The following is a 57,671-nucleotide window of genomic DNA, read 5'->3' on the forward strand; positions in this document are numbered from 1 at the left end:
CAATATCCGTTGGGGCTTGCTCATGCCTACATCAACTTGGGCAATCACGCATTAATTCTCGGAAAATATGAGCAAGCTCTGGAATTCTTTAAACGAGTTGATCGCAAACTAAATACATCGCTCGAAAATGAATCTAATCCATTCGTAAAAAACACAAAAGCCAGAGCCTTGGCCAGCATAGCCGTTGTTTATACACAACAAAGCAATTACTACAAAGCGCTTGAATTTTATCAAAAAGCACTCAAAATTTATCAAGAAACCGCTGATAAAATCAGTATATCTAAATGTCTCAACAACATTGGAATTGTCTATAAATCTCAATCAAATCTTACAAAAGCCCTTGAATATCTCAAACAAGCAGTCGCAATTCAAGAGCAAATCAAAGAGCCCAATACCGCGATGACCCTTACCAACATTGGCGTGATTTATTTTGAACGCCATCAATATGAGCCGGCAAAACAGTATTATGAACAAGCTGAAAAGTTATTTTCGCAAAACAATAATCCTTTAGGTTCGGCTTTATTGGCCAATTATTGGGGTGATTATTTTCAGAAAAAACAACAATCTGAGCAAGCATTATCGGCTTATGAAAAAGCATTGAACTTATATGAATCGATGCAAAACAAATTTGGCGCTTCGTTGGCTTTGTACAACATCGCAAAATTATACGCTGCGCAAAAGCAATACAATCTAGCGATGCCGTATGTACAAAAATCATTGGCTTATGCTCAAAACATAGGCGTGCTCGACCAAGCCTATCATTCTGAAAAACTACTCAGCGAAATTTACGCAGCGCTCCATCAAACCGAAGCCTCGTTTGCCCATTATCGGAATTACATCGCTGCGCGTGACAGCATCAACAATTTAGAGAACAGCAAAAAATTTGCGCAGGCCGAGATGAACTTTGAGTATCAAAAGAAAGAAGCGCTCCTCGCCGAACAAAACAAACGTCAACGCCTAATAACTCTTTTTATCATTTTGGGCTGTGCTTTTTTGGCTGTAGTGATCATATTACTCTACAACAAACGACAAGTTAAACGCAGACTTACACTGCAAAAAGAAGTCGCCGAATACGAACAAAAAGCCTTGCATTTACAAATGAATCCGCACTTTGTGTTTAATTGTTTGGGCGCGATATCAAGCTTTATCGTACAAAACGGAACCGATTCGGCTCTGAAATATCTGTCCAAATTCTCCAAATTGATGCGTCTGACTTTGGAATATTCAAAAGGTTCACTGATTCCGATTGACAAAGAAATTGAAAGCTTGCAGAATTATCTTGAACTCGAACAATTGCGCTTTCGTCACAAATTTGAATTCAGCATTAGTTCAAGCCCGAAGGTTGAGTTCAATATGGGCATTCCGCCCTTGCTGATTCAGCCTTTTGTAGAAAATGCCATATTGCACGGCATGGTTCCCAAAGACGGAAACGGCCAAATTGAAATTGCCTTTGATGTGGTTGACCAACAGTTTATATGCACCGTAACCGACGATGGTGTAGGCCTATCTGAATCAAAAATGCTCAAAGAAAATTCGGTGACCGCACACAAATCAATGGCGTTGGAAATCACCAAAAAACGACTCGAAATCATGGAATCGATTACCTCAAAATCGGCCCAAATCGAAATAGAAGAACTCAATAATGAGCATCAAAAAGCCGGTACGCGCGTGACTTTGCGATTGCCTATTCAATACATTCCTTAAAATTCAAAAAATGATTACAGCATTATTAGTAGACGACGACGAACATTTACGCACCGGTCTTAAAGCGCTTTTAGACCGATATACCAACGATATTGCTATTGTGGGTGAAGCCGAAAGCGTCAAAACGGGCATCGCCGCCATTGAAAAATGGCAACCGCAAGTCCTTTTTTTGGATATCCACCTGAGCGACGGAACGGGTTTTGACATTTTAGAACAACTGGCGCTAAAACAAGGAAAAATCAAAGCGCATATTGTGTTCATCACCGCCCATGAACAATATGCTGTAAAGGCTTTCCGGTTTAGCGCGCTTGATTTCTTGCTCAAACCTGTTGATTTTGAGGAATTGCAAAACACGATGGCCAAAATCAAAGCGGCCACCGGAAAAGACAATTCGTTCGAGCACATTGATTTGTTGCTTGAGAACATTCGCAAAAAAGTCGACAATTACAAGCGAATTGCCCTATCAACCAGCGACGGGATTCATCTTTTTGAAGTTTCTGACATTATTCGCTGCGAAGCCAAAGCCAACTATACTCAATTTTACATCAAAAATCACAAACCTGTTTTAATTTCAAAAACACTCAAAGAATACGAAGAATTGCTCAGCGAACATGGATTTGAACGCGTACATCAATCTCACCTGATCAATTTGGCCTACTTAAAATCATATATCAAAAATGACGGCGGTTATGTGATTATGGCCGACCAATCAAATATTCCGATTGCGCAGAGCAAAAAAGAAAAATTACAGGAATTGATTAGAGCCTTATAGGAACCAATTATTCAAAAAATCAGAGATTATGAAACCAGATCAATACTCCATACCAAATTTGAAGATTATGAAAAGTAAACTAATATTGCTTTTGGCAATGCTCCTTACAAGCGTAATGAATGCCCAGATTGTGGCTATACCCGACGCGAGTTTTAAAGCGAAGTTGATTGCCTTGGGTGTAGACACCAATACAGATGGCGAAATTCAGCAAAATGAAGCTTTGCTGCCAACTGCCCTTGATGTGAGCAACAGCGGCATATCCGATTTAACGGGAATCGAATATTTTACCAATCTAAATCATTTAGAATGTCACGACAATTTGTTGTTAAATCTAAATTTAACCGGGCTTTCTTACTTACAAGTCTTGGACTGCTCTAACAATCAACTTTCAACATTAAATCTGACGGGAGTTCAGAACCTCGCTATCTTGGTTTGTTCGAATAATCTGCTGACTTCATTAAATGGAGTGGCAAGCACTACTGCCGTCTTGCGATGCAATGGCAACCGACTCACCAGTATTAATGCCAACAGTTTGACCAATCTCACGGAATTGGATTGTTCTAACAATAAAATTACCAGTTTGAATATTGCTGGAGCTGCTAACCTGAACACGTTGCTTTGCGCGTCTAACCTATTGACTACTTTAGACGTAAACGGTTTCACTAATCTGAATATGTTGGACTGTTCTGCCAATAAATTAACGCAACTAAACGTATCGAATCTTGCCTTGTTGACCGCGATTTATTGTCGGACAAATGAAACATTGACTACTGTAAACCTAAACAATTTAAGTAGTCTGACCAATATTGACCTTATCGGAGTAGATGATACCAATAACGGATTTAACGTAACGGGAAACCTCAGCAGTTTGACATTGACGAACCTGCCTCAAATATGGAACATCAACTGCTCTTACAACAAATTGACTACGCTAGACTTAAATAACTTGAGCAATTTACGTTACCTGAACTGCTCTTTCAATCAGCTCACCAACCTTTCGCTGGTTAATCTCCCGAATCTAATCGATTTGACTTGTTACGTCAATAAAATGCAAAACCTAGATGTTACCAATTTGCATGGATTGGTTACTTTGCGATGTGGTGGTGGCTACCGTCTCAACAATCAACTTACCAATGTACTACAAACTTTAAATGTAGCGGGATTGTCAAACTTAGATACTTTTGAATGTTTTGATACACTGATCACCAGTTTGGACCTTACCGGCTTAACCAATTTAACTTCTTTTTATTTTTCAGGGATAGACAATGCGGGCGTATTGAGTAGTTTAGACATCAGTGGTTCAACAAACTTAAAATACTTACGTTGTATGAATACAGCTCTAACCACACTTGACGTAAGCAATTTGCCCCATTTAGAAACGTTAGAATGCTGGCGCGGCCATATCACAAATTTAAATTTAAACGGACTATTACAACTTAAAACATTGAATTATTCGTTTAATTATATCACAAATCTGAGTTTAACCAATCTACCGTTGCTTGAAAGTTTTGACTGTAGCAGCAACCTGCTTACTGAGTTGAATGTTTCTGATCTGACCAGCCTGAAAACACTTTATTGTGCTTTCAATCAACTCACAACACTTAACTTAACCGGACTTTCTTCCTTGGTAAATTTAAATTTCTCCAATAACAACGTAACGCTTGCCAACATCAACGGCATTTCGCCTAATTTGATTAGTTTGGGTTGCGAGTCAAACAACCTAACAAGCTTAGACGTTACGGGATTTCCAGCGCTCGAAATTCTTTATTGCAAACAAAATCAATTAACAGCCTTAGATTTATCTACTTCAAATAATCTGAAATATTTGAATTGTGATTCGAATCAAATTTCAAACCTCAACGTAAGCAACCTAAGCCAACTAGAGAAATTAGAATGCAGTTACAACCAGCTAATAACCATCAATACCAGCAACCTAACTCAGTTAACGGTACTGCAATGCACCAACAATCAAATCAATGCACTCAATTTGACCAACAATCCGCTGCTCGAGATTTTGAGTTATTCTAACAATCCGTTGCCTAACTTTAGTGTGAACCATCTGGTCAACCTAAAAGGATTGTCGTGTTTTGAAACACAAACTAGTTCATTGGATGTTTCCAACCTAACCAAGCTCCAGTTTCTATACTGCGATAACAACCAATTACAAACGTTAGATGTTGGCAATTGTATTGCATTAGATTATTTGTCTTGTACCAATAACCTTTTGACTACTTTATTTGTAAAAAACGGGAAAAATGAAAGCACAATAGACCTGGTCAACAACCCCAACCTACAATACATTTGTGCCGATACAGACCAATTATACACACTGCAAACCTATATCAATTCACTAGGGATGAATGCAACGGTTGCCAATTCTTATTGTACGTTTACACCGGGCGGAAATTATAACACCATCACGGGAACCACTATTTTTGATGAAGATAATAACGGTTGTGACATTACCGACGAAGTCAATCCATTCATCCGATTGGACATTCATGACGGCACAACAACCGGTTCAACCATGACCAATATTGATGGCGGTTACAGTTATTATACCGATGCTGGAACCTATACCATCAACCCGAATGTCGAAAACCCAACTTGGTTTGATTTTTCGCCGCCTACAGCTAATTTTACTTTTGCCGACAATAACAACAACCTTTCAACCCAGGATTTCTGTATTCAGGCAGTGGGCTTGCACAATGATGTAGAAGTGGTGCTCATTCCCATCGACTTTGCGCGTCCCGGCTTCAATGCCACTTATAAAATCGTATACAAAAACAAAGGAAATCAAATGCATTCGGGAGCCGTTTCGCTTCATTTCGATGACTCAAGAATAGACTTTGTAAGTGCCGTTCCTGCAACTAGCGCAGCATCTTTAAATAATTTAACCTGGAACTTCGTCAATTTAATGCCTTTTGAAAATAGGGACGTTCTTGTAACTTTGAACGTCAATGCCCCAACAGAAACACCGTCGGTAAACATTGGGGATATTTTGAACTTCACCGCCTCTATTACGCCTGTTGTCGCCGATGAATTGCCGTTAGACAACACCTTCTCCTACAATCAAATCGTCGTGGGTGCCTATGACCCCAATGACATTACCTGTTTAGAAGGCGATACCGTAAACGCCTCTGAAATTGGGGCATACCTTCATTATGTCGTCAATTTTGAAAACACCGGAAACGCTGCTGCAGAAAATGTGGTTGTTAAGCTTGACATCAATCCTGCCGAATTTGATATTAGCTCTTTGCAATTGATGAACACTTCGCATGAAGTCAAGGCACAAATCAAGGACAACGTAATCGAATTTAAATTTGCAAACATCAACCTCGCTCCAAGAGCCGGAGACCCACCGGTGGGCGGGCATGGAAGCATCCTTTTTAAAATGAAATCGCAATCAAGCCTAAACGTTGGATCAATCGTAACCAATAAGGCCGGCATATATTTCGACTACAACTTTCCTATTGAAACCAATGATGCCGACACCACCTTTGCAACACTCAACACCAGCGGATTCACGAAAGACAACAGTGTGATTGTCTACCCAAATCCGTCCTATGATTTCATCCAAGTAAAGGCCGACAACAACATCAAACAGATTGAATTGTTTGACATACAAGGAAGAATTTTGGAAACGCTAACACAAAACGAAAATGCCGTGAAATTCAATATTTCAAATAAAACGAACGGCATCTACTTTTTGAGAATTACCACTCAGAAAGGAACCAAAATAGAAAAGATAGTCAAAAAATAAAACTCATAAGCCTCAAGAAATTGGGGCTTTTTTTATGCTCTGTGCCTGCGATGAAACAACAACCAGTGATACTTCAGGAAATCATACACGATGGTGCTGATCAAAACCAAAGCGGCCAAAAGCAATACTTTGAGCCCGATGCGCATATAAAAAACTCCGCCGGTGATTCCGCCCAAAAAGAAAAAGCTGATGATCGTGAGCCTGAGTTTGACCGATGACCACAACTGCGCTTGTTGCTCGGGTAATTTGTAAAAAATAAGCTGAGAAAGTTCAATACCCAAATCAGTAAACAAACCCGTGAGATGAGTGGTGCGCACGGTTGCTTTAGAAATCTTGGTGACCAGCGCATTTTGCAATCCCATCGAAAAAAGCAGTACAAAAGCTAAAAAATTGGGACTTTCGCTGGCCATCATCGCACCTAAAAAAGCCAGAGCGAGCAATATAAAACTCTCTAAAAAAACCGGAATCTGATAGCTGATTTTAGAATGCTTGCGCAGAGCAATTTCAATGAGTAAGTTCGAGGTAAACGAGCCCAGAAAAAAGAAAAAGATGTACAGAAAATAAACGAGTGAATTCAACCATTCCAATTTAAAAACCTCGTCAATTAAATACGCAAAATGCCCGGTGATGTTGGTGGTTAATTTCTGAACCGACAAAAATCCGGTTACATTGACCAGCCCCGCCACAAATGACAACAACGAGGCTATGCCCAAATTGTGCTTGAAATTGCGCGTTTTTCCTTCGTGGCGAAACATGGTCTTTTAATTTTTATCTGCTCAAATACATTTTGCGTCTGGAGTACAATTCGTAAAACTGATCATCTTTGAGATCGTCAATAAACAAAATGCTCTCGCCGGTTGATTTCATCTCTGGGCCCAATGCTTTGTTGACATTCGGAAATTTGCTGAACGAGAATACCGGTTGCTTGATCGCGTATCCTTTGAGTTTGGGTTTGAACTCAAAATCGGTGACTTTATTTTGTCCGAGCATAATCTTGGCGGCATAATTCACATAAGGTTCGCCGTATGCTTTGGCAATAAAAGGCACGGTTCGCGAGGCCCGCGGATTGGCTTCAATAATATACACCGTATCGTCTTTAATCGCAAATTGAATGTTGATCAGACCCACGGTTTGCAAAGCTTTGGCAATGCGCACTGTGTGATCTTTGATTTGTTGCATCACAAATTCGCCCAAATTAAACGGCGGCAAAGTAGCGTTAGAATCGCCCGAGTGAATACCGCAGGGTTCAATATGTTCCATAATACCGATGATGTACACGTTTTCACCATCGCAAATCGCATCGGCTTCGGCTTCAATAGCGCCATCCAGATAATGATCGAGCAGCAACTTATTGCCCGGAATATTCTTGAGCAAATCAATGACATGCTCTTCCAGCTCTTGTTTGTTGATGACGATTTTCATGCCTTGACCGCCCAAAACATACGACGGACGCACGAGCAGCGGAAAGTCTAAAACATCCGCAAGTGCGCTGGCTTGGTCGGCATTTTCGGCCACGCCAAATTTTGGATACGGAATTTTGAGCTCGGCCAACAACTCTGAAAAACGTCCGCGATCTTCGGCCAAATCAAGTGCATCGTAGCTGGTTCCGAAAATTTTAATGCCATAACGGTCGAGTTTTTCTGCCAGCTTCAAAGCGGTTTGTCCGCCCAATTGCACAATGACGCCGTCGGGTTTTTCGTGTTGGATGATGTCGTAAATATGTTCCCAAAAAACGGGTTCAAAATACAGCTTATCGGCCGTGTCAAAATCAGTCGAAACCGTCTCGGGATTACAGTTGATCATGATGGTTTCATAACCGCATTCTTTGGCGGCCAAAACCCCATGCACACAAGAATAATCAAACTCAATTCCCTGACCGATTCGGTTCGGACCAGAACCTAAAACAATCACTTTTTTACGATCTGAAACCACGCTCTCGTTCGACACATAAGTTGCTCCACTGGCCGTTTGAATTTCAGCTTCAAAAGTTGAGTAATAATAAGGTGTTTGCGCTTTGAACTCGGCCGCACAAGTATCAACGAGTTTATACACGCGCTTGATGTTCATGGTTTCGCGCAGTTTATAAACCTGGCTTTCTAAACAACGTAGCATGTGCGCAATCTGTCGGTCGCCGTAGCCTTTTTGTTTGGCTTCGAGCAAAAGTTCGCGCGGCAAAGTATCAACATTATATTGCGAAATGGCTTTTTCTATTTGATATAGTTCTTCGTATTGTTTGAGGAACCACATATCAATTCGCGTGATTTCATGAATGCGACTGAGCGGAATGCCCATTTGAATGGCGTCGTAAATCACAAAAACGCGGTCCCAACTGGCATGGGTGAGTTTATCAATGATTTGTTCATAATTGCGGTAGCTTTTTCCATCCGCGCCCAAACCATTGCGTTTGATTTCTAGTGATTGCGTGGCTTTGTGCAAGGCTTCTTGAAACGAACGCCCGATGCCCATCACCTCGCCTACCGATTTCATTTGTAAGCCTAAAGTTCGGTCAGCGCCATCAAATTTGTCGAAGTTCCAACGCGGAATCTTGACAATCACATAGTCTAAAGTCGGTTCAAAAAGTGCCGAAGTTGATTTGGTGATTTGGTTGTGCAATTCATCTAAATGATAACCCAGCGCCAATTTACTGGCAATTTTGGCAATCGGATAACCGGTGGCTTTTGAGGCCAAAGCCGAAGATCGCGACACCCGCGGATTGATTTCAATGGCTACAATATCTTCACGCTCATCGGGTGAAACGGCAAATTGCACGTTGCAACCACCAGCAAAATTCCCAATCGAGCGCATCATCAAAATGGCCATATCGCGCATTTTCTGAAAAGTCGTATCTGAGAGCGTCATGGCCGGCGCCACCGTAATAGAATCACCGGTGTGAATGCCCATCGGATCCATATTTTCAATCGAGCAAATAATGACTACGTTGTCATTTTTGTCGCGTAAAAGTTCGAGTTCGTATTCTTTCCAGCCCAATAAAGCTTTGTCAATCAAAACTTCGTGAATGGGTGAAGCTTCAAGTCCGCGGGTGAGCAATTCGTCAAAATCTTCTTTGTGATGAACAAAAGCTGCACCGGTTCCGCCGAGGGTAAACGACGGGCGAATCACGAGTGGAAAGCCAAATTCCTGGGCAATTTCTTTTCCTTTGAGGAATGAGTTGGCTGTTTTGGCCGGAGCCGCCGGAACACCGATACGCTCCAGCAATTGTTTGAACTGCTCGCGATCTTCGGTGATGTTGATGGCATTGATATCGACCCCAATGAGGCGCACGTTAAAATCTTCCCAAATGCCTTTTTCGTCGGCTTCAAGGCAAAGGTTGAGCGCTGTTTGTCCGCCCATGGTTGGCAAAACCGCATCAATTTGCGGATGCGCTTTGAGAATTTCAACGATGGATTTGGTGGTGAGTGGTTTAAGATACACGTGATCGGCCATGGCCGGATCGGTCATGATTGTAGCCGGATTGGAATTGATGAGAATGACTTCAATGCCTTCTTCGCGCAGGGAACGCGCTGCTTGTGAGCCGGCATAGTCAAATTCGCAGGCTTGGCCAATAACAATGGGGCCTGAGCCAATGATGAGCACTGATTGAATAGAAGTGTCTTTGGGCATATTGTTGTGTTGTTGTAGTTGTTGTTTTGGATCAAAAATTCAGTCGGTTAAAACGGATGTTGCTGTTTTGAAGAATGCCCTAGCCCGGATGGGAGCAAGCTACCGCGTAGCGCGGACAGCCGGAAATAGCTTCAAAAAAGGCTGCAACAAGGTATAAAAAAAAGGCGCTACTAATTGAAGTAACGCCTTTATTTTGAATGCTCGTAAACATTATTTTTTGTGTCTTGGTTCAGAAGAAACAGTCAATTTGTGTCTTCCTTTCGCTCTACGACGCGCAAGCACTTTTCTTCCATTTGCAGAAGCCATTCTGTCCATAAAACCGTGCTTATTTCTTCTTTTTCTTTTCGATGGTTGAAACGTTCTCTTGCTCATTGCTTGATATCTTTAAAACTTAATATAATCTTTGTGCGATTTGGTTTATTTGTAAAACCGGCTGCAAATATAGAAAGTTTTTTTTTGTTGACAAGTGGTTTTTAAAATAATTTTTTTGTGCTTTTTGAATTGCTTTTAAGCGCCTATTTTTTTGTTTTTTAATTCTGGAAATTCAGCGGGATTTCTTTGGGCAAAATCAGAAGAAATGATACCTTTGGCGCCGTTAATTTACATGGTATGTTTCACAGATTTTTAAAATTGATTATAGCCGGGCTCATGATTGTCGTGGCAATTTGGCAAATGACTGAAGGATATATTGGCAACGGAATATTCTTGTTGCTCTTGTCTACACTTCCGATTATCTTGTATTTCAGAAACGAATTTATTTTGCTGGCGTTCTTGCGTATGCGCAAACAAGATTTTGTCGGCGCTCAGAAATGGTTGTCGTATATTAAAAATCCTGAAACGGCTTTGGTTAAAAAACAACAAGGCTATTACAATTATTTGCATGGCATTATGCTTTCACAAACCAATTTGATTCAAGCAGAGAAATACTTCAAAAAAGCGATTGAATTGGGCTTGAACATGGATATGGATTTGGCGGTTGCTAAATTGAACTTGGCTGGTGTAGCATTAACTCGTCGCAGAAAACTTGAAGCAACGAACTTGCTCAACGAAGCTAAGAAGCTCGACAAACAAGGCATGCTCAAAGATCAAATTGTGATGATGAAAGAGCAGTTGAAGCGAATTTAATTTTCTACTTACCAACAATTTTGCTGTGGTTTTCAACAAGTTATTCAAAATAGTTTGTTGAAAACTTTTATATTTCATTTTTTCTTTGCTATTTTGGGGCATTATTAATCAATAATTCTCTGGAGTCATGCGATTAATTACTACAACTCTTATGCTCTTGCTGACCCTAAATGTGGGCTACAGCCAAAACGACGAAACCGTAACTTTTGCCTCTGCAATCAAGGCAAACCTTAAAAAGTACAACAGCCAAAGCGATCAAGCTTTTGAACGTGGCGATGTTGACAAAGCCTCCGTCCTATTTGATTCATTGGTTCAGAACCATTTGGTAGGTTCAAGATTTGATGATTATGCCTTAAAATCAGCCAAAGGCAAAAAAGTCAGATTGAGCAAAATCAAGAAACCGATTTTTTTGATTACGTATTCGTCCTGGTGTGTCATGAACAAAGGTGAAATTCAAGCCTTGAACAAATTAGCGCACAAATATGAAGATAACCTTCAGATTGTGGTTTTGTTTTGGGATATTAAAATGGATGCGCGCAAAGCAGCCGGGCCATTTACGAGTAAAATAAAAGTTTGCTATGCACATGAGTCTTACCGAAATGACGAAGCTATTGTAGCTACACTCAAACATACCCTAGGCTTTCCAACTTCATATTACTTAAATCAAAATTTAGAAGTGGTAGATATAAAACGTGGTGGTGTAGTAATTCCGCCCAAAACGCCTACCATGAAAGCTTTTGAACTCAACTATGAAGTTTTTGATCAGCGTGCGGTTGGTTTTTTAGACAGGCAAGCAAGTATAAAGCCATTATACCAAACCAACACAAGTCGTGGCAGACTTGCTCAAAATGAATAAAAAAAGCGCCTTAAAGGCGCTTTTGATTTTAATACCCACTCAGCGGAATCTCGAGTTCGTATTTCTTTTTATTGGGATTAATCAATTTTTTATCGCGCAACCACGGATTGTGGATTTTGAGAATTTTATAATTGATGCCTTGATCTTTGGCAAAAGTTGCTAAATCAGTAATACTGCTGTCAATCGTGATTTTTTTGCTCGGCAAACTGGCATATAAATCTTGCTCATTAAAAGTAAAACCAAACTTTGCGGGTTCTCTCATGATTTCTTTCAGTGCCAAAATTCGGAATACATAGCGTGAAGTTTCGTCATTCAGAAGCAAATCGTAATAATTAGTCACTTTTTGCATTTCGATTTGCTTGTTTACGCCGGTCATTCCTCCGTTGTAAGATGCCGCTGCTAAAGTCCAATTGCCAAATTTAGCTTTGGCATCGAGTAAATATTTACAGGCCGCTTCAGTTGATTTTTCTAAATGATAGCGCTCATCGACCAAATCGTTGACTTCCATACCCATTTCACGAGCCGTGTTAGGCATGAACTGCCAAACACCACGCGCGCCTGCAGGCGAAACGGCATTGACCAATCCGCTTTCAATCACCGCTAAATATTTAAAATCATCGGGCACATTATATTTTTGAAGAATCGGTTCTATAATCGGAAAAACCCGATTGGCTCGTTTGATAATAAGCAAGGTAGTGGCGTCTAAATTAGCATTAATCAGTAATTCACGATCAAGCCTTTCCCGCACATCGGTAATTTGCAGCGGTGTTTCTTCGCCAGCAAAATCAATACTCGTCGGGAAAAACATAGCCGAGCCTTCATGAGTAATTTTGTTTTTTTCTTCGGTAGAAACTCCGTATACCAAAGCACCGCTGACCAGAACAACGGTTCCAATCAAGGCTGTTTTTTTCATCCAATTCATCATCATATCTAGTTTGTTTGAGTAAACTTACAAAAATGCTTATAAAGATTAAGCGTCTAAAATAATTTTAGGTAAATGTTCATTGAACCAACGATAGCGCAAAACAATCATTATGTGTGAGCCGCCGGACACCGCAATACAACTCTTGATGTTCTCAATCGGAAAAACCTCATCAGCATCGCCATGAATGTGAACTACGTTTTCATCTACTTGCGTTCTGTTCCAACACAGCATTTGCTCAATAGCCCATTCCAGATATTCTTTGTTGCGCATTGACAAATATTTCTCGTACAACTTAAAACGCATTTTAAGCGCTTGGTTAAAAGCAAAACGCTGCAATACTTCAATTTGTTGCAGTAAACGTGTCGGAACAAGACGATAAATTTTAGAAGAACGAACCAGCTTCATTCTCAAGGGAATTTCATCTTTGGTTTTAACACTTGAAATAATAATGAGCTTACGCAGATTAATAAATTGTGCCATTTCCTGAACCAAAACACCGCCAAATGAAACGCCTATTAAAACCGGATTTTCGTGTTTTATTTCACTACACATTCGTTTTGCATAGGCAGACAATGACTCTCCGTTTAGCGGTATTTTCCACGATAGCCAATGCACTTCAAACTGATCTTCGGGTAATCGGATTCGTTCAAAAATAACCGGACTGGCAGCCAAACCGGGCATCATGTACACAGGAATTTTGTTCATTTTGGTCGTTGTCATCTTCGTACAAAGCAAAGGTACACTTTAAAATCAAGGTCAAAAAAAATATATAACTACATCATTCTGTAACATTTGCCGTTCAAAATCAACCAAGATGAGCACATTATGCTTAAATTTGTAGCCCAAATCAGTGAATTAAATTGATTTTTGAATTATAAAATTGCAGACTATGGAAGCGATGATGACCTTAGAGATTAAAGACAATACTTTTGCTCGTCAATTTGAAATTACAATCCCAGAAGGATTGATTACCGTTGAATACTCGTTTCAAGAAAAGAAAATATTCTTAACCCGCATTAATAAACCAGAAGGTTTTGACGACGAGCTTTTAATTGACGAATTACTCAAAAACATCATGACCATTGCTTATGAGCGTAAGCTTCGCGTAGTTCCGATTCTACCTAGAATTGCTTCGTTTTTCAGAAAAAACAGCATGTATAAAGAATTGCTTCCTCCGGGTATAAAAATCTAATAATGAAAAAATTACTCTTTTTTTTCATTCTGACAAGCTTTGTAAACAGTTGGGCACAATCACCCACGCCTCCACCATTGGGTTGTAGAGTGTTTACTACACTTGACACAGACAACGATGGATTTGCTACTTTTGACATCAACCAATATTTGACACAATTTAGAGCTGAAGCATTGACTTTAAACTACGATTTGTCAGGATATTCTTTTGAACTTTATCCGTCTCAGGCTGATTACAATGCAGGAACCAATGTAATTGTTTCGCCTTATAACAACATTGTTGCCTTTGAGCAATTTTGTTATATGAAGTTCATTTATTCAGGAACCGGCCCATTTTATGATGCTGCCGAATTGGCCATGGCTTTTGAATGCCATAAACTTGAAACGTCTGCCAATTTATCTTTGGATATGGCGATTAAAAAACCACTGAAATTTTATCCGAATCCAACCGTTGGAAGTCTGAACTTTGATGAGCCAATTAAAAATATGGCTTTGTTTACAACAGACGCAAGACAAATACAAATAAAAATTCAAAATCAATCGATTGATTTTTCAAACCTTTCCAGCGGCATTTATCTCATACAAGGTCAAGACAGTTCGGGCGAGGTTTTCATACAAAAAATCATCAAACAATAATTTACACAAGGCTTCAGATTGAGGCCTTTTTTTATTTCTTACAGCAAAAGAAAAACTTATCTTTAGCACATGATATCACAAGAGCTACGCGAAGAAATCCTTTTGTTTTTTGAAAATATTTCAAAGTATTACGGTTGTAAAACCGAAATTGTCGAAGGCTTGCATTTAAAACATCAAGCCGAAGATGCGCAAAAAAGCACTTGGAATTTATCAGAATTTACGCTCGCTCGCTCAGCCTATCGCAACACAGGCGAGCACTTTATGCTTGAAGGCGAAAAAATGTATTACGAAATTTCAGCGGCCAAACTCGTTGATTTCAAACAAACCAAACGCCACAGCTACGAACTGGTAGAACAATATTCAGAAGAAGTTTTTAGAATGACCAAACTCAGATTTCATTCAAAATATTAAGCCGGAACACCCACAAATTCAAAACGCACACAACCATCGTCATCAATGCGTGTCAAGGTAACTTCGTGTAAAGTATTCACCAATTCCGGATTCCAAGGCGCTTTTACTTTGACGTAATTTTCGGTAAAACCGTGAATATAACCTTGCTTGTTTTCGCCTTCAAAAAGAACGGTTCTGTTCGAGCCCAATTGGCTTTCGTAAAAAGCACGGCGTTTTTTGACTGATAAACCTCGCAACATTTTGCTGCGTTTGGCCCTTACGTTGGCCGCAACCACACCGGGCATTTCGGCCGCTTCGGTATTGTCGCGCTCTGAATAAGTAAACACGTGCAAATACGAAATATCCAATTCGTTCAAAAAGTGATAGGTTTCCAGAAAATGCGCATCGGTTTCACCCGGAAAACCCACAATAACATCCACGCCAATACAAGCGTGCGGCATCACTTCTCGGATTTTGGCCACGCGCTCGGCATACAATTCGCGCATATAGCGGCGCTTCATAAGTTTCAGAATATCATTGCTGCCCGATTGCAACGGAATGTGAAAATGCGGCACAAAAGTTCTGCTGCCCGATACAAATTCAATGGTTTCATTCTTGAGCAAATTGGGCTCAATCGATGAAATGCGCAAACGCTCAATGCCTTCCACCAAATCTAGTTTCTGCACCAATTCTAAAAAAGTGTGTTCGTGTTTTTTATTACCAAACTCACCTTTTCCGTAATCGCCGATATTCACACCGGTAAGCACAATTTCTTTGATGTCTTGCTGGGCAATTTCATACGCGTTTTTGAGCACGTTTTCAAGCGTGTCGCTGCGCGAAATACCACGAGCCAGCGGAATCGTACAATAAGTACATTTATAATCACAACCGTCTTGCACTTTTAAAAACGCACGCGTTCTGTCGCCGATGGAATAAGAACCAACGTAAAAATCTGCTTCTTGAATTTCGCATGAATGCACCTCTCCATAATTATTTTTAGATAAATCATTGAGGTAATCGGTGATTTTAAACTTTTCGGTAGCGCCCAAAACCAAATCAACGCCATCTACCGCAGCGAGTTCTTCGGGTTTGAGTTGCGCATAACAACCCACGGCCGCCACAAAAGCATCCGGATTGAGCTTCATCGCTTTGCGCACCACTTGTTTGAATTGCTTGTCGGCATTATCGGTCACCGAACAGGTATTGATCACGTATATATCGGCTACTTCTTCAAAATCAACACGCTCAAAACCTTCGTCTTGAAAGTTTCGGGCAATGGTGGATGTCTCAGAAAAATTGAGTTTGCAACCCAGCGTATAAAAAGCAACTTTATTCTTGTTTTTCATGGTTTTATTTTGGGCGTTTCCCTTGGGCTTCGGCACATGTCTGCACTTGCGAAAGAATTGGTAAAAGCCTTCAGCCACGCGGGCCGCACTTTTCGCTTTTAGTCCTCGCTGTGCTGCGGGCTAACCGCTTTAATCGCTAACGCGGGCGCAAAGGTACACACAAAATTCGGTTTGAAAAAGCGGGCTTTGCTTTTTTTGAACACTCACAATCAGCGCGTTAAATGCCGGTTCAGTGCCCGCATAGCAGCCCCGATCACAGCGGTTATCCTTTGGGGCTGGCGTTCAGCCTCAAAGATAAAAGCGCAGAGCGGGAAAAGCTGCCCAACAAAAAAAGCCACCCAAAAAAAAGGTGGCTTCTAAATTCAATATTTGTTATGTGTTATTCTTTGCGGTATTTTTTGGTTGCTTCAAAAACGTGTTCCAAAATTTTGGCGTCTTGCTCGGTAAAATCAACATGACGGCGCGACATAACAATTTTGGCGGTCTGAAAAGCTTTTGAGGTAAGATAAGTTGTAAAACCCGAGGCTCCGCCCCAACTGAAACTCGGCACAAAATTGCGCGGAAATCCGCTGCCAAAAATGTTGGCGCTCACACCCACCACGGTTCCGGTATTGAACATGGTGTTGATGCCGCATTTGCTGTGATCGCCCATCATGAGCCCGCAGAATTGTAAGCCCGTTTTGGCAAAACCTTCGGTTTCGTAGCTCCAGAGTTTGACTTCTTCGTAGTTGTTTTTGAGGTTGGAATTGTTGCTATCGGCGCCAATATTGCACCACTCGCCCAAGACTGAATTGCCCAAAAATCCGTCGTGGCCTTTGTTTGAATAACCAAACAACACCGAGTTGTTGACCTCGCCGCCAATGCGACATTCAGGCCCAACGGTGGTGGCTCCGTACACTTTGGTCGCCAGTTTTACTTGCGCTCCTTCGCACAGCGCAAACGGTCCGCGAATGACTGAACCTTCCATGATTTCGGTGTTTTTACCAATATAAATTGGGCCGGTTGATGCATTGAGCGTGACAAATTCTAGCTTGGCCCCTTCTTCAATAAAGATGTTTTCAGGCGAAAGCACATTAACGCTTTTGGGAATCGGTTGTGAGTGACGACCTTCGGTAAGCAGTTCAAAATCTTCGCGCAAAGCCGCATCGTTTTTAGCAAAAATATCCCAAGTGTGCGCTACAAAAAGGCAGTCGTTGGCATAGTCAATAATTTCATATTGATCAAAATTCACTTCTTCTTGGGTGTCTTGCGTGTAAAAAGCAATCACTTCTTCGCCTTTAAAAATGGCTTGATTGGGTTCAAGATTGCGCACCATTTCAACCAAAATATCATTGGGTAAAAACGAGGCGTTGATCATGATGTTTTGCTCCATTTCTACCATCGGGAATTTCTCAGAAAGATATTCTTCGGTGAGCGTCGTGGTGGTGGTTCCGAGGTGTCGCTCCCATTTTTCGCGGATGGTCAAAATTCCGATTCTGATGTCGGCTACCGGTCGGGTAAACGTAAAAGGTAAAAGCGCGTTGCGTACGGTGCCGTCAAAAAGTATATAATTCATGTGATTCGGTTATGCGTTAATGGTTGGTCTGTTGTTCTCGATAAATCAACCGACCCAAAGTTTGAAAAAAAATTCCGTTTGGCAAAGTTCGGTTCAATAAAAAAGCCCTTCCGATACGGAAAGGCTTTTTTATAATTTTGAACACTGTAAAGATTATTTGCCGTGTTTGGCATATTTTGTTTTGAACTTGTCAATACGACCAGCCGTATCAATAAGTTTAGATTTACCTGTATAAAAAGGGTGTGAAGTTCTAGAGATCTCCATTTTCACCACTGGGTATTCAACACCTTCGTGCATGATGGTTTCTTTAGTTTCAGCAGTTGATTTGGTGATGAACACATCGTCATTTGACATGTCTTTGAAAGCTACTAATCTGTAATTTTCTGGGTGAATTCCTTTTTTCATGATAAATCTTTCTATTTAATGTGGCAGCCGATTCTGATGCTTTTGCTTTAAAAGGTATGAACCAGCAGCGACTTTTGTTATTCTATTGGTTTAATTTTGAGTGCGCAAAAATACAACTATTTTTTAATTGACAAACGATTATCAGATATTTTTTACCATAGCTTACATAATGTTTTTTCTGCGCTGTAACAGCAGATTTGCTATATTTGTCGATTGAATTTAAAAACCTTTTTTATGTCAGATTCAACTACTGCCAACAATGTGATTTCAGCCAATCAGCTCGGAATTCTTTTCGGAGTAATTATGGTACTCGAGTTTGTGATTTCTTATGTGATGAACATCGATCCAATATCCAACCCAACGGCCGGAACACTCATGAATGTTGGGAATTATTTGATTTTTCCGGTTTTGTTTATTTTCTTGGCTTGCAACAACTTCAAAAAAAGTCATTCGGGCTACATCAGTTTTAGTCAATGCCTTAAAACGGGCGTGATGGTTTGCTTGATTGCCGCGCTTATTTTTGGTGTTTTCAACGGAATTTTTATGACGATCTTTCCGGAGTTTGCCGAAGAAATCCTCAGAAAAACCCGTGCGGTTATGTTAGAGAAAAGCCCTCAGATGACACAAGAGCAAGTTGACATGGCGATTGGCATGACCAAAAAATTTATGAATCCGCTCTTTAGCACACCGATTACCGTTTTGATGTATTGTTTTATCGGATTGATTTATTCACTCATTATTGGCGCCATTGTCAAAAAAGACCCGCCTCATAGCTTGTAATTGCCGATGTATTTATCGATAGTCATTCCACTGCTCAACGAAGAAGAATCATTGCGTGAATTGCACCAATGGATTACTTCGGTGATGCAAAAAAATAATTACGCATACGAAATCTTGTTTATCGATGACGGAAGCACAGATGATTCTTGGAAAATCATAGAATCGCTTTCGGCTGAAAACCCACAAGTAAAAGGAATTCGATTTATGAGGAATTTTGGAAAATCTCAGGCGCTTCATGCCGGATTTGCCCAAGCCAAAGGCGATGTTGTGATTACCATGGATGCCGATTTGCAAGACAACCCTGAAGAAATTCCCGAACTGATAGACATGATTCAAAACCAAGGCTATGATTTGGTTTCGGGCTGGAAGAAAAAACGATACGATTCTGTGGTGACTAAAAACTTGCCTTCAAAATTGTTCAACTGGGCCGCCAGACAAACTTCGGGTGTTCAGCTCAACGATTTTAATTGCGGACTCAAAGCCTACAACCAAGAAGTGGTTAAAAACATCGAAGTTTCGGGCGAGATGCACCGTTATATTCCGGTATTGGCCAAAAATGCAGGCTTCAATAAAATTGGCGAAAAAGTAGTGCAACACCAAGCCCGTAAATACGGCGAAACCAAATTTGGCATGAACCGTTTTATCAATGGCTTTTTAGATTTAATCACGATTTGGTTTTTATCTAAATTCGGCAAAAGACCGATGCACTTATTTGGAGCTCTAGGCGTGGTGATGTTCTTGATTGGGTTTTTATCTACCGGATTTATCATCACTTTTAAACTCGTCAAACTCTACGCCGGATTCTCGACCATTTTGGTAACCGATAATCCGCTGTTTTATATTGCGCTGACTACGATGATTATAGGAACTCAGCTTTTTTTGGCGGGTTTTCTCGGAGAAATCATCTTGCGCACCAAAAACAACGAAGAACGTTATAAAATTTCTAAACAAATTAATCTGTAACAGAGCTGCCCTAGCCCCGGTTGCAGCGGCATCCTCACGCGATAGCGGGAGATACAGCGAAAAACGGGTATCAGCTCCTGAAAAATAAAAAGTTTTAAATATGAGTATTCCACAAAATATTCTAGAAGCAGCCCAACAGTGGCTTTCACCGGTTTTTGACACCGAAACACAAGCGGCCATTCAACATATGATGGCGCACAACCCTAAAGATCTTGAAGAGAGTTTTTATAAAAATTTAGAATTCGGAACCGGTGGTATGCGCGGGGTTATGGGCGTGGGCACGAACCGAATTAACCGCTATACTTTGGGCAAAAACACCCAAGGTTTGTCTGATTATATGCACCGTTCTTTTCCGGGAAAACAACTCAAAGTAGCCATTGGTTATGATTGTCGCCACAACAGCAACACGCTCGCCAAAGTAGTCGCAGATGTTTTTTCGGCCAATGGAATCAAGGTGTATTTGTTCTCAGATATGCGACCAACACCCGAATTGAGTTTTGCGCTTAAATATTTAGGATGCCAAGCGGGCATTGTGCTCACGGCTTCACACAACCCGCCGGAATACAACGGTTATAAAGTGTATTGGGAAGACGGTGGCCAACTTGTTCCGCCGCAAGATGGTGAGATTATTAAGGTAATTGAAAGTCTGCGTTATGACCAAATAAAATTTGAATCCAACCCGGATTTGATTGAATATATTGACACTGAAATTGATGCAGCTTTTAGAGCTTCATCGATTGCTAATGCGAGTTTTAATACGCCCGCTGCAGCCAAAGAAAATCTGCAAATTGTTTTTACTTCGCTGCACGGAACCTCGATCAAAGCGGTTCCGCAAACCTTGGCCGAGGCCGGATACACCAATGTGCATATAGTTCCGGAGCAAGCCGAACCCAACGGAGATTTTCCAACGGTAGTATCGCCCAACCCAGAAGAGCCTGAAGCTTTGACGATGGCTTTGGCTTTGGCCGATAAAATAGGCGGTGATATTGTGATTGGAACCGATCCGGATTGCGACCGTTTAGGTGTAGCCGTGCGCGATAATAATGGCCAACTGATTTTGCTCAACGGAAATCAAACCATGGTTTTAATGACCGCATTTTTGCTCGAACAATGGAAACGTCAAGGCAAAATTGACGGCAAACAATTCATTGGCTCAACGATTGTATCTACACCGATGATGTTGGAATTGGCCGAAGCTTATGGCGTGGCTTGTAAAGTGGGGCTCACCGGATTTAAATGGATTGCCAAATTCATCAAAGATTTACCCGAATTGAAATTCATTGGCGGTGGCGAAGAGAGTTTTGGCTTTATGGTGGGCGATGCCGTGCGCGACAAAGATGCCGTAGCCGCTACCCTACTCATTTGTGAAATTGCAGCTCAGGCTAAAGCGGCCGGAAGCTCGGTATATAAAGAACTCATCAACTTATATGTAGACCACGGTTTCTATAAAGAATACTTGGTATCGTTGACCAAAAAAGGCATTGATGGTTTGCGTGAAATCAATCAGATGATGGTGGATATGCGCGAAAATCCGGTGCAAGAAATTGCCGGAGCTCGTGTTGTAATGCTCGAAGATTACAAAAAATCAATCGCTAAAAATTTACTGACCGGCGAAGAAGAAGCGCTTAGTGTTCCGAAGTCTGACGTATTGATTTATTATACTGAAGACGGCGCCAAGATTGCGGCACGACCAAGCGGCACCGAACCTAAGATTAAATTTTATGTAAGTGTTAACGCTCCGCTCGATGCCGCTGAAAATGCACCTGTGGTTGAAGCTCAACTCGATGCCAAAATCAAAAACATTTTGACTGATTTAAACATCATTTAATGAATAATTTCAGAAAAATAATTCCTTTTATTCTGCCGTATAAAAAGTACGCTTACCTGAATATTTTGTTCAATATTTTGTATGCGTTTTTCGGGACACTATCGTTTTTAGCGCTCATGCCTATGATGGATGTCTTGTTTGGGCAATCAAACAAAATATACACAGAGCCGGTTTACAACGGATTGGGCGGACTCAAAAAATACGTTGGAGATGAGTTGAATTATTACCTGACCATGACCACCGAGCAGCACGGCATTGGCACTACGCTATCTATATTGGTAGCCGGAATCATCACGATTTTTATGCTCAAAAATCTGTGTGATTATTTGGCCATGTTTTTCATCACGTTTTTGCGCAACGGAATTCTACGTGACTTGCGCAATGCGATGTATCAAAAAACACTTGATTTGCCGCTATCATTTTTTTCAGAAAAACGCAAAGGCGATACGATTTCAAGAATTGCCAGCGATGTGAGCGAAGTACAAGCTTCGATGCTTTCAATTTTAGAACTCATTGTCAAAGAACCACTGACGATTATCTTTACGATCATTGCCATGTTTACCATCAGCGTCAAATTGACTGTTTTTGTGTTTATTTTTATTCCGGTTTCGGGTTATATCATCTCGCTCATCGGCAAACAACTCAAAAAGAAATCAACACGCGCCCAACAAGAACAAGGCGTATTTTTATCCACCATTGAAGAAACTTTAGGCGGACTCAAAGTAGTGAAAGGCTATAATGCCGAGGGATATTTCAGCAAGGTTTTTCAAAACTCAACCAACCGCTTTTTTAATTTGTCCAACAGCATTGGCAACCGACAAAATTTAGCTTCACCGATGAGTGAATTCCTGGGAATCATGGTCATCGCTATATTGCTTTGGTACGGCGGACACATGGTTTTGATTGAAAAAACACTCAAAGGAGCAGCTTTTATTACCTATATGGGATTGGCCTACAACATTCTCACTCCGGCCAAAGCGATTTCAAAAGCTTCATACGGTGTCAAGAAAGGAAACGCCGCTGCCGAACGCGTACTTGAAATATTAGATCAACCCAACCCGATTACCAGCAAAGAAAACGCGATGGTGAAAACTTCATTTGATTCAGATATTCAATTGACAAATGTTCGTTTTAAATATGCTGATGATTGGGTGTTGAAAGATTTTTCGCTTCAAGTGAAAAAAGGGCAAACCGTAGCGCTGGTGGGGCAATCAGGCAGCGGAAAAAGCACCATTGCCAATTTGCTGACCCGTTTTTATGACGTGAACGAAGGAGCAATTGCCATTGACGGAACTGACATCCGCGATTTAAACTTGTCATCGCTGCGCCATCAGATTGGTTTGGTTACCCAAGACAGTATTTTGTTTAATGACACCATCAAAGCGAATATTTCTTTGGGCAAACTCGACGCTACAGACGAAGAAATTATTGAAGCTCTCAAAGTAGCCAATGCCTACGAATTTGTCAAAGATTTACCGCAAGGCATTTATACCAATATTGGTGACAGCGGAAACAAACTCTCCGGCGGTCAAAAGCAACGTTTAAGTATTGCGCGTGCCGTGCTCAAAAATCCGCCGATTATGATTTTGGATGAAGCAACTTCGGCCTTGGATACCGAAAGCGAAAAACTCGTTCAATTGGCTTTAGAAAACATGATGCAACACCGAACTTCGATTGTGATTGCACATAGACTTTCTACGATTCAAAAAGCCGACGTGATTGTGGTGATGCAAAAAGGTGAAATTGTAGAACAAGGCAACCACGAACAACTCATGGCCAAGGGCGCAACGTATCACAAACTCGTGACGATGCAGTCGTTTGAGAGCTAGAATTATTTTGTAAGCTGATATTCGACCGATTGCCAATCTTTAGCCATTAAATCTAAATAGAAATAATGTACGCGGTCATTGCGATCAAAAGCTCCGTCTTTGTTGGTATCATCAATGGTTCTGAAATACAAACGATTTTTTGAATCGATGACTTTCCAATCAATAACTTCTTGAAAATCGGCAGAAACCTTGGTAAAACGACCGCCCGAAACATCGCTTAAATACAACGTTTGAATATCATTGGTATCTATAAGATTGTCTTTGTTGGTATCAGCATCGGCCAACAAATAAACCAAGGTTTGTTGTTTGGTTTTATCTGCTTGTGATTTGAGATAGCTGATGGATTGTATCATTACCGGCTTATCAGTCAAAGCATGCAATGAATCAGATTTTACTTCTTGAAACTTCACATTGCGCAAATATCCGGTGATTTCATTTTCGCTGTAATTCGATATTTTGGTATTTAATTGATTGCTTGATGAACCGCTGTCATATTTACTTCGGTCAGAAGCCGAAACTTCACCCATAGGAAATAATAAATATGGTGTTCCTTGAAACTGAATGGGCAGATCAGCTATTTCAACTTTAGAAGTGTCGACTTTAGGTTTTTCAACCGCTGTTGAAGGCGCTTCGTAACTCACCTTTGGAGTTTCGGTTTCTTTTTTACAACTAAAAAGCAACCCACAAACCGACGCTAAAACTATATTTAAAACAACTTTCATATCAAACTATTTAATTCAAAAGTAGCAAATAAACTACAATTTGGCCGAGATTTTAAAATTGAAAACGCGGGTAGTTAAGTAATTCGGAATTCCGTATTGGCTCTTGGTATACACATCGCGCACCCATGTATTGGTAATGGCGTTTTGGTTGTTGAACATATTGAAAATCTCAAAACCAATTGATAAATCATTGAATTTTCTAAGCCAATGTTTTTCTGGACGTTGCGGATTTTTTTCGGTAAACACATACGAGAACCCAACATCTGCACGGCGATAATCGCGCAAACGCGACTGGTAATCATACGGATCAGCATACGATGGTGAACCGCCCGGCAAACCGGTGTTGTAGACCAAATTCAGATAAATTTTTACACTCGGAAGATTGGGCATATAATCTTGAAACAAGGCTGCAAACTTGAATCGCTGATCAGTTGGTCGGGCAATATCGCCTTTACCATCTGTGTTTTCTTTGGTTTTCATATAACTGAAACTAAACCATGATTCAGTGCCCGGAACAAATTCTCCGTTGAGGCGCACATCCAAACCTTGCGCAAAAGCGGTTGCATTGTTGTTGGCCGCATAACGAATACGAACGTTGTCAATGGTATACGGATTCACATCATTCAAACCTTTGTAATAAGCCTCGGTAACCATTTTAAAAGGTCGACCCCACATTAAGAAACTGTAGTCGTTGCCTAAAACAATATGATATGATGCTTGTGCTTTTACATCGGGCAAAACCTCTCCCAATGCATTGCGCAATTCTCTATAAAACGGTGGTTGATAATACAACCCTCCGGAAATTCTAAAGAGCATATCTTTTTCCCAGTCGGGTTTGATGGCAAACTGAGCCCGCGGACTGACCACTACTTGACTTTTGCCGTTGATGTTATCGCCAGACACCTGCCATTGCTGAGCACGCAAACCTGCATTATACCATACTTGATGATTGCCTATACTGCCTTTCATGCTCCATTGCCCGTATGCTGAGAAACGATTGATCACAGCAAAATTTTTAGCACGAACATTTTGATAAGGCAACAACGGGCCAACAAAAGAATTGTATGGTTGGTCATTGGATGGAGGAACGTAGCCCGATGGTAATCTTGGCGGATTAATTGAAAAACCAGCCGAATCAATAACTTCCCATTCAATGAGGCGATCACGAATGTCTTCACGGGTATATTTGAAGCCCCATTCAACTTGGTGTTTCTTTTTGATATCGTGAAAACCTTTTACTTCGGCATTGACAATCAGCGCATCTAAATCATTGCGCGCATGGTTGAGTTGTGTTCCGATAGCGCGACTGTAGACCACATCGCCAAAAGTTTCAGAACCCAAATTTCCATCCACCTGACCCAAAGCATATTGGGCAAAAATGTCAAAATATTCTTGTTCTAAAGTATGATAAGCTGAGCCAATGAATTTTAGTGTAAATTGCTCGTTGACATTAAATACCGACTTATAGGCTCCAAATAAAGTTTGGTAACGATCTTTCTCTTGCCCTTGGTAGAAAACCTGTAAAGCAATAGGCTCGGCTATAGTTCCAAAGTTGGTCTGACGTGTGAGTGGTTGATAATCGTATTTGTTTTGTGAAATGTTACCCAAAAAACTATGCTGCCAACGCGTATTAGGCGTATAGGTAACATAGGTTTGCACATCGGCAAAAGTAGGATGATAATTGGTTTGTGTTTCTTGACTTTTAACGAGCAAACTGTTGTCACGGTAACGAACTCCGGTAATCGCTGTCCATTTTTGATTTTTTGAAACCAAATCAACCGAAGCTGCTCCGCCAAGATAACTCGCGTCGAAAGTGGCGCCAAATTTAGTTGGGCGACGGTAAGTAATATCTAAAACCGAGGACAATTTATCACCGTATTTGGCTTGAAAACCACCGGCTGAAAAATCAACATTTTGAACCAAATCAGTATTGGTAAAGCTCAAGCCTTCTTGTTGACCGGAACGAATCAAAAAAGGTCTGTAAACTTCGATTTCATTGACATAGACTAAGTTTTCGTCATAATTTCCTCCGCGAACGGCATATTGTGTACTAAGCTCGTTGTTAGAACTCACACCGGGCAATGATTTGAGCAAATTTTCAACTCCGGCATTGGCTCCGGGAATTTTTCGAATGACCTGCGGCTCAAGTGTAGTAATCCCTTGTACGCGCTTGCGATTTTTGGCGGTTACTACTACTTCGCCCATTTGCTCGGCCTTGTCGTTCATGACCACATTAAACTCGTAATCTTCATTGGGATTTAGCTGAATGTTGGCGATGGTTTTTTTAAGCGAAATATGCGTAAAAACAAGTTGAATCTTCTTTCCGGCGGGAACAGTCAATTGATAATAACCATTGGCATTGGTTTGTGTACTTTTACCTTCGGCCGAAACATTGACCTGTTCTACAGGCTGATTGTTTTCATTGAGGATAATTCCTTTTACACGAGCTGTTTGCGCAGATACCAGCGCGCTAAAAAACAGCATGAAAAGAAAGAGTTGAGATTTATCTGTTTTCAAAAGATGTTATTTTGTTGTCTTGTTCCTAAAAAAAGTCGTCTCAAAGATAGCAGAATTCCCGAGATTATCTGAAACGATTACTTTTAATTGATTGTCTCCATCAAGCATTTCGTCTTCATTAATTTGGTAGGTAATTCGATCAGATTTGTTGTCGTATTCAAACAAAACCCATTTTTCATTGAGATATCCTTTGTAGGTTTTGATTCCTGATAAATCATCTGAAATAGACAGCGAAATAGCTTTTTCACGATCTAAATTCTTGAGTGCTTTTGCATTGACTAACGCAATTTTAGGCGCTATCGTATCGGTCACTAATGTAAATCCGCCCAAGTTTTTTGTATAAGCTGAATACACATCATCCTTGCGTTTGGTGGCATTATACATTTTTTTGTTGCCGCTTAGTGAAGCTATAAAAGTTTTTTCTTTGTTGACTACAGTAGCGTCGGTTATACTGACTTTGAAGTTGCTGTGCACCGGAACAGAATCGTCATGAACGGTCATGATTTTGTTTTGCACTGAAAACTTCAGGTAAAAATCGTCATAAAAAGTTTTGGCAGGCACAAAGACTTCCATCCCATCTTTTTGATAAATATTATCGGTATCGGCTTTTAAAAAATAAGGCGTTTTTTCAGTGTAATCTTTAATGATTGCAGGTTGCGATGCGTAATCAATAGGGATAAAAACGGTGACTTGATTTTGATTGAAGTCAGAAACTTGAATTTTAAAAACTTGCGAATAACCCTGCTGAACTTGAACAATTCCGTTTTGCATATCTGATTTTAGAATACTTAAAGGAAAAGAATTTTTCATAAACAACTTTTGGTAACGTTGCTTGGTCTTTCGGAAACGTTGGAAATCTATCAAAGCATTGACATATCTGCCTTCATCAAACGACAATTGACTAAATTCATATCCAAATGAGGGGCTTCCGTTGTTGAATGCTTCGACTTTAAAAACACCATTGTTGTTGTATGATACATTGTCATAATCAGAGCAAATAAGTCCAAAACCTATTTTGCCTTGGGCATAAATCTTCTCGGCAATATAATTACCATCCTTTTGCAAAGACAGATTGATCATTATGGGCTTCTGCGACTCGTTGGCAATGCTTTCGTCACCAATGGGATAAACCATTAATCCGGAGATTAAAGGTTTTTTGGTATCAGGCAAGAAATTGTTGTAGCCAAAATAAAGCGGATTGATGATTTTCTCGGTTTTGGTATCGCGAAACTCAAAATGCAGATGTGGGCCTTCAGAACCCCCGGTGTTTCCGGAAAACGCAATCGTGTCGCCTTTTTTGACGACTAATTCACCCGGGTTCGGGAAAATCTCAACTTCAAAAGATTCATTTTTGTATTGCTCGGCACGGATGGCTTGCTCTAATTTGCCATAGCCTTTTTGCAAATGACCATAAACCGTGGTATAGCCGTTGGGATGATCAATGTAAATAGCTTTTCCGTAACCAAACGGCGAAATCTTAATCCGGGAAACATAGCCATCAGCAGTGGCATAAACCGGGAAACCTTCTTTTTGTTGGGTTCTGAAATCAAATCCGGTATGGAAGTGATTTGAGCGCAATTCACCAAAATTGCCCGCCAGTTGCATGGGTAAATCGAGCGGCGGACGAAAATAATCCTGTGGATAATTCTGAGCAAAAACAGGCGTAGAAAAAATCAAAAGTGCGAATAAATATTTCATAAAATAAAGCTTTTGGCTAAATTAGAAAAATTCCATAAACGTCTAATTTTTTTAGCATTTCATATAAACAACTAATTGACAAATGTTTATAACGCAATAATAAGGTTGCAGCAAAATTTTATGCAAAGTGTTGGTATAATTCAATCGGAATCTTAACTTTGTTCGGATTAGTAATGAACCGCCATTAATCATGAGTGAGATTGTAGAAATCATTGATAATCTTGAGCATAAGTTGCAAAAGCTGTTGTCTAAAATGGACCAGCTTGAGCAACAATCTGTACGATTGAAGCAAGAACTTGAGAAAGCACAAGGTATCGTTGATAAGCAATCACAAGAAATGAATGTACTTAAACAAAAGTGCGAATCGTTGAAAATGGCTAATTCATTGCTTGGCAGTGAAGATAATAAACGAGATACTAAACTGAAGATAAATTCATTGATTCGAGAAATCGATTATTGCATCGCCCAATTGGCTGATTAAATTTATGGATAACAAACTTAAAATCAAATTATCAATAGCCGACCGCGTATATCCGCTAACGGTAGAGCTCTCGCAAGAAGAAGGTTTGCGCAGCGCTTCAAAAAAGATTGATTTGATGATCAAACAGTTTGAAGAAAACTACGCTGTTCGTGACAAACAGGATGTTTTGGCCATGTGTGCCTTGCAATTTGCTTCTCAGCTTGAGCAAAAGCTGATGGAAAACTCCATTGACGGGACTGAAGCTATTGACCGCATCAAAAATTTAAATGCACGTTTAGACCAATATCTCAACAAAGCAAGCGAATAAGCGCAACAAAAAAACACGTTCTTATACACAGACTAAAAATACTGCCTACATTAGTTCATATTTGATAAACTCAACGCTAACAAATTAAAATGAGCGAATCGTTACTACTATGGTATGCCTTGCTTTGACTTGGAAACCTGAACAGTAAGTTAGCTCAAAACTTGTCTATACGAGTTTATACAATCACCTAATGTAGGCTTTTTTTATATAATTAATTTTTAACTAACTAATGGATATTTTAACTATACTGATTTCCGGAATTGCCGGAATTGGCGGTGGTTTCGGGGTGGCCAAAGTGCTTGAGAAAAAGAATGTCTCGAACCTGATTAAAAACGCTAAAAAAGAAGCATCCTCAATTTTAAAAGATGCAACTCAGGAAGCAGAAAACATCAAGAAAGATAAGATGCTTCAGGCCAAAGAAAAGTTCATCGAACTCAAAGCCGAACACGAACAAGTAATTTTATCGCGCGATAAAAAAATGGCTGAAGCCGAAAAACGTACGCGTGACAAAGAATCAATGGTTTCAAGTGAGTTGGCTCGAGCCAAAAAATCGGCAGATGAACTTGAAATCAAAATCAAAGAGCATCAATCTAAAATTGAAATTCTTGAGAAAAAACAACAAGAAGTTGATCGTATGCACAAAAGCCAGTTGAATCAACTTGAAGTTATTTCAGGTTTATCAGCAGACGAAGCCAAAGAGCAACTTATGGAAGGCCTTAAAACAGAGGCTAAAGCCGGAGCGATGGCCTATATTCAAGACACCTTAGAAGAAGCCAAACTCACCGCGCAACAAGAAGCCAAAAAAGTCATCATCAATACCATTCAACGCGTTGGAACTGAAGAAGCGGTAGAAAACTGCGTATCGGTATTCAACATTGAATCTGATGATGTAAAAGGTAGAATCATTGGTCGTGAAGGTCGTAACATTCGCGCCCTAGAAGCTGCAACAGGTGTTGAAATTATTGTGGACGATACACCAGAGGCGATTATTCTGTCTTGTTTTGACCCTGTTCGTAGAGAAATTGCCCGTCTGTCATTGCACAAACTAGTAACCGACGGTCGTATTCACCCAGCAAGAATTGAAGAAGTTGTAGCCAAAACAACCAAACAAATCGAAGAAGAAATTGCCGAAGTGGGCAAACGTACCGTGATTGATTTAGGCATTCACGGATTACACCCAGAACTCATCAAAGTAGTGGGTAGAATGAAATACCGCTCATCATACGGACAAAACTTATTGCAACACTCTCGTGAGGTTTCTAAGCTTTGCGGTATTATGGCTGCTGAATTAGGATTGAATGTGAAATTGGCCAAACGTGCCGGTTTGTTGCATGATATCGGAAAAGTGCCTGACACCGAAAGTGATCTTCCACACGCTTTATTGGGTATGCAATGGGCTGAGAAATACGGCGAAAAAGAAGAAGTCTGCAACGCTATTGGAGCACACCACGACGAGATTGAAATGAAATCATTGCTTTCGCCGATTGTTCAAGTTTGTGACGCTATTTCTGGAGCTCGTCCGGGCGCACGTCGTCAAGTATTGGATTCGTATATTCAACGTCTTAAAGATTTAGAACAAGTGGCTTATGGCTTTGGCGGTGTCAAAAATGCTTATGCGATTCAAGCTGGACGCGAATTGCGTGTGATTGTTGAAAGCGAAAAAGTAAATGATGACCGCGCTGCTGAACTGTCATTTGAAATTTCTCAAAAAATTCAAACAGAAATGACTTATCCGGGTCAGGTAAAAATTACAGTTATCCGCGAAACACGCGCTGTGAATATTGCCAAATAATTTTGAATCAATTCATAAAAAAAAGCACTCTTTAACCGAGTGCTTTTTTATTTAAAATATTTTCTTGAGATCTTCTAAAGTCATTGGTTTAAAGAAATAATCTTTAATCTGATCTTGATAATCCTTTGCCTTATTTAAATCGGTAATACTATTAGACGAACTAACCAAATAAATAATAGTTTGCCCGGTAGTGGATGTATTGGTAGTACACGTTTTTCTATACTCATCAAGAAATTGCCAGCCATCCATAATAGGCATGTTAATATCCAAAAGAATAAGGTCGGGCATCGAAACTCCGAGATTGACTTTCTCTCTAATTGTTTCAATGGCTTCTAATCCGTTGAGATAGAAACTGGGCTTAATATTAATATTATTTTTACTAAACAACTTCTGAATGATGAAATGAAAAACTTTATCATCATCAACAACAAAAACGTCTTTAAATTTACTATTGCTCATTGAAATAGATTTTAAAAGTAGTTCCTTCGCCAACAATACTTTGAACATCAACAGTTCCTCCCATCGCTTCGATTTGATTTTTGGTGATAAATAAACCAATACCTCTGGAATCTTTGTGCTTGTGAAAAGTTTTATACATTCCGAACAACTTCTCTCCGTGTTTTTCAAGATTAATACCTAAGCCATTATCTTGAATTTCTAATACTTTTTGATTATTGTTAGACTTAAAAGAATAACTAATTACCGGCGTTCGATCAGGATGAGCATATCGTATGGCGTTTGAGGTAAAGTTAAGAAGAATGCTTTCTAAATAAGCTGGGTTAAACAAAATTGTTTCACTTTTTTTGAGTTTATTTTTGATGATGACTTTGTTGGATTTTATTTCTTCACCCAATATATCTAGGGTTTTACCTAAAAAACTATTCAGATTGAGGTTCTCTTTTTTGTGTGAAAGCTCAGACTGAATTTCAACAAGTTCTTTCAAATGTGCTATGGTTTGCGTGAGTGCTTTTGATGAAGTTTTTAGATGCTTAAAGCTCTCATCAATAAATGCTTGGTCTGATTCATCGTCTATGATGTTGAGCAACATTTCAATATTGCTTGAATGAGATCGCAAATTGTGCGAAACAATATGGGCAAAATTGAGCAGTCTGCTGTTTTGCTTTCCGATAATACCCATGGTCTTGATCATATCCTCTTCTTTTTGCTTTTGAATAGATATATCGGTATGGGTACCAATGATACGCAGCGGATTGTTGAACGCGTCGCGCTGAATAATTTTGCCGCGACTCAAAATCCATTTGTACTCGCCGGATTGTGTCCTAACGCGCTGAGCATTTTCATAATACGGAGTCAAATTGTCAATATGCAATTGAATATCGGTTAAATAGCGTTCTTTGTCTTCAGGATGAACACGATCATCCCATAAATTAATTGAATCTGTACGATCATGCTCACCAAATTCAAGCATTTTCATAGATTGAGACGAGTAAAAAACTTTGTTGGTTTTAACATCTAAATCCCAAATTCCTTCTGAAGACGCCTGCAAGGCAAACTGAAAGCGTTCTTCTGAAAGTTTGAGCTTTGACTCTTGTTCTTTATATAAGGTAACATCTGTAATTTTTCCGTAGAAGCCAACAGTTCCGTCATCATCTGATTCAACAGTAGCAAAACCTTGATACCATCTGAGTCCTTTTTCAGGAAGCACAACTCTGAATTCATGCTTCCAGGGCTGTAGTGTTCTTTTGGCAACTTGAACCGAAGTTAAGAAAGCTTGAAAATCATCAAGATGAATTCGGCTTTTGAGAACTCTATATGCCGTTTCATGCTTTTCGTGCTGTGAAAGCTCAAAATGAGAGATTACTGATTTACTCAAAAACGGAAAAATCATGTTTCCGGTGAGATCTAAATAGAAGTGAAAAATCAAGTCGGGTGAATGCATCAACAGCTTCTTATATAAACTGTCTTTTTCTTCGAGATGTTTAAATTCCGAATAGTTGTAGGTTTTCATAGTTGAATACAAATTTAGTTGGGGCCATTTTGTATGCTTGTTTAATTAGTTGCATATTCACAACGAGTCCAAACATAAATAAAAAAATCGATTAAATGCAATTTTTATCGTCAAATTACACAAAATCGTTTATTTTTAACACTATATGTAAGTTTTATCTTTATTTTTTGTTTCGAGGATGGAATTGATGCACAATTTGGGTAAGGTGACGTCTATCAAGATGAACATAAACTTCGGTAGTGGTTATAGACTCATGCCCAAGCATCATTTGAATCGAGCGTAAATCAGCGCCGTTTTCAAGTAAATGTGTGGCAAATGAGTGCCTAAAGGTATGTGGGCTAATGTTCTTTTCTAAGCTAATCAAGCCGGCCAAATCTCGAATAATAGTAAAAATCATAGCTCGAGTAAGTTTATTACCTCGTCTATTGAGAAATAAAATATCTTCAGAACCTTTTTTTACCGTTAATTGTGACCGAATTTGAAGCCGATACCATTCAATATACTTTTGAGTAGTTTGCCCAATGGGAACAAAACGTTGTTTATTACCCTTTCCGGTAACTTTAATAAAGCCTTCATCAAAAAATAAATCAGAAATTTTTAGTTCAATAAGCTCTGATACGCGTAATCCACAACCATAAAGCGATTCTAAAATTGCTCTATTGCGCTCGCCTTCGGGTTTACTTAGATCAATAGCTGAAATCAAAGCGTCAATTTCTGAAATAGATAAAACATCAGGAAGTTTACGTCCAATACGCGGCGCTTCAATCAAAGCTAATGGGTCATCAGACCGGTAATCTTCAAAAATGAGATAAGAAAAAAAACTTTTTAAACCCGAGATAATTCTAGCTTGCGAACGAGCATTGAGTTCTTTTGAAATTTGATAAATAAATTGCTGAATAATTTCTGGTGTGACTTGAATTGGACTCACATCAAAATGATTCGCTTTAAGAAAATCACAAAGCCTAAGCACATCAAAAGTATAGTTATCAATGGTATTTGCTGATAAACCGCGCTCAATCTTTAAATATGACTTATAATGACTTAAATAGGTATTCCAATTCATCCTACCAAGATAAAAAAAGCCTCTCAATTGAGAGGCTTATAAATTCAATTATTGATGGATTAGAACTTGTATCCAACACCCAACAAAAAGTGACTAACTTTAACATCACCTGACAATCCAACTGAATATCTTGGCTCAACAAAAAATTCATCAGTAAAATTGTAAGATGCACCTATATCAAAGTTAAATCTTGTTTTGTCATCATCTTCTGATTCAAGACTGTAATACAATGAAGGGCCTCCCATCAAATTAAAACTTTCGGCAATTTCGTACTTAGCCAATACAGGAATACTCAAATAAGAAAATTTAACTCCGTCTTTTGAAGCTGTGTGGTAATTTAATCCGGGTTGCAATACCAACTTATCTGCTAAACCAAACTCAGCAAAACCACCTAAATAAAAACCAGTAGTAGATACCGAATATCCGTCAGCTTTGGCAGAAACCATATCTACCCCAGCTTTAACACCAAAGCCCATAGAAGAGTCACCTTTACTTTGAGCGTTTACAAAACCAATAGCAAAAACTGCTAGAATTGATAAAATTACTTTTTTCATGTTACTGTTTTTGTTTAATATTAATTGATTCAAATGTAACTTTTTTCGTTCAAATGAAAAATCACCTTACAGCCAAAGTTTTGAACACGTTTATAAACCATAAGGGATAAAAAAAGCCTCTCATGATGAGAGGCTTTCTTATAAAATATTACGCAATGATTAGAACTGCCAACCAATTCTGAATGAAGGTGTAATTGAAGGAGACAATTCGATTTTTGTTACGTTGTCAGCATCTTCACCAGCTTTAGAGCTAGTCAAAGCAAGACCGTAAGAAACCTCAGCTCCTAGGTAAATTTTAGGCATGATGTAGTAATCAAAACCTGTAAATACATTAGCACCTACACCAATTTTAGTTGATTTATCATCTAAGATATTACCAGCAGCATCTCTAGCATTTTCGTTCATGTATGCTAAAGTACCTTCGTAACCCCAGTAAGTTGACAATCTTTCAGCACCAGCCATGTGTTTTTCAACACCAACTGAAGCCGCTACAGTAAATTCAGCAGCTGCATTGTCACCGTTTACATTTTTCTCACCTGAGCTAACTACGTGTAAGTTACCTGCAAATCTTAAAGCACTTTTGTCAGAGCTAAATTTTCTAGCTTTAACACCCAAAATACCCCAGTCAGAAGAACCAACATTTGACAATTTGAAGATACCTCCACCTGTCAAATCAGGAGTCATAGTTGCCTCAACAATCCAAGTACCAGCAGCTGGTTTAGCAAAAGTACCAGCATCAGTTTTGATCTGAGCGCTAGCAATTCCGAAAGCGAAAAGTGCTACAGTTGATAAAATAATTTTTTTCATGTTCAGTTTTGTTTAAAATTAATACCGCAAATATAGAATAAATTGTTAACAAAAAAATTTTTAGGCCTTTTTTTTAGGCTGCCAAAGCCTCATAAAAGCCTACATGGTTGAATTTCAAGCAATAAGAATGAATTAATACTGCGGTAGACAGGCACAAAAAGCCCTTCAAATCAGACAGAAATTTAAATTCAAGACACCTTTCACAAACAGCAAACAACCTGAAAAGACAAGGTATGTACAACCTAAATCGGTGAATGCAGTTTTGTTAAGCTCTAAATACGATTTTAATTTAAATCTCAAAATTTAGTTTTTAACTACTTTATCAACAACAGCTATTTAAAATTGTTAATAAAGTGTAAGTTTATTTATTCATCCGTATCAATTCGTGAAATTTTCAATCATTTCATTGGGGTTGCAATCTGCATTTTTATTTATTTTAGCTAAACTAACTCTATCGTATGAAACTCATCATCATCAATGGTCCAAACCTAAATCTTTTAGGACAGCGAGAACCCGAAACCTACGGAAACCAATCATTTGAAACTTATTTTAAAGAACTTCAAACAGCGTTTAAATCCGCTGAAATAACCTATTTCCAAAGCAACATTGAAGGCGAGCTCATCAATAAACTACACGAAGTTGGTTTTGATTATGACGGCATCATACTCAACGCTGCTGCGTACACTCATACTTCAATAGGAATTGGTGACGCTGTAAAAGCCATCAAAGCTCCCGTTGTTGAAGTTCATATATCAAATATTTATGCCCGCGAAAGTTTCCGACATCAATCGTTTGTTGCACCTTATGCACACGGAATCATTATTGGTTTTGGGCTTGAAAGTTATCGTTTGGCTATTCAATCATTTGTATATATATAGGTATGAAAAAAAAATACTGTTTGATCGTGTTTCTTTTTACAACTCTTGGGTTAGCACAAATTCATGGAAAAGTAACCGATACACAAGGAAATTTGCTACCGGCCGTTACCATTCATATTGAAGATACTTACATCGGAACTATAACCAATGACTTAGGACAATACGAACTCAGTCACAATTCAAAAGATTCGTTTGTCATTGTGTTCCAATATCTCGGATACAAAACAGCCAAAAAAACAATTCAGCCAGGAGATAACCATTCAGAAGTAAATATTGAGCTTCAAGAAGAAAACTACCAACTCCAAACCGTGGTGATTGACCCCAAAAACAATCCGGCCAATGAAATCATCCGCGCAGCCATTAAGAACAAAAAAGACAATTCTGAAGGCACAAACGCTTTTAACTCTGACTTTTACTCTCGAGGCATTTTTAGAATCAAAGATGCGCCCAAGAAAATTTTAGGTCAAAAGTTTGATTCGTTTGATGAAATCCTTGACTCAACCCGAAGCGGTGTTTTGTATTTGTCTGAAACTGTATCAAAAATCACCTATAAAAAACCAGACAAACTCAAAGAAACCATCATCGCATCAAAAGTAAGCGGCAAAGACAATGGTTTTAGTTTTAACACTGCGGCTTCGGCCAATTTTGATTTTTACAACAATTATATTGAGCTTGGTACCAATGCAATTTCGCCCTTAGCCGACAATGCCTTTCATTATTACAAGTTTAAAATTGAAAGTTCATTCTTTGACCAAAACAATATTCAAATCAACAAAATTAAAGTTACGCCCAAACGCCAAACTGAACCTGTTTTTGAAGGTTACCTATATATAGTAGAAGATAGTTGGTCTATTTATGCCGTTGATTTAACCACTACCGGCAAGCAGATTCAAATGCCGGCCATGAATTCAATGACGCTCAAGCAAAATTACAGCTACAACCAAAACAACAAAATTTGGTCAAAGAATACACAAACACTCGATTTTGAGGCCGGTATGATGGGTATCAACCTCAACGGACGATTTACCTATGTGTATTCAAATTACGATTTTGAACCAAAACTAAACAAGAAAACCTTTGCCGGAGCAGCCATAACCATTGAAAAGAACGCCAACAAAAAAAACGATGAATATTGGAATCAATTCCGACCGGTACCGTTAACTGCTGAAGAAACCAACGATTATCTCAAAAAAGACGCACTGCAAACCAAAAAAAAATCAAAAACCTATTTAGATTCAATCGATGCCAAACACAATCGATTTAGAATTGATGACATCATTTGGGGCTATAATTATAAAAATTCATTTCAGAAATGGCGTATTGATTATGATGGTTTAATCAAAGGTGTGAGCTTCAATACCGTTCAAGGTTGGGATATAGCAACATCTATTGGGTATTACAAAAATGATCCGGAAACACGAACCCGATCAAGCATCAAAGCAGAAATGGATTATGGCATTGCCGAGCAAAAATTCAGAGGTTTTTTGAATTACCACAACAAACTTGAAAATATGCACCACAGTGAAATGGCTATTTGTGCCGGAAGACAAGCTTTGCAATTTAATGCCAACAATCCAATCAATAAATTCATCAACAGCATCAGCACCTTGTTTTTTGAAGATAATTATATAAAGTTATACGAATCGAATTTTGTTGGTGGGTTCTTTAACCGCGAGTGGTTCAACGGATTCTGGTTCAAAACTGAATTGTATTATTCTGAGCGCAAACCTTTGTACAACCATACCAATTATGTCATTGCCAATGTAGCTGATAAAATCTACACATCCAACAATCCGCTTTTGCCTGATGTAGAAAATTCAGCAGCCCTTGTCAAACACAATTTGGTCAAGCTCAAACTCGGGGCTAAAATTAATTTCGGACAAGAATATTGGTTGCGTCCGGACGGAAAGTTCAATTTGCCCAACGACCTATATCCAACGCTTCATTTTAATTATGAAAAAGGCTTGGCCGCTAATGAAAACAAATACAATTACGACCATCTGAGTGCGCAAATTACCTATGATAGAACTGTGGGCAACAAAGGAAACTTGTCCTTACATGCTACGGTTGGAAAATTTTATCACGCTCAAAACATTTCATTTGTTGATTACAAACATTTCAATGGCAACCGAACTTATGTGGGCACTGAAGATCAATACCTCAACCAATTCAATCTCTTACCCTATTATAGCGCAAGTACCAACAATGCTTATTTTGAATTTCATGCCGAACACAACGACAACGGATACATGACCAACAAGCTTCCGCTGATTAATTTATTGCATTCGACTTTGGTTTTGGGTTATCACAATCTATCGGTTCCTGAGCGCAGTCCGTACCACGAATATACAATCGGTCTTGACCAATTGGGCTTTGGCAAACTAAAAATTTTCAGGATTGATTACATCCACTCTTACCAAAATGGGCATCAAGAAGACGGCGTAATCTTCGGGCTCAAAATTCTAGATATGTTCAATTAATCTTCGTGTGGCTCAATGTGAATGAGCACATGTCCCAGCTGCGGAATTTGTTCTCGTAAAGTATCTTTGAGTAAATGCGCAATGTCATGTCCTTCTTTAACCGATATATGTGCGTTGACCACCGCGTGCAAATCAACATGATATTTCATACCGGCTTTGCGGATAAAGCATTTTTCGGTATCGATGACACCCGAAACGGTTAATGAAACTTGACGAATTTCATCAATTAAATCGTCATACACGTGTTCATCCATGATTTCACCCAGTGCCGGACGAAAAATCAAATAACTGTTGTACATGATAAAGCCCGAGGCGAACAAAGCGGCCCAATCATCAGCGGATTCGTATCCCGGACCCAAAAAAAGAGCAATAGATATTCCGATTAAAGCAGCCACCGAAGTAATCGCATCGCTGCGGTGGTGCCAAGCATCGGCTTCAAGTGCAGAACTGTTGGTTTGTTTGCTGCGTTTGAGCACCAACCGATACGAATATTCTTTCCAGATGATGATGATGCCCAAAACAATCAAAGTCCATCTTTCAGGAAGTTGATGCGGCGTACCTATATTAATGATGCTTTCGTAGGCAATAACGGTAGCAGTGGTAATCAAAAAAACCACCACCAAAAAAGTAATCAGGGGTTCTGCCCTACCGTGTCCGTACGGATGATTGTCATCGGCTGGTTTGTTGGCGTATTTGATTCCGAATAAAACCAATAAAGACGAAAAAACATCGGTTGTTGATTCTAAAGCATCGGCAATGAGTGCATAAGAATTACCTAAAAATCCGGCCAAACCTTTTACCAGTGCCAAAGCCAAGTTTCCGAAGATACTGAAATATGTGGCTTTTACTGCAGTTTGCTCGTGACTCATACCAAAAATTATACGCGAACAATGTTGGCACCCAAAGCTCTGAGTCGCTCGTCAATGCGTTCGTATCCGCGGTCAATTTGTTCGATGTTTTGAATGGTACTCGTGCCTTTGGCTGAAAGTGCCGCAATAAGCAAAGAGATTCCCGCGCGAATATCCGGCGAAGACATAGTAGTTGCTTTGAGCTGTGATTTAAAATCGTGACCCATAACCACCGCACGGTGCGGATCACACAACATAATCTTGGCGCCCATATCAATAAGTTTATCCACAAAGAACAAACGGCTTTCAAACATTTTTTGGTGAATGAGCACATCGCCGTTGGCCTGTGTGGCTACCACTAAAATAATACTCAACAAATCAGGGGTAAACCCCGGCCACGGTGCATCGGCAATGGTCAAGATTGATCCGTCAATATCCGTTTTGATTTGATAGGTCTCGTGGGTAGGAATATAAATATCGTCTCCGCGACGCTCTAAAGTAATTCCGAGTTTTCTAAAAACACTTGGAATCACACCTAAATTATCCCAGCTAACGTCTTTAATGGTAATCTCACTGCGGGTCATCGCAGCCAGACCAATCCAACTGCCAATCTCAATCATATCCGGCAAAATGGTATGCGTACATCCGCCCAATGATTCAACACCTTCAATAGTGAGTAAGTTAGAACCTACTCCGTGAATTTTAGCGCCCATTGAGTTGAGCATTTTACACAATTGTTGCAAATAAGGTTCGCAAGCTGCGTTGTATATAGTAGTCGTTCCTTTGGCCAAAACCGCTGCCATCACTACGTTGGCGGTTCCGGTTACCGAGGCTTCATCGAGCAACATATAAGCTCCGGTTAAACCTTCAGGCGCTTCAACCCCATAAAAGTGATCTTCGCGGTTGTAGCGGAATTTTGCACCTAAGTTGATAAAACCTTCAAAGTGGGTATCTAAACGACGGCGACCAATTTTGTCTCCGCCCGGTTTTGGAATATATCCTTTGCCATAACGCGCCAAGAGCGGACCGACAATCATAATTGAGCCGCGCAAAGAACCGCCTTCTTTTTTAAAAGCTTCAGTTTCGAGATATCCGACGTTGACTTCATCAGACTGAAACGTGATGGAACCTTGCCCGTTGCGCTGAATTTTTACACCCAAATTACCCAGTAAAGTAATGAGTTTGTTGACATCAATAATGTCAGGTATATTGTTGATGGTTACTTTTTCAGGAGTCAATAAAACAGCACATAATATTTGCAATGCCTCATTTTTAGCACCTTGAGGTTTGACTTCTCCTTTGAGACGAATGCCTCCTTCAATTTTAAATGTTCCCATAAATCAATTTCCTTTTCTAGTCTTTACTTTTGGATGTTATTTTTGGTTGTTGTTCTTTTTGATAAAAATCTTTCCTTTTTTATTCTTGTTGTGCATCTTGCCATTGTTCGGCATGTTCTTGTTTGAAGATTTTTTGTTGGTCCGCATCAAATCAGTAGTGTTGACGAGCTCTTCATCGCCTTGCATCATATTGATTTTTCCACCGGAAAGCTCATACAAATGTTCAAAAATCACTTCATCTTTGACGGTGTCTTTGTTCCAACTCAAAAAACTCTTTTTCATGTGGTTGGCGATAACCTTGACCAAAGCACTTTTGAGTTCGCCCTCTTCCCAACTATTGGCAACGTCAATCATATATTTGATGTTGTTGCCGTAAAAACGATACTTGGGAAAATTCTGCGGATAAGGCAATGGGTCAGGTTTGAGCTGTAAAACCTCACGTGACGGAATCGGATAAGGCGAATCAACGTCGAGTTTAAAATCAGACATAATAAAAATCTGATCCCACAATTTGTGTTGAAAATCAGGAACATCGCGCAAATGCGGATTCAAACTGCCCATGACTTGAATAATGTAACGGGCCAATTTATTGCGTTCTTCGCGGTCTTGAACTTGAACCGCCTGATCGATCAGTTTGTGCAAATGACGCCCGTATTCAGGAATGATTAGATGCTTTCTCTCAGAATTATATTCGAGGTTAAAAACAACATCTCCAGCTTTTTCTTTGATATATTTTGAATGCATATTATAGCGAAATAATTCCTTCAACCACTGAGACTTCTTGATATTTACTGATGATTTCATCAGCATTTTTCATGGTGACATCAATAGAAATACTCGTGAATTTTCCGGTTTTAGATTTGGTTGTTTTAATGACAGCGCCCATACAATCAAAAGCATCTTCTACTTGTTTGATTTTTGACGGGTCGGTGGGCACGATAAATTTAAACAGATATTCGGCAGGCCAAACAGGATTGTTTATATCTAATTCTACTTTGAGGCGCTCGTAGAATTCTTGGGTTTTGTTATCCATTTTTGTCTATAAAATAAAGGCAAATATAGGGCATTGATTTAAGATTTTCAGACATCATTACGAGGTTTTTTGTGTTTGACATTTTTTTAACCTCATTGATTTTTTTAATTCTAGATTAGTTTGAGTAGATTTGCCGCTTATTTCAAAATCAGTGGCTCAAGAAATCATCGTGCTTATTGGTGGGCCCGGTACCGGAAAAACCACCATCATCGAAGGACTAAAAGCAAAAGGATACTGTTGTTATCCCGAGATTTCACGCGAGATCACCCTAGAAGCCAAAAAGCAAGGTATTGAGCAGTTGTTTCTTGAAAGACCACTCTTATTTAGTGAATTGCTGCTTGAAGGCCGAAAAAAACAACACCAAAATGCGCTCAACGAACCTTGTGAACGCGTTTTTATTGACCGAGGAATTCCTGATATTCTAGCTTATATGCATTATATAGGCGATAGTTATCCTTCTTTTTTTGATGTTGCTTGTCGCGAACATTTATACCACAAAATTTTCATCTTGCCGCCTTGGGAAGAAATCTACGAATCTGATGCCGAGCGCTACGAAAACTACGAACAAGCCAAACTCATCTACAACCATTTGGTCGAAACCTATTCGCATTATGGTTACCAGCTCACCGAAGTTCCAAAAGATTCTGTTGAAAACCGAATCGCATTTATCTTGAATGCGCTGGATTAACTTTTGAGTTCATTCTTTTTGAAATTCATCTTTTAAACCAATTGCTGTGATGCGTCTCAGCAAATCTTTTATTTCCAGAAGTCAAATGTTAATTTGTGTCATTTTTTTTATTTTTAAAAAATTGACACAGTTTTTGTGTCAAAATATTTTTTTAAAAAAAAATGACACAAATTAACATATCGCATCGCTTGTATAATTCTACACGAAAAACAGATGAAAAAAACAGTTAAACTAAACAAAATGCTTGGGCTCAACCAATACGATGTAGCCATGCTTATGGGCATCACACGCAGCCAATGGTCCATGTTTGAATCCGGAAAAAGACAACTTCCGCACCAAGCAACACTTTTATTGAGTGAGATACTCAAACATCTCAATGATTTTGACAACCAAGGATTTGAACATCATCAACAAGAAATCGCGCAAAAAAATGGAAAGAATTGCAACGCGAAAATGAATTTAAACTGCTTAAAATTGAAAAAAAGATAGAAAATACCACCAAAAAATTAAATGCAGAACGGAGCTTACAAAAATTAATAGCCTTTGTAAAAACTACAAAACCCGAAAAACTTCCGGTACCACATATCAAAATTTTTTTATCTCAAAGAGAAAAAGTAAACACTCTATCAGAACTAACCGAATTGCTCACCGAACAAGAACATCAAAAAGAGCTGCTTGATTTTGAAAAAAAATTACTCGAATCAAAACTCACAAAAAAATGATTATTCATCATCATAACACAACTCAAGAGTAAAGCTAAAGACTATTGATTTTGTTATCTTTGTTTATGCAGTTTATTTATCTACCTAAAAATGATGCTTGACGCCATACAAATACTTCAAAAATATTGGAAACACGACCGTTTTCGAAAACCGCAAGAACAAATCATTCAAAGTGTGCTTGATGGCCAAGACACTTTTGCTTTGATGCCTACCGGCGGCGGAAAATCAATATGTTTTCAGGTTCCGGCTATGATGCAACCCGGCATGGCACTAGTCATTTCACCGTTGGTGGCCTTGATGAAAGATCAAATCGACAACCTTCAGAAAATTGACATCAAGGCGATATCTATTACCGGCGGGCTATCAACCGATGAAATTTCAGATCTTTTAGACAATTGTCAATTCGGAAACTACAAGTTTTTGTATGTATCCCCCGAGCGTCTGCAATCAGATTGGATTTTAGAGCGCATCAAAAACCTGCGCATCAACCTCATCGCTATTGACGAGGCGCATTGTGTATCGCAATGGGGTCATGATTTTCGTCCGGCTTATTTAAAAATTGCAACGCTCAAAACGCTTTTTCCGAAAGTTCCTTTTATTGCTTTGACAGCTTCGGCAACACCAAGAGTTCAAGAAGATATTATTGAACAGCTCAAACTTAATAAGCCTATAGTTTTTAAAAAATCTTTTGCCCGCGAGAACTTGGCTTATATGGTTTACCCAACCGAAGACAAACTGTTTTTGCTCGGGCAAATCCTTCAGAAAAACCCCGAGCCTTCTATTATATATGTACGAAACCGAAAATCCTGTGTTGATACTGCTGCTCAACTCAATGCCATGGGGTATCGAGCAGTGTATTATCACGGTGGATTGTCGCGCAAAGACAAAGAGCAAAACATGAATCGCTGGATGGATGAATCAACCCAAGTCATGGTGGCCACCAATGCCTTCGGAATGGGCATAGACAAAGCCAACGTGAAAACAGTGGTACATATTCAGCTGCCCGATAATCTGGAAAATTACTATCAAGAAGCGGGTCGCGCCGGCAGAAACAACCAAAAAGCCTTTGCTGTTTTACTAACCGCAACCTCAGAGATACAAACCGCCAAGCAACAATTGTTGGCTATGTTGCCTGACAAAAAATTCTTGCTTCAGGTTTACCTCAAATTGTGCAGCTATTTTCAAGTGGCTTATGGCGAAGGTATAGGTGAAGTATTTGCCTTTAGCTTAAATACTTTTTGTACCAAATACAACTTTCCGATTTTAAAAACCTATCAAGCCTTGCAGTTTTTAGATCGACAAGGTGTTATTGGTTTATCACAAGAATTCTCTGAAAAAATTACCTTGCAGTTTTTGATTGAATCGCGTGAGGTTATCAGATATATGAGTTTGAATCCGGCCGACGAAGAAATCTTACTGACCATTTTGCGCACCTATCCGGGTGTTTATGATTTGCCAACTGCACTAAATCCGGCTTTAATAGCCAAAAAATCGGGTGCTCCAGAAAGTGATGTTTTGGCCTTACTTGAAAAATGGCACAAGCGTGAGATGATTTCACTGCAATCAAAAAACAACGACACACAACTGATTTTTCACGAAATCCGCGAAGACGAAAAAACCATCAATCGGGTCAGTCGCTTTTTAGAAATGCAAAACCAACGCAAAATCGAACAACTCGATGCCGTTTTAGCATACGCCACCAATCACCAACACTGTAAAAGTGAACAGTTATTGGAATATTTTGGCGAAAAAGGCTCACAAAGTTGTGGTATGTGCTCCTATTGCATTCAGCAGAAAAAAGGCATGGATCAAGAACCCAACCTCACCCGTGAAATTCTTGAGCTGCTCAAATCTGAAAAATTGTCTTCAAGAGAACTTCAAAACCGGCTGGGTTATGAAGCAAACGATATTATCTTTGCCTTGCAAACGCTGCTGGAAAACGAAATCATTTCGGTACAGGCCAACAGTCAATATACCTTAAATAAATGAAGCCATTAAAAATTGTCTTTATGGGCACACCCGAGTTTGCTGTGGGCATCCTCGATACTATTTGCAAAAATCAATATGAAGTAGTTGGGGTTATTACCGCTGCTGATAAACCTGCCGGACGCGGGCAAAAAATAAAATATTCAGCCGTAAAAGAGTATGCTCTTGAACACGGACTCAGATTATTGCAACCCACCAACCTTAAAGACGAAACTTTTTTGGCTGAACTCAAAAGTCTTCAAGCCAATCTGCAAGTGGTAGTTGCTTTTAGAATGTTACCCAAAGTGGTTTGGGATATGCCTGAGTACGGCACTTTTAATTTGCACGCATCACTTCTGCCAGATTATCGCGGGGCCGCTCCTATTAATTGGGCTATTATCAATGGTGAAACCCAGACTGGCGTAACCACCTTTTTTATTGACGATAAAATTGATACCGGCGCGATGATTCTGAGTCGTAAAACCGAAATTGATTTAGCCGAAAATGCCGGAACACTGCACGACAGATTGATCGACATCGGAAGCCAAGCGGTGATTGACACACTAAAACTTATCGAGCATGGCGATGTTCAAACGACCATTCAGCCAGAAAATGCCGAACTCAAAACAGCCTACAAACTCAACCGCGAGAATTGCAAAATTGATTGGCAAGCCTCGGGCGAGACGATTTATAACTTGATTCGCGGTTTATCACCCTATCCCGCGGCTTGGTGCTTTTTTGCCGATGAAGACCAGGAATGGAATGTCAAAATTTATGAAGCCGAATTTATCAGAGAAACGCATACTTATAATATAGGTAGTCTGTTGACTGCAAAAAAGAGTTTGTCGGTAGCCGTTCAAGATGGATGGATCCAAATTTTGAGTTTGCAGCTTCCTGGTAAAAAAAGAATGAGTGCATCAGAACTTTTAAACGGTGTTTCATTCTCAGAAAAGGCACGTACTTACTAGCCTCAGCGCTGAAAAAACCTCAAAAAACACTGCCTTTATCAACAAATAACCCGATTTATCAACAAAAATGCTGAAATCAGGCTAAATCGCTTGCGTGGTAAGGATTTCCTACTAAATTTGTTTCACTTATAACTTAATGTTTAACCAACAATTAATAACTATTATTATGAACAAATCAGAATTAATCGATGCAATTGCTGCTGACGCAGGAATTACTAAAGCAGCTGCAAAATTGGCTTTGGAATCATTCTTGAACAACGTAGGTGGTACCTTGAAAAAAGGTGGAAGAGTATCTTTGGTAGGTTTCGGATCTTGGTCAGTTTCTAAAAGAGCTGCTAGAGAAGGAAGAAACCCTCAAACTGGAAAAACCATCAAAATCGCTGCTAAGAATGTAGTAAAATTCAAAGCTGGTGCTGAATTAGAAGGTTCTGTAAACTAATAAAAGTTTATAAAATATAAAGAAAAGTCTCCGTTTTGGGGACTTTTTTTTTGAAATTCTGTGAAGGATATTTGTTTATTTAAAACTTTTATTCTTAATTTTAGGTAAAATTGCAATTCTCATGATATCTGAAAAATTACAAAAAGGGCAATTGCTAATCGCAGAACCTTCAATTATTGGAGATTTGTCATTCAATCGCTCAGTAATATTACTCGCCGATCACAATCAAGACGGATCCGTAGGATTCATCATCAACAAGCCTTTAAAGTATACCATCAACGATTTAGTTCCAGATGTCGAGGCCAATTTTAAAATCTACAACGGTGGTCCTGTAGAACAAGACAATCTTTATTTTATTCACAACATACCCGACCTGATTACCGATAGCGTTGAAATTTCGAATGGAATTTTTTGGGGTGGTAATTTTGAACTCACCAAAGACCTCATCAATACCGGAAAAATCAAAAAGGACAACATTCGCTTTTTCTTGGGTTATACCGGTTGGAGTCCGCAACAGTTGGAACAAGAAATGAAATCAAACTCTTGGATTTTATCTGAGAATCTCTACAAAAATAAAATTATAGGTAAATCAAGTACCGATTTCTGGAAAGAAAAAATACTCGAAATTGGTGGTGATTATGTCATTTGGTCAAATGCTCCGGAAAACCCGATTTTGAATTAAGACTTAATTGATTCGTTGAGTAATTGGGTAAGCTTGATGGATAATTCGCCTGTGTATTTCTTCTTTCGATATTGGCTAATGGGTTGAATACCATTGATAACATTCGTAATGAATAATTCATCTGCATTCTGCAAATCAAAAGGCGATATAATAGCTTCGGCAACTTGAATTCCTTCAACTTTTTGAGCTAATTGTATAACTCGTTTGCGCATGACCCCGTTCAGGCAGCCTTCTGAAATAGGAGGAGTTGTGAGCTTTTTATCCTTAAGCATAAATAAATTGCCATTAAGTGCTTCAACAATATTTTTATCATCGTTGATTAAAAGGCAGTTCTGATAACCGTTTTCTTGAGCAAAAATACTTCCGGTAACATGAATCATTTTGCTCGTTGTTTTGAGTGTTGACAATAGGTTTTTAGCAACGTGAAAATCTTTGTATAAATCAACCTCATAGGTTTGGGTTGAACATGTATATGATTTCTGCTCAAGTGCGCTTACCCGAATAACATACTTTACTTGTGAAGTTTTAGGTAAATAAAAGCCTGAGCTGTCGCGATAAAAAGTAATGCGTGCACGCGCAGAATCGGCACAAAGATTCACTTGAGCCGTTTTAATCAATTCAGCTTCAAAATGCTCCATAGTAAAATCCATCGGGATTTCCATACGAACTATACGCAAAGAAGCCATCAACCTAAAGTAATGATCTTCTAAAAACAACACTTGACCGTCAACAATCTTTAAGGTGTCAAAAATACCGTCTCCGTATAGAAAACTTCTGTTGCTTGTCCAGTCTTGATCGGCTTGAAAAACCAATTCACCGTTGATATTAATCATAAAAAAAGCCCTTAAAACAGGGCAAATATAAGGTTAAAAGAAACGTTTTTAAACTGATCCAATGACATGTTTTAAATCAGATATTTGATTTTCCCAAAGTAATTTGGCTTCTTCAATTTCATCATGTTGTGCAAAATCAATAATCATGAGCGATACATCTTTAGTGATTTCATCTTCGAGAATTCTGAGTTCAAAAAAATAATCGGTGTCTTTTTTATTTTCGTCAATCCATCTAAATTTAATCTTTTCACCTGTTTTTTTTGATGATACTCTGGCATATTCTTCTGTGTCATCCCATATAAAGGTAAAATATTCTCCGCGTGAATTTACATTATCAGCAAACCACTCTGATAAACCAGAAGGTGTTGATATATACTGATATAACAATTGTGGTGATGAATTGATTGGGAATTCTAATTCGTATTTCGTCTTTACTTCCATGGTTTTGAACCCTATTTATCGGTGAAATATATAGAATAATAGTACAATAAAAAAGCAATTTTATAAATAATTTTTTTTCGAAAGATTAATTTGCAACCTATAATTTAAGTTATATATTTGCAGCCGCATTCAGGGATGCACCGAATCATGGCGAGGTAGCTCAGTTGGTTAGAGCGCAGGATTCATAACCCTGAGGTCACGGGTTCAACTCCCGTCCTCGCTACTACACAGTATCAATAGCCTTAAACAATTATGTTTGAGGCTTTTTTTATTTATTTTCTTCCGGGTTATTTCAAAAAAATCAGAAAAAACCCATATAATAATTAATCTGTTTCAATCAAGTACATAATACAACCTGTTTCCCATCGATGAAAAACAATTATTTTTAATAGTTTTTGTAATCTTTTACTTTAAAAATACATCAAAAAGTGCATTTCATCGATTTTTTATGCTTTTTATCGACAAAAAATTTTGTCAGTTAAAATACACCTTCTACTTTTGACTCGTTAAAAAGTTACTAACCAAATAATCACTTTTCGGGGGAAAAAGAATTATGGAAACAACTACTTTACAAGGAAAGAAATTTTTATGGCTATGCATAATCTTGCTTATAGCAGCCATATCAAATGCGCAAAGCACACAAACCTACTCAACCTCAGGAAGCTTCAACCCTCCTGCAGGTGTTTCATCAGTTACTGTTGAATTATGGGGCGCTGGTGGTGGTGGCGCATCAGGAACCACAGCCTCTGGCGGTGGCGGTGGTGGCGCTTACACACGAGCTACACTCGGAGTCTCACACGGAACAGCCGTGCCCTTTACTGTAGGAGCCGGCGGAGCTGTAGGAGCTTCAGGAACATCAACAACAATGAGTGGAGTTACGGCCAACGGTGGAGCACCTGGAAGCGGACGCACAGGTGGTGCCGGTGGTGCCGCTTCAGCCATAGTAGCACCAGTTACACTCTCACGCTCCGGAGGAAATGGTGGAGCAGCACGCGCATCATCCGGTGGCGCCAACAACGAAGCCGGTGGTGGTGGTGGTGGCTCAGCTACATCAGCAGCAGCGGGAGGTAATGGCTCAAACGGAGGCACAAGCACTACTGTAGCTACTGCCGGGGGTTCTGGTCAAGCAATAGGTGGTCTAGGTGCAGCAGCAGACGGAAATCCGGTTGCAACTATCGGCAATGCCCCGGGTAGCGGCGGCGGTGGTCGTGGTGAAGGTGCTTCAAGCAGTATGGCTGGCGCGAATGGTCAAGTAATTATTTCATGGGTTTGCCCATCATATAGTCTAACCTCAGCTACAACTGCTACAGGCCCTCTTTGCGGAAGTGGTTCAACTTCAACCGTAACCATACGCTCAAATTCAATGCCCAGCGGCACTTATACCATTACATACAACCTAACCGGAGCAACAACAGCTACTGGTTCAACAGCATTAGTAACATTTGCCTCTGGAACTCCTGGAACAGGAACTTTTACTACATCAGCTTTGAATGTTGGTACAACCAATATTACCATAACCAATATCAGTTCGAACGGTTTTTGCTCGGCAGCAATAGGAACGAACAATACTGCCTCAGTGAATGTTGTCAGTGCTCCAACAGCAGTGGCCGGAACAGCGGTTAGTACTTGTTCTAATAGTGGCGCAGTAAATATTTGTGCTGGTGCGAATGCTACTTTTTATACAGCCTTTTCATGGTCAAGTAGTGGCACAGGAACTCTAACTAGCGCTAATTCATTATCGAATTGTACTTATACTCCATCAGCTGCTGATATAGCCGCCGGAAGCGTAACCTTAACTTTGAGCGTGACAGGATCATCTCCATGTGGTGTTGTTACATCTAATAAAACTTTGACTATAACAGCTGCTCCAACGGCTAACGCTGGAACAGCCATCAATACCTGTTACAACTCAGGTGCAGTAAATATTACCGCAGGCAGAAGTGCTGCAAATTACAGTTCAATTCAATGGACCTCAAGCGGAACGGGTACTTTTGCCAACGCAAACAACCTAACTACTTGTACTTATACTCCTTCAGCTGCTGATATAGCTGCTGGTAGTGTAACTATAACACTTACAGCAAACGGAACTGCTCCGTGCTCAAATGCAACTTCAAACAAAACTTTAACTATTCAGCCTGGACCAACTTCAAATGCAGGAACCGATGTTTATACTTGCAATACGGGCGCAGCGGTGAATATTACTGCAGGTGCTACGGCTACCAACTACAGTTCTGTACAGTGGACTACCAGTGGTATTTTAGGAACATTAAGCAATGCCACATCACTTACAAACTGTACATATGCACCCTCAGCAGTTGATTTACTAGCGGGTAGCGTAACCCTAACCTTAACTGTAACCGGAAACGCACCTTGTGGTGGTACAGCGGTATCAAATAAAACATTATATTTCAATAGCCCGTCAACAGTTGATGCCGGAACAGCCGTTTCAACCTGTTCAGCTTCAGGAGCTGTAAACATAACTGCGGGTTCAAGTGCCACAAACCAAGCTTCGGTTTTATGGACATCTAGTGGTACAGGAGTGTTTAGTAATGCAACTTCATTAACTACCTGTACGTACACTCCTAGTGCGGCTGATGTTTCGGCTGGCAGTGTAATTTTAACACTAACTGCTGTAAACCCAGGATGTGGAAATGTTACGGACACTAAGACCTTATCAATTACTCCTTCTGTAGTTGCAAGTGTCAGTATTAGTGCTAGCGCAACAACTATTTGCGGCGGAACCAGTGTAACTTTTACTGCTACTCCAACCAATGGCGGAGCAACACCAACTTATCAGTGGAGGGTTAATGGTTCAAGCGTTGGTACAAACAGTACAACATATACTTCAACAACTTTAGCCAATGGTGATGTTGTTACTTGTGTGATGACAGCAACTCCGGTTACTTGTTTGGCTGGTTCGCCTGCTACTTCAAATGCAATTACAATGTCGGTAACCACACCACTTGCTGCTAGCGTTGTCATCTCAACAGCTTCTACATCAGTTTGTGCCGGAAATACAATAACTTTTACAGCCACGCCAACCAATGGCGGTGCAACACCAACATATCAATGGAAAGTAAATGGTTCAAATGTCGGAACCAATAGCGCCACATACAGCACCGGTTCGTTAGCCAACGGAAACATCGTTACTTGTGTGATGACTTCAAGTTTAACATGTGTTACCGGTTCGCCAGCAACATCAAATGCACTTACCATGACGGTAAATCCGTATGCTACGGCAAGTGTAAGCATAACTGCAACCGCTACTACAATTTGTTCGGGAACCAGTGTAACCTTTACAGCAACTCCAACCAATGGTGGTTCAACTCCATCTTATCAATGGACTTTGAACGGAACCAACGTTGGCACAAATTCAACCACTTATACTTCATCAACTTTAACGCATGGCGATCAAGTAATTTGTATCATGACTTCAAGCATTAGCTCTTGTTTATTGGGCTCTCCTGCTTCGTCAAATACAGTCACTATGACCGTTAATAATACACCTAGTATTACAGGAACCACACCGGGAGCTAGAACTGGTACAGGAACCGTAGTTTTAGGAGCCACTTCATCGGGTGGCGGAACTGTTTTCTGGTATTCTACATCTTCAGGTGGTGGCGCCATCGGTAGCGGCAACAGCTTTACTACACCATCAATTTCAACAACCACAACTTATTATGCAGTTGCAGTGAGTGGCGCTGGATGTGCTTCTTCGCCAAGAACCGCTGTAGTAGCTACTGTGTATGCTCCTGAAATGGATGTACAAGGTAACTTAGTTTCTATTGCAGATGGTGATACCACACCAGCAGTTGCTGATTGGACCAACTTTAACGGAGCTAGTACAAGAACTTTTACCATATTTAATACCGGAACCGGAATCTTAAATATTGGCACCATCAGCTTTTCGGGCATCAATGCTTCAGAATACAGCATATCTGTTCCACCAAACACAAGTGTAGCTGCTGGTGATAATACTTCATTTACTGTACAGTTTACACCAACAGCCGCCGGAGCAAGAACTGCAACTATATCAATTGCAAACGATGATGCTAATGAAAACCCATATGATTTTGCCTTAACCGGAACCGGAACAGCTCAAGAAATCAATATACAAGGGAACACCAATGATATTGTAGACGGTGATACGACGCCAACAACTACAGATTGGACTGATTTTTCAACTGTAAGTACCACCAGAACTTTCACAATTCAAAATACAGGTAGTATTACGCTAAATATTACAGGAATTACTTTTGGAGGAACCAACCCCGGTGATTTTTCAATCATCAGTTCGCCAAGTGCAACTGTAGCTGGTAGAACTTCAACAACATTTACTGTTAAATTCACGGCAGGTGGTGTAGGTGTTCGATCTGCAATAATCAATATTGCCAATAATGACGCTTCTGAAAACCCATACAATTTTACTATTCAAGGAACAGGAAGCACCATCAACATGAATGTTAAAGCAGTAGCCTTACTCATTGCTGACAATGATACGACTCCTTCTGCGGCCGACTGGACTGATTTTGGAACTACCAACGTAAGCTCGCCAATTTCTAGAACCTATACCGTTGAAAACACAGGTACTTCAGCCTTGAGCCTTACTGGCACTCCACGTGTAGCTTTGTCAGGAAGTACAGACTTTTCGGTTACTGTTCAACCGGCTGCTTCAGTAGCTGCTTCAAGCACAACAACCTTTACAGTTACTTTTAATCCTACTTCAACAGGAATTAAAAATGCAACGGTTTCAATTGCCAACAATGACCCTGGGGCTTCAAAAAACCCATACACATTTGCCATTACAGGTACAGGATTACAAGCCTTTAGTGATACCGATGGCGATGGAGCATACAACCATCTTGATTCAGACGATGACAACGATGGTATTCCTGATAATGTTGAGCAAAGTTATGCTTCAGGTTCAGTTTTGGGAACACAAGTTCAAATGACTCTTTTGAATGAAACCTTCGGTTCCGGTACAACACGAGCTGATATCAATGACTTCGTATCATCGGCAACAACCACTTATTGTTATGAAGACGGAACAAGTGCTATTACAACTTGTGATACGGCAGCTAATGTTAACTGTGACGATGGTCAATATACTGTATACTATGAATCAGGTTCGACAGCTGTAGCATCATGGGCACCAACTTATTGGTACCAAGGCGTTGACCACACACCTAGTGATACCAACGGAAGAATGGCTATTTTTAATGCTACCAATAAAGTAACCGAAGAGTTCTACAGAACAGTAATGCACGGTGTCATTACCAATGCTCCGTTAACCTATGGCTTTTGGGTAATCAACCTTGACCGTTCAGATGCGCCAAGTATTGATTCTCGTAACCGTCCGAACATTACTGTAGAAATCAGAGATTTAAGCAATACCATTGTAAGTTCACTTAACACAGGTGATATTGCCCCAACTACAGCCGGTAATTTAGCGGGTAACTGGTTCTATTTTTCAAATACATTTACCCCTACACAAACGGGTTATTCAATTGTATTTAGAAATAACCAATTGGGTGGTAGTGGTAACGACTTAGCTCTGGATGATATTAGAATTGTACAATTGTTAACCGATACAGATCAAGACGGAACAGCCGATGCTTATGATCTGGATTCAGATAACGACGGTATTGGCGATATCAACGAAGATTTGTGGACTGCATATTCAAACGGAAAAGACCGCATGGATTTATCGGGCGGAACCTGGGTAGATGCCAATACTAATGGATTCCATGATACTGCTGAAGCTTATTATAACAGCGGCGGTACTCCTAAAAATACAGATGGTGATGCAGTGCCAAACTACATTGATCTTGATTCAGACAATGATTCAATCTTTGATGTTGACGAATGTGGTTTGACCAATGGAGATGGTGATGTTAACGGTGATGGCGCCGGTGACGGAGCTGATGCCGATGCTGATGGTATTCTTACAGTTTTTGATTCGTTATCAGGATTCGGAAATACCGGAAAATCATTACCAACCAACACTTTAGGCACCGGAAATGCCGATTATTTAAAAGTAATTGCAAGAACGGCTGGCGTTTATGACATCAGCTCTACTCTATACGCTAGCTTAGATGCCAATAACGATGGTAAAATTGACGGAACAGCCGATATTGACAAAGACGGAATCTTGGATGCCTTTGATACCAATACCAATTTCTATGGTTCACCAAGAGATTTAGACCGCAAACTATTACTTGATTTTGATGGTCGCAATGATTATGGCCAAGGAACCGGGGTATTGAGCGGTTTAGCCAATGCGTCTTTGATGGCCTGGATTGATTTGGGCAGCGGATACTCATCAGACGGTGTAATTGTCGGGCAAAATAATTTCCACATTCGTGTAAACAATAGCCGCAGACTTGAAGTAGTTGCCAATGGCACAACGTTAACTTACAGCACAGCCTTGAGTACCAATCAATGGTATCATGTTGGTGCTACTTATGGTGGTGGTACTTTAAAATTATACCTCAACGGGGCCGAAGTAAATTCAGCAGCTGTTGCCGGAAGTTTAGCAGCCGATGCTACATCACTTACTTTAGGTAAAGATCCAAGTACCTCAACCAAATACTTCAAAGGAAAAATAGATGAAGTAAGAGTATTCAATGTAGCACTTACAGCATCACAATTCCAAAGAATGGTTTATCAGGAAATTCAAAACTCAAGTTCACAAGTTAGAGGTTTGATCGTACCGGTAGATGTTGGATCGCTTCCGTTCACTAATGTATTGAGATATTACAGAATGGATGCATACAAAAACGATATTATTGATGATTTAACTACTGCTTCTATTGACACTGGAACTGGTATGAAAATCTACAACCATAAAAATATATACACACAACAAGCGCCAATGCCTTTTGTAACCGAAAGAGACGGAAGTTTTGCTACAGCAGTAAACAGCCCAACCAATGAAGTTCGAGGTCAAGACGCTATGGATCAAGATTGGTCAATTATTCAGGTGCAACACAATATTACTGAAACAGCTAATTCAGTTGACTTAGGTTTGATTGTTGACTCTGGAAAAACGGTAACCATGAACAACGACACTAAATTGCAAAATGATTGGTATTTGTTGCTCAACGGAAAAATTGACTTACAAGGTAAATCACAACTATTGCAAACAACCAATAGTGTTTTAGATGCTACTGGTACGGGTTCAATTGAAAGAGACCAACAAGGTCAATCCAACAAATTTAATTACAACTATTGGTGTTCACCGGTTGGAACCATAAATTCTGTATCAAACAATAACTCATACACCGTTAGTGGTGTGATGCGTGACGGTACAGATCCGAACAACCTAAAAACCATCAACTGGACAACAGGTTACAACGGTTCTGCAGCTACTTCACCAATTACGTTGAGCAGCTACTGGATTTATAAATTCCAAAACTTGACCCCTCAGTATGCCAACTGGTCAGCTGTTGGTCAAAACGGAACACTATTGGCTGCTCAAGGATACACCCTTAAAGGTAGCGATGCGGGAACTGCTTCACAGAACTACACTTTTGTGGGCAAGCCAAACAGCGGAACCATTACAACAGTAATTGCTCCTGGCAACTTAAATTTGGCGGGTAATCCATACCCATCAGCACTTGATGCCAATGCATTTATCACGGCTAATAGTTCATCAATAACAGGTTCATTGTATTTCTGGGAGCACTACAGCACCAACTCATCACATAACTTGTTAGATTATCAAGGCGGATACTCAGCAAGAAATTTAGTTGGCGGTACACCTCCGGTAGCTCCTTCAGGTATTAGCGGAGAAGGCTCTAGTTCAAGAACTCCGGGAAGATTCATTCCGGTGGGGCAAGGTTTCTTAGTCTACGGAAGCAGCACAGGCGGAACCATTACTTTTAACAACAGCCAAAGAGCTTTTGTGAAAGAAGATGACGCAACCTCAAACTATATGTATCGCCAAGCAAATCAATTCACACAAGCTGATCCTGCTTTTGACAATAGAGAAGACTCATTTGTGGGCGGAGACACTTTTGCCAGAATTCGCTTAGGTTTTGATTCGGCCAATAATTATCACCGTCAAATTTTGCTCGGATTCATGGATAATTTAGCCACCGAAGGTTTTGATTTCGGATACGATGCTGTTCAAATTGACACCCAACCTAATGATTTATATTTCAAATCAGGTTCAAACAATTTGGTTATACAAGGTGTAGGAGCTTTCAATGCCAATAGAGTTTATCCATTGTCATTAAAAAACACTACTGCTGGCGATGTCAAGTTTAAATTAGATGATGTTGAAAATCTAGATGCCAACCAAAACATCTACATAAAAGACAACGTAACGGGATTGTACCACAACATCCGCAATCAAGATTTCCAAATTAACTTGGCAACGGGTATATATGCAGACCGATTCTCACTATGTTTTTCAACAAGTCCAAACCTTGGTGTAGATGACTTTAATGAAAACGAAGAAGTGATTGTGTCATACACCAACAATGACAGTATGATTAACATTACGAAAGGCTTGTCGAATGCAATTATCAAAGATATTGAGCTCATCAATATGCTCGGACAAAATGTAAAAACTTGGAATGTAGAAAACAACAACGGAAACAAAATCCAAATTCCGGTAACCAACATCAGCACCGGAGCCTACATTGTTAAAGTAACGACCTCAAAAGGTGATCTAACCAAAAAGATCATCATCAAATAATCCCCCTTTTTTCCCCAAACCTACTTAAAATAAGCTTCCTCCCCCAAAGGAAGC

The 57,671-nt window shown here is 39.7% G+C and carries 47 protein-coding genes and 1 tRNA gene (1 of these 48 only partly in view); 26 read left to right on the forward strand and 22 right to left on the reverse strand.

Translation table 11 applies throughout. The features are described 5' to 3' along the window. The 3 genes from KIH23_RS09040 to KIH23_RS09050 all read left to right on the forward strand — a co-directional run. Window positions 1-1,704 carry the 3' portion of a tetratricopeptide repeat protein gene (locus KIH23_RS09040; protein WP_213213158.1) on the forward strand. It extends 228 nt beyond the left edge of the window, so only the last 1,704 of its 1,932 coding nucleotides appear in the window; its start codon lies beyond the left edge, outside the window; its stop codon occupies window positions 1,702-1,704. Window positions 1,705-1,714: 10 nt separating this feature from the next. Continuing rightward, entirely contained in the window at window positions 1,715-2,476 is a 762-nt protein-coding gene (locus KIH23_RS09045) for a LytR/AlgR family response regulator transcription factor (protein WP_213213159.1), read from the forward strand. Window positions 2,477-2,543: 67 nt separating this feature from the next. Then, window positions 2,544-6,239, forward strand: coding sequence for a T9SS type A sorting domain-containing protein (locus KIH23_RS09050; RefSeq protein WP_213213160.1), 3,696 nt, complete (start codon window positions 2,544-2,546; stop codon window positions 6,237-6,239). Window positions 6,240-6,271: 32 nt separating this feature from the next. Here the strand turns inward: KIH23_RS09050 and KIH23_RS09055 are convergent, their stop codons facing one another. The 3 genes from KIH23_RS09055 to rpmH all read right to left on the reverse strand — a co-directional run bounded on the left by KIH23_RS09055 (window position 6,272) and on the right by rpmH (window position 10,232). Then, a complete protein-coding gene (locus tag KIH23_RS09055; protein WP_213213161.1) occupies window positions 6,272-6,994 on the reverse strand; it encodes a YoaK family protein in 723 nt (240 codons plus the stop codon). A 13-nt stretch (window positions 6,995-7,007) separates the two neighbouring features. Further along, window positions 7,008-9,860, reverse strand: coding sequence for a carbamoyl-phosphate synthase large subunit (gene carB, locus KIH23_RS09060; protein WP_213213162.1), 2,853 nt, complete (start codon window positions 9,858-9,860; stop codon window positions 7,008-7,010). 210 nt (window positions 9,861-10,070) lie between these two features. Then, on the reverse strand, window positions 10,071-10,232 hold the full coding sequence (gene rpmH / locus KIH23_RS09065) for a 50S ribosomal protein L34 (protein ID WP_008464848.1): 162 nt from the start codon (window positions 10,230-10,232) through the stop codon (window positions 10,071-10,073). A gap of 237 nt (window positions 10,233-10,469) precedes the next feature. On the opposite strand from rpmH, the gene KIH23_RS09070 reads away from it, so the two are divergent. Both KIH23_RS09070 and KIH23_RS09075 read left to right on the forward strand, forming a co-directional pair. Then, window positions 10,470-10,985 (forward strand): DUF2892 domain-containing protein, encoded by a 516-nt coding sequence (locus KIH23_RS09070; protein WP_213213163.1) that lies wholly within the window; start codon window positions 10,470-10,472, stop codon window positions 10,983-10,985. Window positions 10,986-11,112: 127 nt separating this feature from the next. After that, complete coding sequence (locus KIH23_RS09075) at window positions 11,113-11,841, forward strand: TlpA family protein disulfide reductase (RefSeq protein ID WP_213213164.1); 729 nt, start codon at window positions 11,113-11,115, stop codon at window positions 11,839-11,841. Window positions 11,842-11,869: 28 nt separating this feature from the next. On the opposite strand, the gene KIH23_RS09080 is transcribed toward KIH23_RS09075, so the two are convergent. Beyond that, a complete protein-coding gene (locus KIH23_RS09080; protein ID WP_213213232.1) occupies window positions 11,870-12,763 on the reverse strand; it encodes a lytic transglycosylase domain-containing protein in 894 nt (297 codons plus the stop codon). Between the two features lie 48 nt (window positions 12,764-12,811). Next, window positions 12,812-13,471 (reverse strand): alpha/beta hydrolase, encoded by a 660-nt coding sequence (locus KIH23_RS09085; protein WP_213213165.1) that lies wholly within the window; start codon window positions 13,469-13,471, stop codon window positions 12,812-12,814. Between the two features lie 184 nt (window positions 13,472-13,655). Here KIH23_RS09085 and KIH23_RS09090 point away from each other — a divergent pair, with 184 nt between their 5' ends. The 3 genes from KIH23_RS09090 to KIH23_RS09100 all read left to right on the forward strand — a co-directional run bounded on the left by KIH23_RS09090 (window position 13,656) and on the right by KIH23_RS09100 (window position 15,004). After that, entirely contained in the window at window positions 13,656-13,958 is a 303-nt protein-coding gene (locus KIH23_RS09090; RefSeq protein WP_213213166.1) for an N-acetyltransferase, read from the forward strand. 2 nt (window positions 13,959-13,960) lie between these two features. Beyond that, window positions 13,961-14,593 carry a T9SS type A sorting domain-containing protein gene (locus KIH23_RS09095; protein ID WP_213213167.1) on the forward strand — a complete coding sequence of 211 codons (633 nt, stop codon included), beginning with the start codon at window positions 13,961-13,963 and terminating at the stop codon, window positions 14,591-14,593. 69 nt (window positions 14,594-14,662) lie between these two features. After that, window positions 14,663-15,004, forward strand: coding sequence for a hypothetical protein (locus KIH23_RS09100; protein WP_213213168.1), 342 nt, complete (start codon window positions 14,663-14,665; stop codon window positions 15,002-15,004). Here KIH23_RS09100 and mtaB read toward each other — a convergent pair. The 3 genes from mtaB to KIH23_RS09115 all read right to left on the reverse strand — a co-directional run bounded on the left by mtaB (window position 15,001) and on the right by KIH23_RS09115 (window position 18,289). Then, window positions 15,001-16,329, reverse strand: a complete 1,329-nt coding sequence (gene mtaB, locus KIH23_RS09105) for a tRNA (N(6)-L-threonylcarbamoyladenosine(37)-C(2))-methylthiotransferase MtaB (protein ID WP_213213169.1) — start codon at window positions 16,327-16,329, stop codon at window positions 15,001-15,003. The two genes, KIH23_RS09100 and mtaB, sit on opposite strands and share 4 nt — an antisense overlap. A 379-nt stretch (window positions 16,330-16,708) precedes the next feature. Continuing rightward, window positions 16,709-17,884, reverse strand: coding sequence for a GlmU family protein (locus KIH23_RS09110; RefSeq protein ID WP_213213170.1), 1,176 nt, complete (start codon window positions 17,882-17,884; stop codon window positions 16,709-16,711). 153 nt (window positions 17,885-18,037) lie between these two features. Continuing rightward, window positions 18,038-18,289, reverse strand: a complete 252-nt coding sequence (locus KIH23_RS09115; RefSeq protein ID WP_213213171.1) for a type B 50S ribosomal protein L31 — start codon at window positions 18,287-18,289, stop codon at window positions 18,038-18,040. Between the two features lie 234 nt (window positions 18,290-18,523). Between KIH23_RS09115 and KIH23_RS09120 the strand changes: the two genes are divergently transcribed. The 4 genes from KIH23_RS09120 (at window position 18,524) to KIH23_RS09135 (ending at window position 23,689) form a co-directional block, all read left to right on the forward strand. After that, window positions 18,524-19,069: a DUF4199 domain-containing protein gene (locus KIH23_RS09120; protein WP_213213172.1), complete on the forward strand. Its 546-nt coding sequence runs from the start codon at window positions 18,524-18,526 to the stop codon at window positions 19,067-19,069. 6 nt (window positions 19,070-19,075) lie between these two features. Then, window positions 19,076-20,032 carry a glycosyltransferase family 2 protein gene (locus KIH23_RS09125; RefSeq protein WP_213213173.1) on the forward strand — a complete coding sequence of 319 codons (957 nt, stop codon included), beginning with the start codon at window positions 19,076-19,078 and terminating at the stop codon, window positions 20,030-20,032. A 100-nt stretch (window positions 20,033-20,132) separates the two neighbouring features. After that, on the forward strand, window positions 20,133-21,860 hold the full coding sequence (locus KIH23_RS09130; protein ID WP_213213174.1) for a phospho-sugar mutase: 1,728 nt from the start codon (window positions 20,133-20,135) through the stop codon (window positions 21,858-21,860). Then, window positions 21,860-23,689, forward strand: coding sequence for an ABC transporter ATP-binding protein (locus tag KIH23_RS09135; protein ID WP_213213175.1), 1,830 nt, complete (start codon window positions 21,860-21,862; stop codon window positions 23,687-23,689). Before KIH23_RS09130 ends, KIH23_RS09135 begins: the two co-directional genes overlap by 1 nt. Before the next feature lie 2 nt (window positions 23,690-23,691). Here the strand turns inward: KIH23_RS09135 and KIH23_RS09140 are convergent, their stop codons facing one another. Genes KIH23_RS09140 through KIH23_RS09150 form a run of 3 tightly spaced genes read right to left on the reverse strand, consistent with a single transcriptional unit; the run spans window position 23,692 to window position 28,626 of the window. Continuing rightward, window positions 23,692-24,411 (reverse strand): hypothetical protein, encoded by a 720-nt coding sequence (locus KIH23_RS09140; protein ID WP_213213176.1) that lies wholly within the window; start codon window positions 24,409-24,411, stop codon window positions 23,692-23,694. Between the two features lie 33 nt (window positions 24,412-24,444). Next, entirely contained in the window at window positions 24,445-26,895 is a 2,451-nt protein-coding gene (locus KIH23_RS09145) for a carboxypeptidase-like regulatory domain-containing protein (protein WP_213213177.1), read from the reverse strand. A gap of 39 nt (window positions 26,896-26,934) precedes the next feature. Beyond that, window positions 26,935-28,626 carry a M23 family metallopeptidase gene (locus KIH23_RS09150; RefSeq protein WP_213213178.1) on the reverse strand — a complete coding sequence of 564 codons (1,692 nt, stop codon included), beginning with the start codon at window positions 28,624-28,626 and terminating at the stop codon, window positions 26,935-26,937. Between the two features lie 190 nt (window positions 28,627-28,816). Between KIH23_RS09150 and KIH23_RS09155 the strand changes: the two genes are divergently transcribed. From KIH23_RS09155 to rny, 3 genes are all read left to right on the forward strand, one after another. Further along, window positions 28,817-29,107, forward strand: coding sequence for a hypothetical protein (locus KIH23_RS09155; RefSeq protein WP_213213179.1), 291 nt, complete (start codon window positions 28,817-28,819; stop codon window positions 29,105-29,107). A gap of 4 nt (window positions 29,108-29,111) precedes the next feature. Beyond that, entirely contained in the window at window positions 29,112-29,414 is a 303-nt protein-coding gene (locus KIH23_RS09160) for a cell division protein ZapA (protein WP_213213180.1), read from the forward strand. A gap of 229 nt (window positions 29,415-29,643) precedes the next feature. Further along, window positions 29,644-31,206, forward strand: a complete 1,563-nt coding sequence (rny, locus tag KIH23_RS09165; protein WP_213213181.1) for a ribonuclease Y — start codon at window positions 29,644-29,646, stop codon at window positions 31,204-31,206. A gap of 51 nt (window positions 31,207-31,257) precedes the next feature. Here the strand turns inward: rny and KIH23_RS09170 are convergent, their stop codons facing one another. From KIH23_RS09170 to KIH23_RS09190, 5 genes are all read right to left on the reverse strand, one after another. Further along, window positions 31,258-31,665, reverse strand: a complete 408-nt coding sequence (locus KIH23_RS09170) for a response regulator (RefSeq protein ID WP_213213182.1) — start codon at window positions 31,663-31,665, stop codon at window positions 31,258-31,260. Then, entirely contained in the window at window positions 31,655-33,175 is a 1,521-nt protein-coding gene (locus KIH23_RS09175) for a sensor histidine kinase (RefSeq protein WP_213213183.1), read from the reverse strand. Before KIH23_RS09175 ends, KIH23_RS09170 begins: the two co-directional genes overlap by 11 nt. Window positions 33,176-33,335: 160 nt before the next feature. Then, the gene (gene xerD / locus KIH23_RS09180; protein WP_213213184.1) at window positions 33,336-34,238 is read right to left on the reverse strand and encodes a site-specific tyrosine recombinase XerD; all 903 of its coding nucleotides are present in this window, start codon (window positions 34,236-34,238) and stop codon (window positions 33,336-33,338) included. Window positions 34,239-34,297: 59 nt separating this feature from the next. Then, entirely contained in the window at window positions 34,298-34,792 is a 495-nt protein-coding gene (locus KIH23_RS09185) for a porin family protein (protein WP_213213185.1), read from the reverse strand. A 159-nt stretch (window positions 34,793-34,951) separates the two neighbouring features. After that, the gene (locus KIH23_RS09190) at window positions 34,952-35,599 is read right to left on the reverse strand and encodes a BT1926 family outer membrane beta-barrel protein (protein ID WP_213213186.1); all 648 of its coding nucleotides are present in this window, start codon (window positions 35,597-35,599) and stop codon (window positions 34,952-34,954) included. A gap of 458 nt (window positions 35,600-36,057) precedes the next feature. On the opposite strand from KIH23_RS09190, the gene aroQ reads away from it, so the two are divergent. Then, window positions 36,058-36,477 carry a type II 3-dehydroquinate dehydratase gene (gene aroQ / locus KIH23_RS09195; RefSeq protein WP_213213187.1) on the forward strand — a complete coding sequence of 140 codons (420 nt, stop codon included), beginning with the start codon at window positions 36,058-36,060 and terminating at the stop codon, window positions 36,475-36,477. A gap of 2 nt (window positions 36,478-36,479) precedes the next feature. Continuing rightward, the gene (locus KIH23_RS09200) at window positions 36,480-38,957 is read left to right on the forward strand and encodes a DUF5686 and carboxypeptidase regulatory-like domain-containing protein (protein WP_213213188.1); all 2,478 of its coding nucleotides are present in this window, start codon (window positions 36,480-36,482) and stop codon (window positions 38,955-38,957) included. Here KIH23_RS09200 and KIH23_RS09205 read toward each other — a convergent pair. From KIH23_RS09205 to KIH23_RS09220, 4 genes are read right to left on the reverse strand one after another with little or no spacing between them, the layout of a single operon-like run. Next, a complete protein-coding gene (locus KIH23_RS09205; protein WP_213213189.1) occupies window positions 38,954-39,826 on the reverse strand; it encodes a cation diffusion facilitator family transporter in 873 nt (290 codons plus the stop codon). The genes KIH23_RS09200 and KIH23_RS09205 overlap by 4 nt on opposite strands. Before the next feature lie 8 nt (window positions 39,827-39,834). Beyond that, window positions 39,835-41,142: a UDP-N-acetylglucosamine 1-carboxyvinyltransferase gene (gene murA / locus KIH23_RS09210; RefSeq protein WP_213213190.1), complete on the reverse strand. Its 1,308-nt coding sequence runs from the start codon at window positions 41,140-41,142 to the stop codon at window positions 39,835-39,837. Between the two features lie 36 nt (window positions 41,143-41,178). Next, entirely contained in the window at window positions 41,179-41,886 is a 708-nt protein-coding gene (locus KIH23_RS09215; RefSeq protein ID WP_213213191.1) for a DUF4290 domain-containing protein, read from the reverse strand. A 1-nt stretch (window position 41,887) separates the two neighbouring features. After that, window positions 41,888-42,175: a DUF493 family protein gene (locus KIH23_RS09220; protein WP_213213192.1), complete on the reverse strand. Its 288-nt coding sequence runs from the start codon at window positions 42,173-42,175 to the stop codon at window positions 41,888-41,890. A 151-nt stretch (window positions 42,176-42,326) separates the two neighbouring features. Here KIH23_RS09220 and KIH23_RS09225 point away from each other — a divergent pair, with 151 nt between their 5' ends. The 7 genes from KIH23_RS09225 to KIH23_RS09255 all read left to right on the forward strand — a co-directional run bounded on the left by KIH23_RS09225 (window position 42,327) and on the right by KIH23_RS09255 (window position 47,639). Continuing rightward, complete coding sequence (locus tag KIH23_RS09225; protein WP_213213193.1) at window positions 42,327-42,863, forward strand: AAA family ATPase; 537 nt, start codon at window positions 42,327-42,329, stop codon at window positions 42,861-42,863. Between the two features lie 213 nt (window positions 42,864-43,076). Further along, window positions 43,077-43,352: a helix-turn-helix domain-containing protein gene (locus KIH23_RS09230; protein ID WP_213213194.1), complete on the forward strand. Its 276-nt coding sequence runs from the start codon at window positions 43,077-43,079 to the stop codon at window positions 43,350-43,352. Further along, window positions 43,304-43,585, forward strand: coding sequence for a hypothetical protein (locus KIH23_RS09235; RefSeq protein WP_213213195.1), 282 nt, complete (start codon window positions 43,304-43,306; stop codon window positions 43,583-43,585). The genes KIH23_RS09230 and KIH23_RS09235 overlap by 49 nt, the downstream gene beginning before the upstream one ends. 93 nt (window positions 43,586-43,678) lie before the next feature. Next, window positions 43,679-45,574 carry an ATP-dependent DNA helicase RecQ gene (locus KIH23_RS09240; protein ID WP_213213233.1) on the forward strand — a complete coding sequence of 632 codons (1,896 nt, stop codon included), beginning with the start codon at window positions 43,679-43,681 and terminating at the stop codon, window positions 45,572-45,574. Beyond that, window positions 45,571-46,518, forward strand: a complete 948-nt coding sequence (gene fmt, locus KIH23_RS09245; RefSeq protein ID WP_213213196.1) for a methionyl-tRNA formyltransferase — start codon at window positions 45,571-45,573, stop codon at window positions 46,516-46,518. Before KIH23_RS09240 ends, fmt begins: the two co-directional genes overlap by 4 nt. Window positions 46,519-46,684: 166 nt before the next feature. Then, window positions 46,685-46,957 (forward strand): HU family DNA-binding protein, encoded by a 273-nt coding sequence (locus KIH23_RS09250; protein WP_213213197.1) that lies wholly within the window; start codon window positions 46,685-46,687, stop codon window positions 46,955-46,957. Between the two features lie 121 nt (window positions 46,958-47,078). Further along, window positions 47,079-47,639 carry a YqgE/AlgH family protein gene (locus tag KIH23_RS09255; protein WP_213213198.1) on the forward strand — a complete coding sequence of 187 codons (561 nt, stop codon included), beginning with the start codon at window positions 47,079-47,081 and terminating at the stop codon, window positions 47,637-47,639. Here KIH23_RS09255 and KIH23_RS09260 read toward each other — a convergent pair. Both KIH23_RS09260 and KIH23_RS09265 read right to left on the reverse strand, forming a co-directional pair. Further along, window positions 47,636-48,472, reverse strand: a complete 837-nt coding sequence (locus KIH23_RS09260; RefSeq protein WP_213213199.1) for an aminotransferase class IV — start codon at window positions 48,470-48,472, stop codon at window positions 47,636-47,638. The genes KIH23_RS09255 and KIH23_RS09260 overlap by 4 nt on opposite strands. A 48-nt stretch (window positions 48,473-48,520) precedes the next feature. Further along, a complete protein-coding gene (locus KIH23_RS09265) occupies window positions 48,521-48,913 on the reverse strand; it encodes an START-like domain-containing protein (RefSeq protein ID WP_213213200.1) in 393 nt (130 codons plus the stop codon). 149 nt (window positions 48,914-49,062) lie between these two features. Between KIH23_RS09265 and KIH23_RS09270 the strand changes: the two genes are divergently transcribed. Both KIH23_RS09270 and KIH23_RS13815 read left to right on the forward strand, forming a co-directional pair. Next, window positions 49,063-49,136: transfer RNA gene (locus tag KIH23_RS09270), tRNA-Met, on the forward strand. Between the two features lie 330 nt (window positions 49,137-49,466). Continuing rightward, window positions 49,467-57,617, forward strand: coding sequence for a choice-of-anchor D domain-containing protein (locus tag KIH23_RS13815; RefSeq protein ID WP_213213201.1), 8,151 nt, complete (start codon window positions 49,467-49,469; stop codon window positions 57,615-57,617). Window positions 57,618-57,671: the final 54 nt, after the last annotated feature.

The organism is Flavobacterium sp. CYK-55, assembly GCF_018413465.1.
Classification (GTDB): domain Bacteria; phylum Bacteroidota; class Bacteroidia; order Flavobacteriales; family Flavobacteriaceae; genus Flavobacterium.

Bases quoted from the DNA above. Each gene is read 5' to 3' on its own strand.
- KIH23_RS09095 (WP_213213167.1), top strand. From the start codon at position 13,961: ATGAAAAAATTACTCTTTTTTTTCATTCTGACAAGCTTTGTAAACAGT.
- KIH23_RS09155 (WP_213213179.1), top strand. From the start codon at position 28,817: ATGAGTGAGATTGTAGAAATCATTGATAATCTTGAGCATAAGTTGCAA.
- KIH23_RS09205 (WP_213213189.1), bottom strand. From the start codon at position 39,826: ATGAGTCACGAGCAAACTGCAGTAAAAGCCACATATTTCAGTATCTTC.
- KIH23_RS09055 (WP_213213161.1), bottom strand. From the start codon at position 6,994: ATGTTTCGCCACGAAGGAAAAACGCGCAATTTCAAGCACAATTTGGGC.
- KIH23_RS09175 (WP_213213183.1), bottom strand. From the start codon at position 33,175: ATGAAAACCTACAACTATTCGGAATTTAAACATCTCGAAGAAAAAGAC.
- KIH23_RS09265 (WP_213213200.1), bottom strand. From the start codon at position 48,913: ATGGAAGTAAAGACGAAATACGAATTAGAATTCCCAATCAATTCATCA.
- xerD (WP_213213184.1), bottom strand. From the start codon at position 34,238: ATGAATTGGAATACCTATTTAAGTCATTATAAGTCATATTTAAAGATT.
- KIH23_RS09170 (WP_213213182.1), bottom strand. From the start codon at position 31,665: ATGAGCAATAGTAAATTTAAAGACGTTTTTGTTGTTGATGATGATAAA.
- KIH23_RS09080 (WP_213213232.1), bottom strand. From the start codon at position 12,763: ATGAATTGGATGAAAAAAACAGCCTTGATTGGAACCGTTGTTCTGGTC.
- KIH23_RS09240 (WP_213213233.1), top strand. From the start codon at position 43,679: ATGCTTGACGCCATACAAATACTTCAAAAATATTGGAAACACGACCGT.
- KIH23_RS09160 (WP_213213180.1), top strand. From the start codon at position 29,112: ATGGATAACAAACTTAAAATCAAATTATCAATAGCCGACCGCGTATAT.
- KIH23_RS09260 (WP_213213199.1), bottom strand. From the start codon at position 48,472: ATGATTAATATCAACGGTGAATTGGTTTTTCAAGCCGATCAAGACTGG.
- aroQ (WP_213213187.1), top strand. From the start codon at position 36,058: ATGAAACTCATCATCATCAATGGTCCAAACCTAAATCTTTTAGGACAG.
- KIH23_RS09250 (WP_213213197.1), top strand. From the start codon at position 46,685: ATGAACAAATCAGAATTAATCGATGCAATTGCTGCTGACGCAGGAATT.
- KIH23_RS09050 (WP_213213160.1), top strand. From the start codon at position 2,544: ATGAAAAGTAAACTAATATTGCTTTTGGCAATGCTCCTTACAAGCGTA.
- rpmH (WP_008464848.1), bottom strand. From the start codon at position 10,232: ATGAGCAAGAGAACGTTTCAACCATCGAAAAGAAAAAGAAGAAATAAG.
- KIH23_RS09215 (WP_213213191.1), bottom strand. From the start codon at position 41,886: ATGCATTCAAAATATATCAAAGAAAAAGCTGGAGATGTTGTTTTTAAC.
- KIH23_RS09100 (WP_213213168.1), top strand. From the start codon at position 14,663: ATGATATCACAAGAGCTACGCGAAGAAATCCTTTTGTTTTTTGAAAAT.
- KIH23_RS09090 (WP_213213166.1), top strand. From the start codon at position 13,656: ATGGAAGCGATGATGACCTTAGAGATTAAAGACAATACTTTTGCTCGT.
- KIH23_RS09120 (WP_213213172.1), top strand. From the start codon at position 18,524: ATGTCAGATTCAACTACTGCCAACAATGTGATTTCAGCCAATCAGCTC.
- mtaB (WP_213213169.1), bottom strand. From the start codon at position 16,329: ATGAAAAACAAGAATAAAGTTGCTTTTTATACGCTGGGTTGCAAACTC.
- KIH23_RS09135 (WP_213213175.1), top strand. From the start codon at position 21,860: ATGAATAATTTCAGAAAAATAATTCCTTTTATTCTGCCGTATAAAAAG.
- KIH23_RS09185 (WP_213213185.1), bottom strand. From the start codon at position 34,792: ATGAAAAAAGTAATTTTATCAATTCTAGCAGTTTTTGCTATTGGTTTT.
- KIH23_RS09125 (WP_213213173.1), top strand. From the start codon at position 19,076: ATGTATTTATCGATAGTCATTCCACTGCTCAACGAAGAAGAATCATTG.
- KIH23_RS09045 (WP_213213159.1), top strand. From the start codon at position 1,715: ATGATTACAGCATTATTAGTAGACGACGACGAACATTTACGCACCGGT.
- KIH23_RS09085 (WP_213213165.1), bottom strand. From the start codon at position 13,471: ATGAACAAAATTCCTGTGTACATGATGCCCGGTTTGGCTGCCAGTCCG.
- KIH23_RS09220 (WP_213213192.1), bottom strand. From the start codon at position 42,175: ATGGATAACAAAACCCAAGAATTCTACGAGCGCCTCAAAGTAGAATTA.
- KIH23_RS09200 (WP_213213188.1), top strand. From the start codon at position 36,480: ATGAAAAAAAAATACTGTTTGATCGTGTTTCTTTTTACAACTCTTGGG.
- KIH23_RS09255 (WP_213213198.1), top strand. From the start codon at position 47,079: ATGATATCTGAAAAATTACAAAAAGGGCAATTGCTAATCGCAGAACCT.
- rny (WP_213213181.1), top strand. From the start codon at position 29,644: ATGGATATTTTAACTATACTGATTTCCGGAATTGCCGGAATTGGCGGT.
- carB (WP_213213162.1), bottom strand. From the start codon at position 9,860: ATGCCCAAAGACACTTCTATTCAATCAGTGCTCATCATTGGCTCAGGC.
- murA (WP_213213190.1), bottom strand. From the start codon at position 41,142: ATGGGAACATTTAAAATTGAAGGAGGCATTCGTCTCAAAGGAGAAGTC.
- KIH23_RS09230 (WP_213213194.1), top strand. From the start codon at position 43,077: ATGAAAAAAACAGTTAAACTAAACAAAATGCTTGGGCTCAACCAATAC.
- fmt (WP_213213196.1), top strand. From the start codon at position 45,571: ATGAAGCCATTAAAAATTGTCTTTATGGGCACACCCGAGTTTGCTGTG.
- KIH23_RS13815 (WP_213213201.1), top strand. From the start codon at position 49,467: ATGGAAACAACTACTTTACAAGGAAAGAAATTTTTATGGCTATGCATA.
- KIH23_RS09190 (WP_213213186.1), bottom strand. From the start codon at position 35,599: ATGAAAAAAATTATTTTATCAACTGTAGCACTTTTCGCTTTCGGAATT.
- KIH23_RS09070 (WP_213213163.1), top strand. From the start codon at position 10,470: ATGTTTCACAGATTTTTAAAATTGATTATAGCCGGGCTCATGATTGTC.
- KIH23_RS09145 (WP_213213177.1), bottom strand. From the start codon at position 26,895: ATGCTGTTTTTTAGCGCGCTGGTATCTGCGCAAACAGCTCGTGTAAAA.
- KIH23_RS09075 (WP_213213164.1), top strand. From the start codon at position 11,113: ATGCGATTAATTACTACAACTCTTATGCTCTTGCTGACCCTAAATGTG.
- KIH23_RS09115 (WP_213213171.1), bottom strand. From the start codon at position 18,289: ATGAAAAAAGGAATTCACCCAGAAAATTACAGATTAGTAGCTTTCAAA.
- KIH23_RS09130 (WP_213213174.1), top strand. From the start codon at position 20,133: ATGAGTATTCCACAAAATATTCTAGAAGCAGCCCAACAGTGGCTTTCA.
- KIH23_RS09150 (WP_213213178.1), bottom strand. From the start codon at position 28,626: ATGAAATATTTATTCGCACTTTTGATTTTTTCTACGCCTGTTTTTGCT.
- KIH23_RS09110 (WP_213213170.1), bottom strand. From the start codon at position 17,884: ATGAATTATATACTTTTTGACGGCACCGTACGCAACGCGCTTTTACCT.
- KIH23_RS09140 (WP_213213176.1), bottom strand. From the start codon at position 24,411: ATGAAAGTTGTTTTAAATATAGTTTTAGCGTCGGTTTGTGGGTTGCTT.